A 57671-nucleotide genomic window follows, 5' to 3' on the forward strand; every position below is an offset into this window, starting at 1 on the left:
ATCATTAAGAGAATTGAAGAACAACTTGTGTGGATTTTTACTGATTGATTAATCGAAATAATTTTCATTGATTGATTGGTTTAAATTACTCGAAGTTTATTTGAGCGAAATTTAAGTCAGTAATTGATGAGCCAGAATTGGTACCTTGTCTATAAATAAGGTGCAAAATGATTTTAACTGAAGAGTTTGATCATGGCTCAGATTGAACGCTGGCGGCAGGCTTAACACATGCAAGTCGAGCGGGGGAAGGTAGCTTGCTACTGGACCTAGCGGCGGACGGGTGAGTAATGCTTAGGAATCTGCCTATTAGTGGGGGACAACATCTCGAAAGGGATGCTAATACCGCATACGTCCTACGGGAGAAAGCAGGGGATCTTCGGACCTTGCGCTAATAGATGAGCCTAAGTCGGATTAGCTAGTTGGTGGGGTAAAGGCCTACCAAGGCGACGATCTGTAGCGGGTCTGAGAGGATGATCCGCCACACTGGGACTGAGACACGGCCCAGACTCCTACGGGAGGCAGCAGTGGGGAATATTGGACAATGGGGGGAACCCTGATCCAGCCATGCCGCGTGTGTGAAGAAGGCCTTATGGTTGTAAAGCACTTTAAGCGAGGAGGAGGCTACTTTAGTTAATACCTAGAGATAGTGGACGTTACTCGCAGAATAAGCACCGGCTAACTCTGTGCCAGCAGCCGCGGTAATACAGAGGGTGCGAGCGTTAATCGGATTTACTGGGCGTAAAGCGTGCGTAGGCGGCTTATTAAGTCGGATGTGAAATCCCCGAGCTTAACTTGGGAATTGCATTCGATACTGGTGAGCTAGAGTATGGGAGAGGATGGTAGAATTCCAGGTGTAGCGGTGAAATGCGTAGAGATCTGGAGGAATACCGATGGCGAAGGCAGCCATCTGGCCTAATACTGACGCTGAGGTACGAAAGCATGGGGAGCAAACAGGATTAGATACCCTGGTAGTCCATGCCGTAAACGATGTCTACTAGCCGTTGGGGCCTTTGAGGCTTTAGTGGCGCAGCTAACGCGATAAGTAGACCGCCTGGGGAGTACGGTCGCAAGACTAAAACTCAAATGAATTGACGGGGGCCCGCACAAGCGGTGGAGCATGTGGTTTAATTCGATGCAACGCGAAGAACCTTACCTGGCCTTGACATACTAGAAACTTTCCAGAGATGGATTGGTGCCTTCGGGAATCTAGATACAGGTGCTGCATGGCTGTCGTCAGCTCGTGTCGTGAGATGTTGGGTTAAGTCCCGCAACGAGCGCAACCCTTTTCCTTACTTGCCAGCATTTCGGATGGGAACTTTAAGGATACTGCCAGTGACAAACTGGAGGAAGGCGGGGACGACGTCAAGTCATCATGGCCCTTACGGCCAGGGCTACACACGTGCTACAATGGTCGGTACAAAGGGTTGCTACACAGCGATGTGATGCTAATCTCAAAAAGCCGATCGTAGTCCGGATTGGAGTCTGCAACTCGACTCCATGAAGTCGGAATCGCTAGTAATCGCGGATCAGAATGCCGCGGTGAATACGTTCCCGGGCCTTGTACACACCGCCCGTCACACCATGGGAGTTTGTTGCACCAGAAGTAGCTAGCCTAACTGCAAAGAGGGCGGTTACCACGGTGTGGCCGATGACTGGGGTGAAGTCGTAACAAGGTAGCCGTAGGGGAACCTGCGGCTGGATCACCTCCTTAACGAAAGATTGACGATTGGTAAGAATCCACAACAAGTTGTTCTTCATAGATGTATCTGAGGGTCTGTAGCTCAGTTGGTTAGAGCACACGCTTGATAAGCGTGGGGTCACAAGTTCAAGTCTTGTCAGACCCACCATGACTTTGACTGGTTGAAGTTATAGATAAAAGATACATGATTGATGATGTAAGCTGGGGACTTAGCTTAGTTGGTAGAGCGCCTGCTTTGCACGCAGGAGGTCAGGAGTTCGACTCTCCTAGTCTCCACCAGAACTTAAGATAAGTTCGGATTACAGAAATTAGTAAATAAAGATTGAGATCTTGGTTTATTAACTTCTGTGATTTCATTATCACGGTAATTAGTGTGATCTGACGAAGACACATTAACTCATTAACAGATTGGCAAAATTGAGTCTGAAATAAATTGTTCACTCAAGAGTTTAGGTTAAGCGATTAATCTAGATGAATTGAGAACTAGCAAATTAACTGAATCAAGCGTTTTGGTATGTGAATTTAGATTGAAGCTGTACGGTGCTTAAGTGCACAGTGCTCTAAACTGAAATGTTGAAGTTACTAACTTGTAGGTAACATCGACTGTTTGGGGTTGTATAGTCAAGTAATTAAGTGCATGTGGTGGATGCCTTGGCAGTCAGAGGCGATGAAAGACGTGATAGCCTGCGAAAAGCTCCGGGGAGGCGGCAAATATCCTTTGATCCGGAGATGTCTGAATGGGGGAACCCACCTACTTTAAGGTAGGTATTGCAACATGAATACATAGTGTTGCAAGGCGAACGAGGGGAAGTGAAACATCTCAGTACCCTTAGGAAAAGAAATCAATTGAGATTCCCTCAGTAGCGGCGAGCGAACGGGGATCAGCCCATTAAGTTATGTGTGTTTTAGTGGAACGCTCTGGGAAGTGCGAACGTAGAGGGTGATATTCCCGTACACGAAAGGGCACACATAATGATGACGAGTAGGGCGAGGCACGTGAAACCTTGTCTGAATATGGGGGGACCATCCTCCAAGGCTAAATACTCCTGACTGACCGATAGTGAACCAGTACCGTGAGGGAAAGGCGAAAAGAACCCCTGTGAGGGGAGTGAAATAGATCCTGAAACCGCATGCATACAAGCAGTGGGAGCACCTTCGTGGTGTGACTGCGTACCTTTTGTATAATGGGTCAGCGACTTATATTCAGTAGCGAGGTTAACCGTATAGGGGAGCCGTAGAGAAATCGAGTCTTAATAGGGCGTTTAGTTGCTGGGTATAGACCCGAAACCAGGCGATCTATCCATGAGCAGGTTGAAGGTTGGGTAACACTAACTGGAGGACCGAACCCACTGTCGTTGAAAAGCCAGGGGATGACTTGTGGATAGGGGTGAAAGGCTAATCAAGCCTGGTGATAGCTGGTTCTCCCCGAAAGCTATTTAGGTAGCGCCTCGGACGAATACCATAGGGGGTAGAGCACTGTTTCGGCTAGGGGGTCATCCCGACTTACCAAACCGATGCAAACTCCGAATACCTATGAGTACTATCCGGGAGACAGACTGCGGGTGCTAACGTCCGTAGTCAAGAGGAAAACAATCCAGACCGCCAGCTAAGGCCCCAAAATCATAGTTAAGTGGGAAACGATGTGGGAAGGCATAGACAGCTAGGAGGTTGGCTTAGAAGCAGCCACCCTTTAAAGAAAGCGTAATAGCTCACTAGTCGAGTCGGCCTGCGCGGAAGATGTAACGGGGCTAAAACTATGTGCCGAAGCTGCGGATGTATACTTTGTATACGTGGTAGGGGAGCGTTCTGTAAGCCGATGAAGGTGTGTTGAGAAGCATGCTGGAGGTATCAGAAGTGCGAATGCTGACGTGAGTAACGACAAAACGGGTGAAAAACCCGTTCGCCGAAAGACCAAGGGTTCCAGTCCAACGTTAATCGGGGCTGGGTGAGTCGACCCCTAAGGCGAGGCCGAAAGGCGTAGTCGATGGGAAAATGGTTAATATTCCATTACTTCTGTGTAATGCGATGAGAGGACGGAGAAGGCTAAATCAGCCTGGCGTTGGTTGTCCAGGTGAAAGGATGTAGGCATGTATCTTAGGCAAATCCGGGGTACTCTATGCTGAGATCTGATAGCAAGCTGTACTTGTACAGCGAAGTGGTTGATGCCATGCTTCCAGGAAAAGTCTCTAAGCTTCAGTTACACAGGAATCGTACCCGAAACCGACACAGGTGGTCAGGTCGAGTAGACCAAGGCGCTTGAGAGAACTCTGCTGAAGGAACTAGGCAAAATGGTACCGTAACTTCGGGAGAAGGTACGCTGTTGTTGGTGATGGAACTCGCTTCCTGAGCTGACGACAGCCGCAGAAACCAGGCCGCTGCAACTGTTTATTAAAAACATAGCACTCTGCAAACACGAAAGTGGACGTATAGGGTGTGATGCCTGCCCGGTGCTGGAAGGTTAATTGATGGGGTTAGCGTAAGCGAAGCTCTTGATCGAAGCCCCAGTAAACGGCGGCCGTAACTATAACGGTCCTAAGGTAGCGAAATTCCTTGTCGGGTAAGTTCCGACCTGCACGAATGGCATAATGATGGCGGCGCTGTCTCCAGCAGAGGCTCAGTGAAATCGAAATCGCTGTGAAGATGCAGTGTACCCGCGGCTAGACGGAAAGACCCCGTGAACCTTTACTGCAGCTTGACACTGAACTTTGACCTTACTTGTGTAGGATAGGTGGGAGGCTTTGAAGCTGGAACGCTAGTTCCAGTGGAGCCGTCCTTGAAATACCACCCTGGTAATGTTGAGGTTCTAACTCTGTCCCGTGATCCGGGACGAGGACCGTGTCTGGTGGGTAGTTTGACTGGGGCGGTCTCCTCCTAAAGAGTAACGGAGGAGTACGAAGGTGCGCTCAGCGTGGTCGGAAATCACGCGTAGAGTATAAAGGCAAAAGCGCGCTTAACTGCGAGACCCACAAGTCGAGCAGGTACGAAAGTAGGTCTTAGTGATCCGGTGGTTCTGTATGGAAGGGCCATCGCTCAACGGATAAAAGGTACTCTGGGGATAACAGGCTGATACCGCCCAAGAGTTCATATCGACGGCGGTGTTTGGCACCTCGATGTCGGCTCATCTCATCCTGGGGCTGAAGCAGGTCCCAAGGGTATGGCTGTTCGCCATTTAAAGAGGTACGCGAGCTGGGTTTAGAACGTCGTGAGACAGTTCGGTCCCTATCTACCGTGGGCGCTGGAAATTTGAGAGGATCTGCTCCTAGTACGAGAGGACCAGAGTGGACGAACCTCTGGTGTACCGGTTGTGACGCCAGTCGCATCGCCGGGTAGCTATGTTCGGAAGGGATAACCGCTGAAAGCATCTAAGCGGGAAGCCTACCTCAAGATAAGATTTCCCTAGGACTTTATGTCCTCTAAAGAGCCGTTCGAGACTAGGACGTTGATAGGTTGGATGTGGAAGCATAGTGATATGTGAAGCTGACCAATACTAATTGCTCGTGAGGCTTGACTATACAACACCCAAGCAGTTGTATATGAAGCATCAATCGATTCTTAAATATGCAAGACAACTTGATTTAGTTATACCTCTAGCTAAAATGAACAGATAAAGTAAGATTCAATTCAGCCCAGTCTGTTACAGATTTGGAAAACGCTTCGGCATCAAGTAAGACCTAAGCAAGTATCCATAAACAGTTGTGCTGGCGACCATAGCAAGAGTGAACCACCTGATCCCTTCCCGAACTCAGAAGTGAAACCTCTTAGCGCTGATGGTAGTGTGGGATTACCCATGTGAGAGTAAGTCATCGCCAGCTCATTATTCTAAACACCCCAATCTCAAAAGAGGTTGGGGTGTTTTTTTATATTAAGAAATCAATTAATAAAGAATTATTAAAACTAAAATAATGGAATAAAGAATAATTTCATAATATTCCAATATTTGCTTAATCTATAAATAGTTCAAATTGAGTTTTCATCTATGCAGTTCAAAATTATCGCAGCCCAAGATCTAGATAGAAATCAACGTCATCAGATTGCTGAGTTATGTTTTTCTGCTTTTGATGAAGATCCTTGGAGTCAATATGCTTTTATGCAAAAAGCTATTCATGTCGTTGGTATATTAAACAATCAAATTGTCTCGCATGCCTTATGGACGGATAGAGTTTTTACCATAAATGGTAGTTCCGATGTGAAAACTGCTTATGTAGAGTATGTGACCACTGGTTACACGATGAGAGGTAAGGGGATTGCATCACAATTATTAAAATATTTAGTAGAGACATTAACTCATCTGGAATATGGGCTTGCCGCATTACAACCAGAAGATGAAGCATTTTATGAAAAATTAGGATGGACTGTTTGGAAAGGAAATTTATTTATCAAACAAAACACTTGTAGTTATCTAACGGATGAGTATGAAATTATGCTATATCCTTTAAATATTCAGATGAAAGACCAGCTATCAAATAGTTCAGAAGAGGACACTATTTGTGCAGATTGGCGAGAAGGTGAACTTTGGTAGTAATTATGCTTGGGCTTTAATGCTGCAGCGAAAGTTTACTTTAGATTGGATATCTATATATTTTAAGTATTTGATTTTACTATTTTTATATCTTTTTATTTTTAATGTAAATTCCATTTTTTATTTTACTTCACTTTTTCTACTTTCCTGTTTAACTGACAAGCCTATAATGATTCAGAATCATTCCAAATCTAATAAGGATATAACATGTCTACTGATCCACAATTCCCAACACCCAATAATTTAGGTATCGCAGTTTATTCAAATAATGCAGAAGCTATTGGTAATACTCCTTTAGTACGTATTAATCGTTTGATTAAAACTGATGCAATTGTATTAGCCAAAGTAGAAAGTCGTAACCCAGCTTTTTCTGTGAAATGTCGTATCGGGGCGGCACTTATTGCAGATGCGGAAAAGCGTGGTGTGCTAAAAGAAGGCATGCATATTGTTGAACCAACCAGTGGTAATACTGGTATTGCATTGGCGTTCGTAGCGGCGGCAAAAGGTTATTCCATTACTTTAACTATGCCTGCAAGCATGAGCCTTGAGCGTAGAAAAGTGTTAAAAGCACTTGGTGCTAATTTAGTCCTAACCGAACCAGCGAAGGGAATGAAAGGTGCAGTTGATGAAGCTGTGCGATTAGCAACTGAACAGCCAGAAGTTTATTTCTTGCCACAACAGTTTGAAAACCCAGCTAATCCACAAATTCATGTTGATACGACTGGGCCAGAAATCTGGCAAGCAACAGGTGGGCAAGTTGATATCTTGGTAGCTGGTGTAGGTACAGGAGGTACGATTACGGGTATTTCTCGTTATTTTGAACAAGTTCAGAATAAGCCATTGTACTCAGTAGCAGTTGAACCTGCTGAGTCTCCAATTATTACTCAAACAAAAAATGGTGAGAACATTACACCCGCACCGCATAAAATTCAGGGAATTGGAGCAAACTTTATTCCAAAGAATCTTGATTTAGATCTGGTTGATGAAGTCTTACCAGTGAGTAGTGAAGAAGCAATTCAATGGGCGAGAAATTGTGCCACCCAAGAAGGTATTTTAGTGGGTATTTCAAGTGGTGCTGCATTGGCAGCAGCGGCTAAAATTGCAGAACGTCCTGAAAATGCAGGTAAAACAATTGTTGTTATTCTTCCAGATAGTGGGGAACGCTATTTATCTTCTGTTTTATTTGAAGGTTTATTTGACGAATAAAATTAACCATATAAAAAAGCCCATGAATAAATGGGCTTTTTTATTTAATCTTAATTTATAAAGCACTTTTTAAAGTTTTCTGATGACGTTTCACAGATCGAGCATATTTTTTTGCTTTGTGGCGTGTCCAGAAACTTCGTTCATATCCTGTTGGACCAACATTATAATATGCTGTCGCTTTGAACCAGCTATCTGCTGTCTGATAGTAATGATTTAAAATATAAGCACCACATTGGATGTTGGTAGATTCATCATACAAGTTACCAGCACAAGTTTGTTGCCAATAACTGGGAATAATTTGTGTTAACCCAATAGCCCCGGTGGGAGAGCGAGCATTACTATTATAGCTAGACTCTTGCCTGATCACGGCTGCCAATAAAAGCGGTGGAACATTATATCTATCAGCGCTTTGAATAATCATTGGAGATAGGCGATTCGCTGTACTTGGCGGAACGGAATAAGCTTTTTGTAAGCCAGACGAAAGCTTACTTGAGCGCCAAGAAAATGAACCGCTATTAGGGCCTAAACTTGTACATCCCGTCATTATTGTCATCAACGCAATAATAAAAAATTTGAGACTAAGGCGCTGTAATTGTGATGGTGCAAAATGATCTTGAGCTAAAGATGAGATAAGCAAAATACAAAACCAATAATCAAATTTCAAATGAAATGATGGTATTCAGCCGTATTTATCGGATCAATATAAGTTCTGTTGCTCAGCCCAACCAGAAAGTAAGATTTTTGTATTATTGAAATGAAAAAACCCCGACATCCTGTCGAGGTTTCTTCGTATTCAGCTTTATGTAGCTAACTCCTGTCAACTACCGCTTCCTGCGTTCTTATTCTTCTTCAATGAGACTTCCTGTCTCTCTATGATTTATATGTTATGAAAAAATACTCAAGTTGAATATCCGTTAATGACCCCAAATTTTGTACGTTTTAACTTACAGACATTCTTTTTCAACTATGGAGTTAAGTCCCTTGATAAGCATTTAAGGTCAATGCAAAATTTTCACCAAATTGTTGAGCAGTTTTAATATCTCCTTCATCAAAACCATCTGCATTACTAGCATGTTCAGCCTGAGCCATTAAACCTGACCATGAACCGAGTCGGTTAACTGCTTGTGTATAGGCAACACCTTGATGCTGTTCTGGTAGAATTGGGTTCCCTACCCATAACATGCCGTGTTGCATGCAAAAAGTAAAAATTGAAATTAGTGTGGATTGTTTATCACCAGCAGGAAGAGATGAAACGGTAAACCCAGCCGCTAATTTTCCTTTAAAACTTTGTTTTTTCCATAATGGACCAGTTGCATCCATGAGCTGTTTTAACTTGGAAGATACACCACCTAAATAAGTGGGAGATCCCCAAATTAATCCATCATATTGGATAAGAATTTCTGGACGCTCGTTAAGATCCTCGGCATTGAGTAAATCAGCTTTAATATTGTGATGGCTCAAGATGCCAATTTGAATTTGCTGAGCAATAAATTGGGTGTGGCCTTGGCGACTATGGTAAATAATGGCAACAGTTTTCATGGAAATTTCCCTTTATTTAAATTTGAAATAGTTTTGCAGTGAGATATAAACCACAGCCAAAAACACTATGGTTCAGCAAACTTTTCAGACAGTTCAAAAAAGGATGAGGTGTTTTTGATGAGGCAAAACCACTACCCATAGCTGGTTGCATAATAAAAAAAGGAATAAGAACGGTGACCAAACCAAACAGTAGTGCTGAGTAAAACTGAGGGTGGTCGAGCCAAGTCGAACCTACAATTAAAAGAAAGCTCAATGCGAAGATAATCCCGACACTATAGTGAGCAATCCAGCCTAATAAATATTCCCCCTTTATTGGGGTACTTTTAGCAATAGATTGATGGACGAGTTTTCCTTGAAATATCCAGCCCACCCAACGTCCAAGAAAGGCAAAGTTTAAAGTCGGGACCTTAAATATTTTTAGTATTAACAGCCATATATCCATAACGATGGTTGCACCAATACCAAGACATAAAGCTTGAAAGAACAGAGTGGATGTATTCATTTTTACACCTTGCTTTTATACGTATGAAACGTGATAAATTTATTGTGCAAATTAAAGTTCACTTGAAGTCAAGAGGGTATTATGGATATTGGTGAAGTCGCTAAGAAGGCAAAAGTCACAACGGCTACCCTACGTTTTTATGAAGAGAAAGGACTAATTAAATCGATAGGGCGGCAAGGCTTACGTCGACAATATGGCAAACAAGTAATTGATCAACTGGCATTAATTGCTTTAGGTCGTGCTGCAGGATTTTCTTTAAATGAAATTGCCACAATGTTTGGGCAAGATGGTAAGCCTGATCTTGACCGTCAAAAACTAAAAGATAAAGCTGAACAATTAGAGCAAATGGCAAAGCGATTGCATTTTATCAGCCAGGGATTAGAACACGCTGCTGTATGTCCTGCTGAAAATCATATGGAATGTCCCACTTTCCAAAAATTTTTAAAAGCAGCAATTGCTGGAGAATATCAGCCAACAAAACTTTAATTAGCTTTACTAACAAGTTCGGTTTTCTATTGGGTGTTAAACAATAGGCTTGTCATATTTTCGCCATAAAGATTTCATATTTTTGAAGCAAAAACTTCATACAAGCTTGATTAAATTTGCTTAATTTTTTACCAACTGTATAAAATCATGAGCAAAAAAACTTTAATCGCATTATTATGCTGTGCCAGTTTAGGATTGACGGCATGTAACGATGATAACGATCAAGATCAAACTTCACCTACTGAAAACGTTACCGAACCAACTCTAATTTCTTTTGCTAAGTTACCTGTAGAAACTTATGCTGCTGGACCAGACTCAGGGGCATATGTGAAAGGTGCAAATGGAATTTATCCTCCGTTTAAAGGTCAACCTGTACAGGGATTTTCTGCTGCATTAAAAAATGAAGATGGCAGTTATATGGCAATGGCCGATAACGGTTTTGGGACTCAAGATAATTCATCAGACTTTTTACTTCGTATTTATAAAATAAAGCCTGATTTCAAAACTAAAACTAAAGGCACCGGTCAAGTTACTGTACAAAGTTTTATCCAACTGCGTGATCCGAATAAATTAATTCCATTTAATATCATCAATGATAATACACCTGAGCGTTTATTAACGGGTGCTGATTTTGACCCAGAGTCGATGCAGCGTACTAGTGATGGGACTTACTGGATTGGAGATGAATTTGGTCCATATTTACTCCATTTCTCAGCAGATGGTGTACTTTTAGACGCTCCGATTCCTTTACCAAATCCATTAAATCCAACTCAAGAATTACGTTCACCACAAAATCAATTTAATAAAGCACAAATTAATTTTGTGGAACCTCTTGTTCAACAAAGTGGCGGTTTTGAAGGAATGGCGATTTCGCCAGATGGGCAGTATCTCTATCCGCTTATAGAAAAGCCAATTAAATCAATTCGGGAAACAGAAAGACAGTTGCTGATTTCTCAATTTGACCTGAAGAAAAAAGCGTATACAGGAAAATATTATTGGTTCCAGTTAGACAGTAAAGCAACCAATATTGGTGATTTCCAACTTTTTAATAATAATGAGGGTATTATTATTGAACGTGATGCCACGCAGAATAATTTAGGCGGCTATAAAAAATTAATTCGTATTAAATTAATTGAGTCAGGCCAGCTGGTCAGCCGCGAAGACTTAGTCGATTTAATTAAAATTGCTAACCCGAATATGTTGTATGGCACAGCTAGAGCAGGGGATATTGGTACGGGACAGGTTTTTGCCTTCCCATTTGAAACCATTGAAGATGTAATTATTGAAAATGGTACAACACTGACGGTTTTCAATGATAATAACTTCCCTGGGTCGACGGGACGTAATGCAAAGTTGGCCGATGATAACGAGATTATTCAGATTCGTTTACCAAAAGCTCTCTTCTAAGTCATATAAATAAATGAGTTCGATCTGCGGCGGATTTTATTCCGCCGTATTTAATCTAAGAATAAAATATTGAGTAAACTTTAATCAAATTAATTTCTATATTGTTGTTTTCGCGTGTTTTATAAACAAGGAAAATGAATGAAATTCATGTTAAAATGATCGGCTTTCATCTTTAGATGTCTCTCCTCCATCTGCTAGCCGAGATTCGCAAGCCATGTCTACCGCTTATACTATGCAAACTGCGCCAAAAGCGTTGTTTGATTACGACAAATATTGGGCGTCGTGTTTTGAACCAGCGCCATTTTTGCCGATGTCACGAGAAGAAATGGACCAACTCGGCTGGGATGCGTGTGACTTTATTTTAGTCTGTGGCGATGCTTATATTGATCATCCATCATTTGTATCGGGTGTGATTGGACGGGTATTGGAAGCGCAAGGTTTCCGTGTCGGTATTATTGCACAGCCAGACTGGACCAATGTTGAAAGTTTCCGTGTATTGGGTAAGCCAACGATTGCTTGGGGAGTGACTGCGGGCAATATGGATTCGATGATCAACCGCTATACGGCAGATCGTAAAATCCGTTCGGATGATGCATATTCTCCAAACAATGAACCAAATAAACGCCCTGACCGTGCGGCAACGGTTTATTGCCAACGTTGTCGTGAAGCATTCCCAGATGTACCTGTACTATTAGGTGGTATTGAGGGTAGTTTACGTCGTATTGCGCACTATGATTATTGGTCAGACAAAGTCCGTCGTTCAATTTTGATGGATTCAAAAGCCGATATGCTTATGTATGGTAATGGTGAACGAGCCATTATTGACGTGATGCACCGTTTGGCTAAAGGTGAAAAAATCCACGAGATTACAGATGTTCGTGGTACAGCATTTATTATTAATAAACATAACAAAGCGGCTAAAGCAAAATTTGTTGAAATTGCCAGTAATGATGTAGATACGATTGGGCGTGTTGACCCAATTATTAACCCATATGTCATGACTGAAGATATTGATGGTTGTGAAATTGAGAAAGATAAAGGCAACACACTAGCTCAGTATCAAGGTTTTCAAAAAGAAATTGTTGCAAATCCGATTGTACGTGAAGGCGACCAACTTGATGAAAATACTCAGATTGTTCAGCTAAAGCCTGCTCAGTCAAAAGCGATTAAACACAAGTTACCTCCGCGAGAATTGGCTGTAATTCGTTTACCTTCTTTTGAAGAAGTGGCAAATGATCAAGTGCTTTATGCACATGCAAACCGTATTTTACATCTTGAAACCAACCCGGGTAATGCACGTGCTTTGGTTCAACGTCATGGTGAGCGTGATGTCTGGATCAATCCACCTCCAATTCCGCTAACCACAGAGGAAATGGATTATGTATTTGATTTGCCATATGCACGTTTGCCGCATCCTGCATATGGAGATGCGCGTTTCCCTGCATTTGATATGATCAAATTCTCGGTCAATATTATGCGTGGCTGTTTTGGTGGTTGTACATTCTGTTCGATTACAGAACATGAAGGCCGTATTATCCAAAACCGTTCGGAAGATTCGATCTTACGTGAGATCGAGAAAATTCGTGATACAGCGCCGAACTTCACCGGTATTATTTCAGACTTAGGTGGTCCAACAGCAAACATGTACCGTTTGCATTGTAAAGACCCTGAAATTGAGAAGAACTGTCGTAAACCTTCTTGTGTATATCCGGGTGTTTGTCAAAACTTGCATACCGACCATGCACCTTTAGTACAGCTTTATCGTAAAGCACGTGCGATTAAAGGGGTGAAGAAGATTCTGATTGGGTCGGGATTACGTTATGACCTTGCTGTATTGAACCCTGAATATGTCAAAGAGCTAGTACAACATCACGTTGGTGGTTATTTAAAAATTGCACCAGAGCATACTGAACAAGGCCCTTTATCTAAGATGATGAAACCGGGTATTGGTACGTATGACCGTTTCAAACAAATGTTTGATCGCTTTAGTAAAGAAGCAGGAAAAGAGCAATATTTAATTCCTTACTTTATTGCTGCACACCCAGGTACTTCTGATTATGACATGATGCATCTTGCGATCTGGCTGAAGAAGAATGGTTTCCGTGCCGATCAGGTACAGACGTTCTACCCATCACCGATGGCAACTGCAACAACCATGTATTATTCAGGGAAAAACCCACTCGCAAAAGTGGCGCGTTACACTGAAAATGTAGACATTGTAAAAGGTGAAAAACGCCGTCGTCTGCACAAAGCATTCTTACGTTACCACGATCCAAATAACTGGCCATTACTTCGTGAAGCACTTAAAGAAATGGGCCGCGCTGATTTAATTGGTAATTCAAAGCAACATTTAATTCCAACTTATCAACCGAAAGGGGCGGAAGGAGAATATAAATCTGCACGTAAGAAGAACTCGACTGTTGCGGGCGATTCAGTGAAGCGTTCAGGTCAAACAGTTCAAAATAAAAATCAGCATAAACGACCTCAAAAAGGGCAGGTACTGACTCAACATACGGGTCTACCACCTCGTGAGACAGGTGAAAAGAGACCATTTGGTGGTAAAAGTAAACCAAAATCAAAAGCTCGTGGATAACGATAAAAAAGGCTCTGTTTAAGAGCCTTTTTTATTTTTAAAGTGAGTGGATAAATCATATGGTGAGATTTCTGAGCATTTTTTATGTAAAAAGTGTAATGAAAAATGATAAATCCTAAAAATCTGACGAGCTGCACTTGATTGTTGCTGAGTCTGTGTTTATAAATAATGTGAGGGTGGCTAAATTTAAGCCAAGCTTGATAACTACAAGTGAAATTACTAAGTGAACCTTTTAAAGAACGGCTGTGTCGTTATCAATTAAAACAAAGCGTGATCTAGCAAAATCATTATAAAAAACTTAAAGGATGGACCCATGTACTATTTAATTACAATCTTATTACTATTTTTGACCGTTGTTATGGCGGCGAAAAGCCTCTCAAGAAAGCATCAACAAGACAGTGCTTTAAAGCGCCGTGCCGTGTTAAGTAGTCATGAACAAATGACATTAACTCGTTTACAGACAGTATTGCCTAAATTTACTGTGTTAGCTCATGTTTCATTTGATGCATTATTAACAACAAAATATGCTCACACTCGTCGCAAATATCAAAATATGACAGCTGACTTTGTTGTGCTTGATCAAAATTATCAGGTTGTTGTAGTGGTTATGCTTGAGGAAAGTGGTTTACGCCGAGCACATCAACAATATGAGCGCCGTTTATTACAGCTTGCGGGCTATCGTGTATTAAGTTACAGCACTGTGCCAGATTATCATGAGTTAAGAAGAGACTTATTAACCCCTGAATCAGAGATGGCAACTTTACATGCAACGCCTCAGCTAGAAAGAATTTCAAATGCTTTTGTAAAGTCTTAAAAATTAGGTCTTACAGTAATTTAATTTTAAGCCTCATTAAATAAGATTTTAAAAAATGCTGATATTATCAACTTTAAAAATATAAAAAACTGAGCACTATCATGATCAATATTGCTCAGTTTTTATTGATTAAAATTAATAAGAATTAAGGGAGTACCGCAACAACGGTCATTTCTACAAGTACATCAGGTGCATAAAGTTTAGATTCAACACAAGTACGAGCAGGTGGATGCTCTTTGCTAATCCATGCATCCCACACTGCATTCATAGCTGCATAGTCCTTATCAATATCCTTTAGAAAAATCATAACAGACAGGATATGACTTTTGTCAGTTCCGGCTTCAGCAAGTAAGCGATCAATATTGTCCAAAGTTTGTTGAGTTTGCGCCGTAATATCTACACTGGTGTCATCAGCGAGCTGCCCTGCTAAATGGACTAAATTACCCGAAATCGCCACTTCACAATATCTTGAAGTCACGTGTAAGCGTTTTACCGTCATAAAAATGCTCTAAAGTGTCTTTATTGAATAGTTTGATTTTATGAAGAGTTCGTAGGCAGGTGCAAGCAAGTGCAAAAGAATTTCAGTAGATTATTGTTGTGATTTATAAGAATGGGCAAGCTCCATGTACTTTAAGTGCCCTGTAATATTCGGATTTGGTCGTCACGCCAATCACAGGACGATATGCCGAAAGTAAAGGTTGCTTTGGCATGTTGCAAATACATGGGTAATGAATATGCGCTGATTAGATTACTTCAAACTTTAAGCAAAAGGGAACTGTTTTTGTTTAAAACTTGTTCTTTTGTATAAAAAAACAACACTTACCATAAGGACAACTGAAAGTCGTCAGCTTTAGTTTGTAATTGATAAACTCCAATACCAATGAGCCGAAATTGGAAGTTTTCGGGAATATGCATCTCATTTAAAAGTAAGAATAAAACTTGAATCAGGTCTTGTTGAGAATGAATTGGGTTTTTAAAACTTTTACTGTGTTGCAAAGTCTGGAAATTCTTAAGTTTGAGCTTAATATTTACGCCTCGGGCATTCAGTTGCTTTTTCTCTAAACTTTGCCAGACTTTTTCGGCTAGACCATGCCAGTAGGGTTGGCACTGAGCTAAAGTAAAGTCACTATCAAATGTGGTTTCTTTCGAAATTTGCTGTCGGGCACGTTCAGCTTGAACGGGCCGGTTGTCGATGCCTTGAGCGTATAAATAAAGCTGTTGGCCATATTTACCAAAGTGGTGAACTAAAACAGCTTCTTCAATTTTTTGTAAGTCGCCTAGCGTATGTAATTCAAGCTGTTGGAGCTTTTCTTGGGTAACTTTGCCTACTCCTGGAATTTTCTTTAAGGGCAAGTCCTGAATAAAACTGGCTACTTGAGAAGGTTTTATAACAAACAGGCCATTCGGTTTATTCCAGTCGGACGCAACTTTTGCCAAGAATTTATTAGGTGCTACACCAGCCGAGGCTGTCAGTCCGGTTTGCCTGAAAATATCTTCCCGAATATGCATAGCCACTTCGGTCGCACTCGCGATTTGTTTTAAATTTTCAGTGACATCAAGATAGGCTTCATCTAAAGATAAAGGCTCAATAAGAGTCGTGTATTGTTGAAAAATACTATGAATTTGAGCCGAGATGGCACGATATTTTTCAAAATTTGGCTCAATAATAACAACTTGAGGGCATAGTTTTCTTGCTTGGCTCATGGACATGGCAGAGCGTAAACCAAACTCACGAGCAGGATAAGAAGCAGCTGCAATTACGGCGCGTGGGTGATGTGATGAAATAACTACTGGGAGATGCCTTAGATCAGGACGCTCTCGCAATTCGACCGATGCATAAAAGGCATCCATATCGATATGAATGATTTTGCGCATATTATTGTGCTTTCACGATGCCTTGCTGCTGTAAAAATTGGTGCCATTCTTTGACTGAACCTTCATAAACATTTAAGTCTACTGGCTTGGTCATGCCTTCAATTTTACCTTGATTACTATGCTGCCAAAAGAGCCATTTTCGCTTGTCTTTCAGCTCAGGTTTCCCTTCGTAATCTCTGACCCAAAGAGGAGTATTAGGGAAACTACCTATTAATACAATGTGGTAAAAAGTTTTGGAAATATAAAAGATAGGCTGTTTACCATAATGATGCTTTAAGCTGTCATGCATGATGCCTATTTCTTTAAGTAATTGTTCTTTGGTATGGGAATTAATACAGTTGCTGTCATATTCCAGATCAATAACAGGAGGAAGGGCATCAACTTTGTTGGGTACAGTTGCAATAAAATTTTCAGCTTGTGTTTTACCATCACGACATAAACGATAAAAATGATAAGCGCCGACATGAAAGCCATGTTCGCGTGCTTTTAACCAGTTTTCTTGAAATTTTGGATCTTTATAATCACCGCCTTCAGTCGCTTTTAAATAGACGAACTGGAATTTTTTGGGTGATATTTTTTTCCAGTTGATATTTTTTTGATGGTGAGAGACATCAAAGCCTTGAACTGGGTAATCTTGAGCAATAGCTTTTTGCTGGTAGAACAGACCGAAGTAGGTGAGAACCCCCATAACACAAGCTAAAACAATCCCAATGAGGGCATTATAGCGTGGTGCAGAAAAGGTTTTTGCCAGCTTGGTCATGCAAAACTCAGTATTAATATGAAGTTCACATCATAGCGTGATTCGCGAGCGAGAAACCACGCTAAAAATGCAACTGCTTACACAGGCGTATTTTTGGGAATTTGCCAAAAGATCAGTGCGGTAATGATATTAATACAACCTAAACAAATGAGGGTGACATGGAAGGCAGTTGTCACATGTGCTGTACCATAATAATCGGTAAATATATTAATGAGTGTACCTGCCAGTGCAACACCAATACTCATTGAAAGCATCATAATCATTGATAAGAAACTATTACCGCTACTTGCATCTTGTTGAGGCAAATCTTTTAAGGTAAGTGTATTCATTCCCACAAATTGTAATGAGTTTAATGTACCAAATAAGAAAAAGTGTAAGGCTCTAAACCAAGTTGGGGTGTCGACAGTCATAATGGCAAAAGACGCAATACATAGACCAACTAAAGTTGTGTTAATTAACAGAAAGCGGCGATAACCCATTTTCTGAATAATCGGTCTAACAATCGGTTTGGAGAAAAGCGACCCTAACACTAGCGGAATCATCATTAATCCCGCAATGAATGGCTCAAAGCCAAAAGCGACCTGTAGCATGAGCGGTAAAACAAAAGGTAAGGCATTACCACCAAAGCGGGCAAAGAAATTACCTAAAATACCAATCGCGTAAATCTTGTTTCTAAAGAGTCGGCTACGGAACAATGCGTTTTGATGGGTATGTGAATGGTAGGCATACCAAAGGGTTGCGACTACCCCGACCACTAATAAAGAAATACTAAACCATTTGGAATATTCAGGTGAGGCAAGATGTTCAATACCCAAAGACCAGCCAATCATTGCGACGACTAAGAGCACAAACCCAATAAGGTCAAATGTTTTAACGGTAGGCTCTTTTACATTTGGCATGACCTTTAATGTCATTAATATACCTAATACTCCCATTGGAATATTAATAAGAAAGATCCAATGCCACGTTGCAACTTCAACGAGCCAACCACCGAGTGTTGGACCAGCTAAAGGGCCTAGTAAACCTGCCAGACTCATGAGGCTCATGGCTGCCAAAAATTGAGTTCGGGGAATAATTTTTAAAAGTGATAAACGACCAACAGGGAGTAATAACGCACCTCCTACCCCCTGAATGACACGGAAAAATAAAAGCTGATTTAGGCTTTGAGAAAGGCCACAACCTAAGGAAGCAAGCGTGAAAATAATGATTGCTGATAAAAACGTATTTCTAACACCAAAACGGTCGGCCAACCATCCACTTAAAGGAATACAGGCCGCTACAGATAAAACATAAGCCACCACTACACTATGCATACGTAATGGATCTTCATTTAAATGGTGTGCCATTGCAGGAATGGCAGTATTTACAATTGTTGTATCTAATGCCTGCATAAAAAAGCCAATGGAAACCAAAAGAACCAATAGGCGATATTCGGGTTGCAAGGCTTGATGGGTTGGCGTGGCATTCATAACATTTGAAAATTAACGTTTTCGCCTAGTGTAAAACAAATTGAATTTAAAAAAAGTAAGTCAATGTTGAATAAACGCTTTGTAAGTTTAACTTCTATTATTTAGAGCAGCTATATAACCGGACTTTCAAGTGAATGAGTATAAATAGATAAAATAAAAAAAGCGGAAGAATCCGCTTTTTTGTTGAGGTAGAGAGCTTAAACAACAAATCTCTTTGGCATTTTTAAGTTTTTAATGACGTTATAAATTTGGTCGATTTCTTCACATACAATTAATTTAGCTCGATGCTGAAGAGGAAGGAAGCCTTCTTGTACAGCATGGTCTAACTGAGCAATTAACGCATTATAAAAACCATTTACGTTATATAAAATCATGGGTTTTTGGTGCTGATTGAGTTGACCCCAAGTCGCAATTTCCAAAATTTCTTCGAATGTACCTAAACCGCCAGGTAGCGCGATAAAAGCACTCGCGCGCTCTGCCATCATGGCTTTACGCTCATGCATGGTTTCTACCACATGCAACTCGGTCAGTCCTGCATGCGCCACTTCATAATCAAGCATAAATTCAGGAATGACCCCTACAGCTTCTCCACCATGTGCAAGTACACTTTCTGCGACTTGTCCCATTAAACCAATACTGGCACCGCCGTAGACCAAACCAAAACCTTGTTCAGCAATTCCGCTGGCTAACTCAATTGCCTTTTCGCGATAAATCGGGTTATTTCCTGCTCGTGAGCCACAATATAATGCAATAAGAGGTTGTGTTGTTTTTACAGATGTTATTGGTGAATCATTTACTGCCATTGTTAATACGCTATTCATTGCTTTATTTTCACCTTATCACGTTCATATTTCTTGTCTACACTAAGCAAAAAATATGACAACTTTATAAGCAGTTTTATAGGAAAGATTCATGTTTTGTATGGGTTTGGTGAATACATATAATGATCAAATAAAAATGATGAATTTATGTTAAATCTTGCCTATACTGAAAATTCGTTTAACAACATATGAACAAATATGGGTAGTGGTTGTAGTCGCTCCGTTTTAATTTCTTGTCCTAAAAAAACATTATTCCCCCTTTGTCTAGGCATGCCTTTTGCGTTGCCCAATAAAGATAAAATCCACCCAGCACAGGAGCAGGATCAATGATCTTTGAATGGATGTCTGATCCGTCTGCTTGGGTAGGCCTAGCGACATTAATTGTTCTTGAAATCGTACTAGGGATCGATAACCTCGTCTTTATTGCCATTTTGGCTGAAAAGTTGCCACCAGAACAACGTACTAAGGCACGTATAGTGGGTTTAATACTCGCTTTGGGAATGCGTCTTATCCTCTTAGCTTCAATTGCTTGGGTCGTGACACTCACCCAACCACTTTTCCATATTTTTAGCCATCCATTCTCTGGCCGTGATTTGATTTTATTGTTCGGTGGTGTGTTCTTGCTCTTTAAAGGCACCATGGAATTGCATGAGCGGATGGAAGGTAAACAACTTCATAAAGAAGATAATCCTGTTCATGCTGCGTTCTGGATGGTTATTGTTCAGATTGTTGTACTTGATGCCGTATTCTCATTAGACAGCGTAATTACTGCTGTAGGTATGGTGAAAGAACTGTCAGTCATGATGGTTGCTGTTGTGATTGCTGTGGGTATTATGCTGTGGGCTTCAAGACCACTCATGGACTTTGTGAATAAACACCCAACAGTAGTTATTCTATGTCTTGGCTTCTTGATGATGATTGGTTTCTCTTTGGTGGTGGAAGGTTTTGGTTTCCATATTCCGAAGGGTTATTTATATGCTGCGATTGGTTTCTCAATTTTAGTCGAAATGATCAACCAAACCATGCGTCGCAACCAAGAGAAGCTAGTGACTACTACAGATTTACGTTATCGCACAGCTTCTGCGGTTTTACGTATGTTAGGCAGTAAAAATAGCGGTTCTACTTCAGACGCTCAAACGGCTGATAAAGAAGATGTATTGGCAACTCAAGCTTTTGCTGATGAAGTCTTTGATGAAGAAAATGGCGCTTACCATAGTGTGCTTGTACAAGGTGTACTTGGTTTATCTGAACGTCCAGTAAAGTCAGTGATGACACCAAGACCTGAGCTTGAATGGATTGATTTAGACGAAGAACCAGAAGTTTTAAAAGAACGTTTAATGTCGATGACACATTCACGTTTAATTGTTGCTCGTGGTGAACTTGATAATATTGAAGGTATTGCGCTTACACATAAAGTTTTAAATGGCTTTATTGAAACAGGCGTTATCGATTTTCAAAAGCACTTACGTGAGCCAGTTATTGTGCATGAAAATGCTCAAGTGCTTATGGTGATGGAGCAATTACGTCAGGCTCCTTTACAAATGGCGATTGTTCTAAATGAATATGGTTCAATTGAAGGTATTGCCACACCAATTGATATTTTAGAAGCAATTGCGGGTGAGTTCCCTGATGAAGACGAACTAGATGCAGCAGCAGAAAGTTTAGAAGACGGTTCGTTAATACTTGAAGGTTCAACCGATATTCGTCATGTATCGCTTTTACTTGGTCGTGACTTAGTTGATGAAAGTGAACAATATTCTACTTTATCGGGTTATTTATTATTCCATTTAGGCCGTTTACCTGAAAATGGTGAAACTGTTGAAGCGGATGGTTATCGCTTTGAAGTTGTAACCATGGAAGGCCATAAAATCGAGAAAGTTCATATTGTTTCTATCGAACAAGATGAATCGAAAGATTAAATTGCGTGTCAGATTTAGAAACATCATAAAATAGCTCAACTTTGAGCTATTTTTTATTTGAGAAGTACCAAATGACCCAACAAACTTGTCCATGCGGAAAAGGCAGCTATGCAGAATGTTGTGAACCTTTACATTTAGGCACAACAAAAGCACTCACCGCAGAGCAGCTTATGCGTTCACGTTATAGTGCATTTGCATTGCAGCAAATTGATTATATTGTGCAAACGACGGCTTTAGGTCAGCAAACTGCTCTTGATAAAGAGGCTATTGCGGAATGGAGCAAACAAAATCAATGGTTGGGTTTAGAGGTGGTTAACGCCAACGAAAAATTAGATAAAACCCATGCACAGGTAGAGTTCAAGGCCCATTATCATGATGGTAAAAGCGCTCAAATTCATCATGAAGTTTCACATTTTGTATTTCATCAGCAACAATGGTTTTTCCTTGATCCGACGGTCGATATGCAGGTCACCATGAAACAACCTTGTATATGTGGTTCAGGAAAAAAATTTAAGCAATGCTGTGCACAATTCCTATAACTTTATCTTAAAATACGCCCACCGTTTGGCCTGAGGGAAAGGGCAATGTTACTCACCGTTATTTATATTATTGCGATTACTGCCGAAGCCATGACTGGTGCATTGTCTGCTGGGCGACGGAGTATGGACTGGTTCGGTGTTGTACTAATTGCCTGTGTGACGGCCTTGGGTGGTGGCTCTGTACGTGATGTACTACTTGGACACTATCCTTTAACGTGGGTAAAACATCCTGAATATTTAGTTTTAACGTGTTGTGCTGCATTTGTTACCATCGTTATTGCTAAATGGATGCGTCATTTACATAACATTTTCTTGGTGCTCGATGCGTTAGGCTTAATCGGATTTACCATTATTGGTTGTCAGATTGCCTTACAGATGGGGCATGGTTTTGTCGTGTCGGCTGTAGCAGGCGTTTTAACGGGAGTTTCGGGTGGTATTTTACGTGACATCTTATGTAACGACGTCCCGTTTGTTTTCCGCCGTGAGCTGTATGCAAGTATTTCTTTTGTTGCAGTCATTTGCTATTGGGTCTGTCTAGACTTAGGTTTGAGTTTAGAACTTACCGTTATTTCAACCTTAGTATTCGGTTTTACGCTTCGTTTAATTGCCATTTATTTTGGTTTAGAAATGCCCAAATTTATTTATAAAGATGATGATGCAGAGTCGGCTTCTTCAACCGATGAACATTAATCATGCAGAATTTCATGTGGGCATGATATAACAATTCTATATATGGTCTTGTCCACTTATTCTTTCCAGTAGAGTTAATCCTATGGATCTGGTTTCACGTATACAAAATCTTCCAATTGGCAAATTTCACTACACGCTTTTATGGGTAGTGGGTTTAGGTTGGATGTTTGATGCGATGGATACCGGCATTATCGCTTTTATTATGACAACCCTTGTTAAAGACTGGTCATTAACACCAGTTGAAAGTGGCTGGATTGTCAGTATTGGCTTTGTAGGTATGGCTATAGGCGCAGTTTGTTCTGGTGCCTTGGCAGATCGTTTTGGCCGTAAAACTGTCTTTGCGATGACAATGGCAATTTATAGTATTGCGACTGCGTTATGTGCTTTTGCCCCTGATCTAAAGTGGCTATTAATTTTTCGGTTTATTGTTGGGTTGGGGCTAGGTGGTCAATTACCTGTAGCAGTCACGCTGGTCAGTGAATATGTGCCTGCTCATGTTCGTGGAAGATTTATCGTTCTACTTGAAAGTTTTTGGGGATTAGGCTGGCTAGTTGCTGCGCTCATTTCTTATTTTATTATTCCTAAATTTGGTTGGCATATTGCCTTTCTTATAGGCGGTCTTCCACTTATTTATATTTTAGTGATTTGGAAAAAAGTTCCTGAGTCGATACCGTATTTGATTAACCGTGGTCGTATTGAAGAAGCGCATGCACTGGTACAAAAACTAGAAGCCGAAGCATGTGTGCAAATTGTTCACCATATTGAAGTCGTGCCTGTGGCGATGCGACAAAAAGTTTCATTTAAACAGCTCTGGAGTGGTCAATTTGCTCGTAGAAGTTTAATGCTCTGGCTAATCTGGTTTGGCATTGTGTATTCCTATTACGGCATCTTTACGTGGTTGCCGAGTTTATTGGTGAAACAAGGCTATGACATTGTCAAATCATTTGAATATGTATTGCTTATGATTTTGGCGCAGTTACCGGGCTACTTGGCGGCTGCTTGGTTTGTCGAGCGTTTAGGTCGAAAAATTACACTTGCCGCATTTATCGGTTTTTGTGCTTTGTCGGCATATTTCTTTGGACAAGCCGACAGTGTAAATAGCATTATGTTCTGGGGCTGTCTCATGTCATTCTTTAATTTGGGTGCATGGGGAGTGTTATATACCTATACACCAGAACAATATCCGGCCAATATTCGGGCTTTCGGGTCAGGCTGGGCATCGGCAATGGGGCGTATCGGTGGAATTGTCGCGCCAATGGTCGTGACACATATGATGGTTGCTAAAAACGGCTTTAATCACGTTTTTATGATGTTTACTGTGGTTTTACTTGCCGTAGCTTTAGTGATTTTGATATTAGGTGAAGAGACTCAAGGTAAAAGGCTAGAGTCAATTGGGCTATAGTTTTTGCCTAACTTTATAGCAAGTAACTAAAAATATAGAGAGATAAGACACAATTTGACGCTCAGGTGACAGAGTCCCCCTTGTGTCTGTAACATAGCCCACTTAGCATAATACACACTTAAAATAACGACTGATTTGGAAGATAAGCTGACTATGACCAGCCTTGCGCATCATGCGACAGAAAACCGCTCTGTAGCCGAATTTACTGAACAGGCTTACTTGAATTATGCCATGTACGTCATTATGGACCGTGCATTGCCGCATATCAGTGATGGCTTAAAGCCCGTACAGCGCCGTATTGTCTATGCCATGAGCGAGCTAGGCTTAAAAAGCAGTGGCAAGCCAAAAAAATCAGCGCGTACAGTGGGTGATGTACTTGGTAAATACCACCCACATGGTGACTCGGCATGTTATGAAGCCATGGTACTCATGGCTCAGCCATTTAGTTATCGTTATCCGCTAATTGAAGGACAGGGGAACTGGGGTTCACCAGATGATCCTAAATCTTTTGCTGCGATGCGTTATACCGAAGCCAAACTCTCGGCTTATAGTGAATTATTGCTGAGCGAATTAGGTCAGGGTACTAGCGAATGGCAAGATAACTTTGATGGTTCTTTAAAAGAACCGATCACTTTACCTGCACGTGTACCTAATATTCTTCTTAATGGTACGACAGGTATTGCTGTCGGGATGGCAACTGATATCCCGCCACATAATTTGCGTGAAGTTGTAAAAGGCACAATTGCTTTAATCCGTAATCCGCAAACCTCGGACGAAAAATTAGCTGAATATATTCCAGCTCCGGATTTACCAACCAAAGCTGAAATTATTACCCCGCCAGAAGAATTACTCAAAATCCAGACCACTGGTCGTGGTAGTTACCGTATGCGAGCGGTATATACCATTGAGAAAAATGAAATCGTAATTACTGAGCTGCCATATCAAGTCTCTGGTTCTAAGGTAATTACTCAAATTGCTGACCAGATGCAGGCTAAAAAGCTGCCATTAGTCGTTGATGTGCGTGATGAATCGGATCATGAAAACCCGACACGACTCGTGATTGTACTGCGCTCTAACCGTATTGATGCGGAAGCAGTAATGAGTCACTTATTTGCGACCACCGATTTAGAATCAAGCTATCGTGTCAATTTAAACATGATTGGTGAAGATGGCCGTCCTCAGGTGAAATCAATTCGTCGTATTTTGCTTGAATGGATCGAGATCCGTAAAAAAACGGTAACTCGTCGTTTGCAGTACCATTTAAACCGTATTGAAAAGCGCCTGCATATTTTGGCAGGTCTTTTAATTGCTTATCTCGATATTGATACAGTCATTCGTATTATTCGTGAAGAAGACCAGCCTAAGCCAGTCTTGATGGAACACTTCAATATTGATGAGATACAGGCCGAGGCGATTTTAGAGCTTAAATTACGTCATTTGGCAAAGCTTGAGGAGATGGAAATCCGTCATGAACAAGATGAACTTTCCGCGAAAGCTGCTATTATTCGTGAACAACTCGAAAATCCTGAATCTTTAAAAAATTTGATTATTGGCGAATTAAAAGAAGACGCGAAAAAGTTCGGTGATGAGCGCCGTTCTCCAATTGTTGCACGTGCTGAAGCGGTTCAAATTAAAGAACAGGATTTAATGCCAGCCGAAACGGTAACAGTCGTGTTGTCTGAAGCAGGCTGGGTTCGTGCGGCAAAAGGTGCGGATGTGGATGCTGAAAATCTGAACTACCGTGCTGGGGACCAATATTTAAGTCATGCTGTCGGGAAAACCAATCAGCGAGTTTACTTCCTTGATGAAACAGGGCGCAGCTATGCCTTGCCAATTAGTAACTTACCTTCAGCGAGAGGCTTGGGGGATCCATTAAGTTCTAAATTATCACCAGCAAGTGGCGTATCGTTTATTCAGGTTTATTTAGATGATGATGAGTCTGAATTGATTGCTGCAAGTTCGGCAGGTTATGGTTTTAAAACGCAAACCAAGCAATTAGATACCAATGCGAAAGCCGGTAAGACATTCTTAACGGTTCCGGATAAGGCAAAGGCTTTACCACTCATTTCTGCCCAAAACATGACGCATTTGGCTGTACTGAGCTCAGCAGGGCGTTTGTTAATTTTAGATTTGGCAGAACTACCAAATTTAAATAAAGGTAAAGGTAATAAGTTGATACAACTTGAAGGCAAAGAGCAAATTTTATCCATGACAACCCTGAACTTAGATGAAATAATTCAGGTGGTTGCAGGTCAACAACATCTCAAATTAAAAGGTGATGATCTACAAAAATACATGGGTAAACGTGCTTCGAAAGGTCAGCTCTTACCACGTGGATATCAAAAAGCAAATAAACTGTTGATTCAGAGATAAAGCTAGCGTCTGGCAACATAAATACGCTATATATGGCAACATGTTCAAGCAATGAACTGAACTTGTTGGTATTGAATAATGATTAAAAGGGCAGCAATTTGGAGTACGTAATTTGTACTCCATGCAAAAAATTTGGCAGGCTTAAATTGTCAAAACTTCTGTCTCATAATCTTGTTCGAAAGTGTCATGAATGTGCCAATAAGTTTTAAATATGTTCTGGCACCAAGAAGCTAAAGAATAGCTGGGGCATTGAATAACAGTTATTACTAAGGATTACGAATCGGAGATAATGGCATTATGGAAAAGATTTGGTTTGCAGAATACCAAAAGACAGGGATTCCAGAAACAGTAGCATTGCCTGCAGAAAATACCTCACTTGTTGATATTTTTGAGCGTAATTTCCAAAAATTTGGTTCTCGTGATGCCTTTATCTTTATGGATAAAGCCATGTCATTTAACGAGTTGGAGCTTGCAAGCCGTAAGTTCGCGACCTATTTGCAAAATTTGGGGTTAGCAAAAGGTACGCGTGTGGCAGTAATGATGCCAAACGTGCTGCAGTATCCTGTAGTGGCATTGGCAGTCTTACGTGCAGGCTTGGTTTTAGTGAATGTTAACCCACTATATACTGCGCGTGAACTTGAGCATCAGTTGAATGACTCAGGTGCAGAAGTGCTCGTTATTATCGAGAACTTTGCAAGTGTTTACCAAAGCATTTTGGGTAAAACTCCAGTGAAGCATGTAGTTGTTGCTTCTGTCGGAGATATGCTAGGTACACTGAAAGGTACTTTGGTGAACTTTGTTTTACGTAAAGTCCGTAAACAAATTCCAGCTTGGAATATTCCTGGGCATGTTAAATTTAACAGTGCATTAAATAAAGAAAATCCAAGCAATTATAAACGTCCGACTTTAACTTTAAGTGATACTGCCGTGCTTCAATATACCGGTGGTACAACGGGTGTTTCAAAAGGTGCTGAGCTGACTCACCGCAATTTGGTTGCCAACCTTTTACAGTGTGATGGTATTTTCCAAAGCAAATTCGGTGCAAATGATGGTGCTAAAGGTGATCGTATTGTTTGTGCATTACCGCTTTACCATATTTTTGCGTTCATGGTTTGTGCGATGTACGGTATGTACAAAGGACAGGCAAATATCTTAATTCCGAACCCGCGTGACTTACCGGCTGTGATTAAGGAATTACGTAAATATCAACCTTCTTTCTTCCCTGCAGTAAATACATTATTTAATGCCTTGGTGAATAATGAAGAGTTCAAGCAACTTGACCATAGCAACTTAAAAATGGCGATGGGCGGTGGTATGGCAGTTCTGCCATCTACAGCAGAAGCTTGGAAGAAAATTACTGGTACAACCATTATTGAAGGTTATGGCTTATCAGAAACTTCACCAGTTGCAACTGCGAATCCACCTGCATCTACTGAATTTAGTGGCACCATTGGTATTCCATTACCGTTAACTGAGGTTGCAATTTTAGATGATGACGGAAAAGAAGTACCTTTGGGTGAACAAGGGGAAATCTCAATTCGTGGTCCTCAAGTAATGAAAGGCTATTGGAATCGTCCAGATGAGACTGCTAAAGTCATGACAGCAGATGGTTTCTTCCGTACCGGTGATATTGGTGTAATGGACAGCCGTGGATACGTCAAAATTGTAGACCGTAAAAAAGATATGATTTTGGTTTCTGGCTTTAACGTTTACCCAAGTGAAATTGAAGAAGTGATTGCTAAACATCCAAAAGTATTAGAAGTTGCTGCAATTGGTGTTCCAGATGAAAAATCAGGTGAAGTGCCAAAACTCTTTATTGTGAAGAAAGATCCAAGCTTAACCACAGAAGAGGTTTTGAACTTTGCTAAAGAAAACTTAACAGGCTATAAACGCCCTCGTTATGTTGAGTTTATGGATGAATTACCAAAATCAAATGTAGGCAAAATTTTACGTAAAGATTTACGTAAGCCTGCGTAATGATGAATAAAAAAGCGCCGTAAGGCGCTTTTTTTATTTTAATGGTTTTTCATAAACCAACGATCTACATAAGGGCGACCAATTCCGACCATACCGACAAAAACTAACATGGTACCGAGTTGTAGACGTAAGTGAGTTACATCAAGTTGACCATAACTGAGGTAATTATCTACAAGACAATATATGGTAATCACAATGAGCCAGTGCCACAAAGGAAGTCTTTTGACACCCACAGCAATAAAGGTCACTGTTAAGATCACGAAGGTACCCAGTGTAGATTGCCAATTAAAATTCGCACAAATTACACTCAATAAAAAAGCGACGATCGGTAATACAATTTTGAATATACGATCTACCTGAAGCTGGTTCTTCTTTTGCTTTTCTAAGACCTCGAACAATTCTTTTTGATCAGGTTGTTGCATACATAGCCCTATAAATCAGTGATGACATGCGGTTGCATAAAATTTCAGGTAAAAACGATGAGTTATGATAGCATGATCAACAGTATTTTCAGTGATGGATGGCACTATGCACGGCATCAGCAGCATTATCTATATTATTTTAGTGGCATGTTTGCTGCCATACGCATTTACCGTAATTGCAAAATTTACCGGTGGTTTTCAGCCCGTCGATAATCAGAACCCAAGAGACTTTCTTGCTAATACAAAGGGTATCGCTGCTCGGGCAAATGCAGTACAACAAAACAGTTTTGAAAGTTTACCTTTATTTTTAACAGCTATTTTGATGGCTGAATATATGGTGGTTCCTGAATACTTTATTTTAAGATTGGGCTGGGCCTATATTATTTTACGCGTGATTTATGGCATTTGTTACTTAAGTAATTGGGCTACTTTACGCTCTATCGTCTGGTTTTTATCATTGTTATGCCCAATATTCTTGTTGATCGTGACAATTAAGTTGACTTGAGTGTCATTCTGTCACCATTCATATCAACTTTCGCGTGTGCGCATTGTATAATCGGCATCATTTTGATGATATCCACGTTATAATCGAGTGGATTTTACATCTGACTTCATAACGAAAGAGTATTGATATGAGTTACAGCAATATCCCAGCAGGTAAAGATGCACCAAATGACATCTATGTCATCATTGAAATTCCTGCAAATGCAGCGCCAATTAAATATGAAATTGACAAAGATTCTGATGCATTGTTTGTAGACCGTTTCATGGGTACAGCAATGTTCTATCCAGCAAACTACGGTTATGTACCAAATACTTTGTCTGAAGATGGTGACCCATTAGACGTACTTGTTGTAACTCCACATCCTGTTGCTGCCGGTTCTGTAATCCGTTGCCGCCCAGTTGGTAAATTAAACATGGAAGATGACGGTGGTATCGACGCGAAATTAATCGCTGTTCCACACGAAAAATTATCTCCGCTTTACAAAGACGTTCAGGAATATACAGATCTTCCTCCATTGTTGATTAGCCAAGTTGAGCATTTCTTCAGCCACTATAAAGATTTAGAACCAGGCAAATGGGTGAAAATCAGCGGTTGGGAAGGTGCTGACGTTGCTAAAGCGGAAGTATTGAAAGCAATCGAAGCTGCTAAAAAATAAGCTCTAATTTTTAAGCCTAGAGTGTCGCAATTGATATTCTGGGCTTAATAAAAAACCTACCTGTGTGACCAGAGGTAGGTTTTTTTATGCTTGATAGATTTGTGAATTAGAATAATTTCACAGGAATATCTAAGAAAATACGCCACTCATTGGTATCACCGATGTAAGCGCCTTGGTAAGCATCACTTGCACGGTAGTAAGAGTTACGAATACGAAGGCTTGCATCTTTAGCAAAACCACTTTGAACTGTGTATTTCACTTGGTTAAAGAATTCGCGTTCTTGAGCATCATCAGTTACATTTCTAACCTTGATGTCCCAACCATATACAAATGCAGTGGTCCAGTTTAAACCAGGTAATACGCCTAACTTGCCAAAATCAACATTGTATTGAATTTGAGCAGATTTCTCGTGGTTACCGATGAAATCAGACATATAAGAGTTTGGCAAATAAATACTTTGGAAACCATCAGCATTTTGGCCATAGTCGTAACCAACATTACCAGTGTTTTGTTGATATGCTAACATCACACTATGTGGACCAGTCGCATAAGTTCCTGAAATAGCCCAAATATTATTGGTCTTTTCTTCGCCAGCTATACCATCCGCAGCATAATTTGGTGCTACAGTTCCAGTTGCTGAATAAGTGTGTGCATTTGCATCAAACTTAGTATGGTATCCACTAAAATCATAAGTTAATGAACTGTCATTTGCTAAAGGTTGTTTAAAGTTAACATTAGCATAATGGCGTTCAAGAGCATTTTTGCTGTCTAAGCCATAATAAGATGCATTTAAGTTATCATTAAACTTATATTTAGCACCCCAAACAATTGCACGGTCAAGACCTCTGCCAGAAGCATCCGCATCGGTATTGATTTGGTCAGACATTTGGTCTTTAGTAAATTTACCAGCAACAACCTCAAGGTTCTTGATTTCATGGCTAGTTAATAAAGTACCTGTGAAGTATTCAGGAACCATACGTCCTGTATTACTTGCAAGGACTGGTAAGTCGAGTACTTGAGTACCGTAACGTACTGTTGTATTCGAGAAACGTGCCTTAACGCTGCCACCACCACGAGCCCAGTGGTCGTAAGCTGAACCATCGTTGTGTTTTGGAATCATTTGGTTTCCAGCGTTTTTGTTTTCGCCAATTTTAAATGATCCGTCACCAACAACGCCTACACCGAAACCGACGATACCAGGGGTAAAGCCAGATTCGATACTTACAATTGCTGATTGAGCAACTGAGCTGGTATCTTTCGCGCCCTGTTTTTTGTCACGAGTTAGATAACCTGTACGGAAGAGAATAGAACCGTTCGCATCTTCAACAAATCCTTTTGCCTCACTTTGCTCGCTTGCCTGAGCTGAGGAAATTATTGCCGCAGAAATGAGAACTGCTAATGTAAGTTTTTGTGCTTTTAGCATATTTAAAGAACCTCATAAAAACGATAAATCCTGTGCCTTGTTATTGTTCAGGGCCTAGGATTTCCATCAATTGTATAAGTAATCTATAAAAAAGATATATTTTTGTTCATTTTATTTTATATATGCTATGCAGGATTTGATTAATGTGGTAGGGAAGTTTAACTGAATTTATTTTTAAATTTTTATAGTTAATTTATTGTTTAAAATGAAAAAAGTAATTTATTTTTTAGTTGAATTTTACCATTTTTTCTTAGGTGAAAATTTTAAAAATACTTGATTTTTGTGTTCAATTTTTACTCTTTTTTGTTTGATATGTTTACTTTTCAATCTCTTCTTAAGCAATTTTCTTGAGCAATTTTTAGTAATCTCACTCTATATTGTTATTTTATAACATTTTTATATCAAAAAATTGTTTAAAACAGAAACGAAAGCAACGCCAGAAAACCCCTAGACTCTATCGATCAAATTTAGTGCGATAATTTGCATGAAATTTGTGCAATTTATTTTTCATTTATATTTTCGTGCGGAAAAAGCCCAAAATGGTTCATAAATAAAAATAAGGGTTAAATAAAGAGGCTCTGTACTAATAAATTTATGGAGTTTTTATCTCTTTATATAGAAATGAAATAGAGACTTTACGCCCTACCATTCAATACTACCGATCTCGGCTTGTTTATTTCCGATAAGGTGTTTTCTCATGTTTTCTTTATATTTTACGCAAACAAAATGTTCATACTTTATTGTTATATATAAAAATAATTATTTAGAAGATTTTTATTTTTCGCGTTGTATAAGTTTTTTAGTCTCTAAATTAATGAAGTGTAGCGATACCAAATATGAACTTGGCACAGCAATTGCTAAAGCTTAAGTAACAAAATTTGTTTAAGTCATATAAATCGTGCGTTCATTGTGGGGGAGATCAAAATGATGAAGTTTGCACTTAAAGCAGTAACATTCGGCGTACTCACGGCAGGTTCAACCATGGTTATGGCTGAAGATGCTCCATCTTTTTACGGCATCACTGCAACTGGTAGTGTGGCCGCTACTACAGATTATCGCTTCCGTGGTATTACGCAGTCTTCAAACAACCCAGCTATTCAAGGTGGCTTCACTTTCTCTCATAAGTCAGGTGCTTATGTTGCGCTTTGGGGGTCAAGCGTAGACTTTAATACACCTGGTGTTTCAACTGAAACTGATATCTCGTTAGGTTATACCAACACCTTAAAACTGTCAGATACACTTGCACCGACTTATGATGTTGGTGTGATCCGTTATGGTTACATTGGCTCTGACTCAAAATTCACTAATCCATACAATGGTGACACTGGTTTTGACTTTACCGAGTTTTACGGAAAATTAACGTTTGCAGATTCTTTATTTAAAGGTGATGCCCTTAGTGTCGGCGTGAATTATTCTAATGATTACTGGGGCCACTCTGACGAGTTCTGGTATTTTAACGTGGGTTATTCGGCACCAATTGCTGACACCGGATTTACTGGACTTGCTTCAGTTGGTTATAACAAGCTTAAAAACAAAGATTCTTTACTTGTAGTTGCAGGTGGACCAGGTGAAGATGATAGCTATATTGATTATAAAGTCGGCGTAAACTATAACATCTTGGGTATTGTTGCTGAGCTAGATGTTGTCGGTACAGATATTAGTACTTCTGGCATGACTGATGCTCAGAAAAAACCTTATGACACAGGTTTAGTGTTTAGTTTAACTAAAACATTCTAAGTTGGGGTTTTAAAAAAGCGGGTCAATAAACCCGCTTTTTTATTAGTTTTCTATTTCAGAAAGTAGTTGTTTTAACTGGTTAAGCTCAATATCCGTGGCTTTGGTCAACGGCTTGCGTGGTGTACCCGCAGCGACACCTTTTAGTTGTAATCCTGCTTTAATCGTTTTAGGCAGACCACCATTTACAATAAAGCGTAATAGAGGAAGCTGCTGATAAAATGACTTCTGGGCTTGTTCCAATTCACCATTTTTTACATATTCAATAAGCTGTTGAGGTCGTTGACCTAACAGATTGGGTGCTGCTGTACACCAACCGCTTGCTCCTGCGCATAAAGCTTCTAAAGCTAGAGGGTTACAGCCGTTATAAAACGGAAGTTCACCTTTTGATAGCTCATAAATTTTATGCATGCGCTGAATATCGCCGCTGCTTTCTTTTACCATCATAATATTTGCAATGTTGTTAAACATGCGCACGATTAATTCAGGAGACATATCAACCCCACTGGTTGCAGGGTTGTTGTACACCATAATAGGTAAAGACGTTGCTTGAGCAATTGCTTGGTAATATTCAAAAATCTCTTGGTCTGTTAGCTTCCAATAAGATACAGGAATCACCATAAGTGCATCTGCACCATAGCTTTGCGCGATTTGAGCTTTTTTGATGGCTTGATTAGTCGTGAGTTCTGAAATTCCAATAATGACAGGCACGCGCTTATTAATGCTTTCAATTGAAGTTTTCGCGACTAAGCACCATTCATCCCATTCAAGATAAGCGCTTTCACCTGTACTGCCTAAAGGTGCAATCGCGTCGCAGCCATTTTCAATAAGCAAATCCAGCATTTGTTTTAGAACAGGAAGATTGATGTTATTGTCATCAGAAAAGGGAGTAACAGGGTAGCCAATAATGCCGTTTAATTTCATGGTCGAGGTCTCTTTTTAAATACAGTCAGAATGTTTTTTCAAAGCTTTACGTGCGTAGTAAGCAAAGTTCACTTTGTTGCGTTTATCAGTAGACACCCAATCATGGGCTTCTGCTGCCAAAGCGTGGGGGATAGGCTGGATTTGTCCAGCAGACATGGCTAAAAGTTGCAGTTGAGCTGCGCGTTCAATTAAAAGAGCCAAGTTACAGGCTTCTTCGATAGTTTTTCCTGTGACCAGTTGACCGTGGTGAGACAACAAAACAGCGCGGTTTTTACCCAGAGCAGAAGAAATCAAAATACCTTCTTCGTTGCCTACAGGAACACCCGGCCAATGGCCTACAAATGAGCAATCTTCGTAAAGTGCGCAGACGTCCATTTGGGAAATCATAAGTGGAATCTGTAGCATCGACAGGGCCGCTACATAGGTAGGATGCGTATGGATAATACAGTTCACCTCTGGGTGTTCTTTATAAATCCATGTGTGGAAACGGTTGGCTGGGTTTGCCATGCCTTCTTGATTGATGGGTTCTAAGTCCTGATTCACCTCAAGCAAGTTTGAAGCAGTAATTTCATCAAAACCTAAACCGAAACGTTGAGTAATAAAGGTTTCTTTATTTTCACTACGGCATGTAATTTGACCCGCTAAACCAGCGTCATGCCCATGATCAAATAAAATACGGCAAGTCAGTGCAAGCTTTTGATGGTCTGTTAAATCTAAGTCGCTCATCCACTTTTGCATGTCTTGCTGTGCGTGTTGCATCAAGTCGTGTTTGTTTACAGAAGCAGTCTTCATCTCTTCTCCAGTCCAGTTGACCAAATTAAGTAGGTGAAGGCAGAATAAAAAACAACTGGATGGATCAATACATCCAGTTTTTATAAGTTATATGGTCCAGATGGGGCGAATATGCTAAGACCTTGGCAAATACATTTCCGCATTGATGAAAGAGAAGAAAAAACGGTTTTTCTAAAACTGACCAACTTGATTAGTCAGGAAATTTTGAGTGGCCGTTTAGTACAGGGCACTATGCTGCTGGGGTCTCGCAGCCTGTCAAAAGAATTAGGAATTAATCGAAAAACGGTACAAGCAGCTTATGAAGAATTGGAGGCACAAGGTTGGCTTGTGACTCGGCCTCGAAAAGGCACATTTGTGGCAGATGTTTTACCGGAAAAAAAGCCTCAAATAGAGCCAAGAGCTGATCGAAAAGTTAGTGATAAACCAATAATTCAACAAGTTGCTCAGCGGCCCCATAACGATGGTGTACCAGATCCGAGGCTTATTCCATATGAATTGTTTTCGAGGGCCTATCGGCACGCACTCATTAAAATTACTCAAAACCAGTATATGGGATATGGTGACCCACGCGGTATGGCTGAACTAAGGCAGGCTTTAAAACAAATGTTGTCGATGGAACATTTCATGAATGTTGCGGAAGATGAGATTTGTATTGTACGTGGTAGCCAGATGGGAATTTTTCTTGCCTCTCGAGCATTACCCAATCGGCAGGGCGTTATTGTCGTTGAAGAGCTGTATTACCCATCTGCTGTTAAAGCGTTCCAATCAAATGGCTTTCAAGTGGTTTCTGTCAAATTAGATGAACAAGGTATTGTCATTGAAGAACTCGAACGGATTTTAAAAGAACACTCGGTTGCAGCAATTTATACAACCCCACATCATCAGTACCCTACAACCGTTACCATGACAATGAGCCGCCGTCTTCAACTCTTAGAACTTTCAAAAAAATGGGGGTTTTACATTATTGAAGATGACTATGACCACGAATTTCACTATGACAGCCGGCCTATGCCACCCTTAGCAAGTTTGCCTCATTCTGAGTTGGTTATTCATGTAGGTTCATTGTCTAAAGTTTTTGCACCTGGTATTCGGTTAGGTTACATCGTGGCAGCTCCAACTATCATTCAAACCATTACTGAAGATATTTTATTGATTGATCGGCAGGGCAATAATATTACGGAACTCGCTTTAGCAGATTTAATGCAAAGAGGGGAAATCAAGCGACATATTCGTAAAATGAAAAAGATTTATCAGTTACGTCGAGACCATGCGTTAGCTGAGTTTCAAAGAGTTTTTGCTGAAAGTATTGAGATACAACCGCCTGCGGGTGGAATGGCTTTGTGGGTAAAGTTTCAGAAATCATTTAATCAAGATCAGCTCATAAAGCTAAAAGAACTCAACATTGATACAGAGCAGAAGTTTAAACAGAAAGAATGTGCTAATCATTGTATTCGCTTTGGTTTTGCAGCTTTATCAGAGAAAGAAATCACCTCTCTAATTGAGACCTTAAATGAAGCTCTTTAATAAAAGAACAGCGGACTCATAATCCGCTGTTTAATTTTAAGAATGATTACCTCGATAAGAGAGTGCTTCTGTAAGATGAGGACTTTGAATGACCTCACTTTGAGCCAAATCGGCAATAGTACGAGCAACCCGTAAAACGCGATGATAAGCACGAGCAGATAAATTTAAACGTTGCTGAGCCATTTCAATCATTCGCTGTGACGTGTCATCCAGAATAGCGAACTGCTCTAATTGTTTTGGTGAGAGCGCCTGATTCAAACAACCCTGTCTTTGCATTTGTTGTTCATAAGCATAAATCACACGTTGTCGCACAGTTGTAGAATCTTCTGCAGGCGTTGGGTCTTGCAGTTCTTGAGCTTTTAATGGCGGTACATCAATATGTAAATCGATGCGGTCAAGTAACGGTCCCGATATGCGGTTTTGATAGCGCTTAATGCTTTCTGGAGAACACTGACAACGGCTATCTTGATTAAATGCATACCCACATGGACAAGGATTCATTGCTGCAATGAGCTGAAAGTTCGCAGGATAAGTAATTTGCCGAGCCGCACGTGAAATAATGATTTCTTTTGACTCAAGCGGTTGGCGTAAGACTTCTAGAACCTTTCTGTCAAACTCGGGAAGTTCATCTAAAAATAGAACACCTAAATGAGATAAAGTAATTTCACCCGGTTTAGGGTGTGAACCGCTGTCATTTACAGCAATAGAATAGAGTGGCATTATAGATAATCAATAGGTTGTCACTCTAATTTCACACAATTAAATTAGATTATTTACATAAATAGATAAGAGTGACTTGCAAAATTACATTAATAGGCACGAGTGCCTGAATGGTGACTTTTTTATGAAAAAATTGAGTGACGAATACTTACCTGTTAGAAAAGCTCAAACTGTTTATGGGAGTATTTCGGGAAATTATGCCTTTAGAGGTGAGAAAACCATTTGGTTTGAATCGACCCTTGAGCGTGATTTCATACTTAAGCAAGAATTTAATAACAATGTGATTGATGTTATCGGTCAACCTGTAGTTATCCCCTACATCACTGAATTGGGTAACCAATCAACCTACACTCCTGACTTTTTAGTGCAGTTTTCAAGCTCGAATTGTGATGATTTTGAGGATTTTCCTGTACCAATGCTCATCGAAATTAAGCCTAAGAAAAAGCTTGTTGAGGACTGGGATAAGTTAAAACCAAAATTCAGAGCAGCCCATCGTTTTGCTGCTGATAAAGGATGGAAGTTCAAAATTATCAGTGAAACAAGATTATATGATCAGTATTGGGAAAATATTAATTTCTTAAAAAAATTTAGACGCTCTCATGTAGGTGCCGTTGATCAACAACTATTACTCGATACCCTACAAAAGTTAGGTCAATCAACAATTAATCAATTACCTGCCCATATTTTTAAAGATAAAACCAATGTTTTAAAAGGAATTCACCAAGTTTGGGCATTAGTGGCAAAGCGCATGATTGCTTGTGACTTGTATTGCCCTTTAACGGCTGAAACAGTGATATGGGTGAACCAAAATGATGCATTTGCGAGGAATATCTAAATGATTGAATCTAATGCTGTCAATATCGATCGTAGTCGTATCATTCTAAAACCCAATGTGGTTGTCGGTTATGAGGGGCAACCCTATAAAATTGTGAATGTTTTAAATGCCAATGACATTGTTATATCAAGTCTTGATTCGGTACGTAGTCTACAGGTCAATGCTAGAAGTTTGACCATTTTTAATGGGGAAAATACGCTAACTGAGCGTTTGAATAAGGGTGATCAGGATATTAGTAATGAAGCTTGGCAGATTGCTTTACAACGTTATGAGATTATTAAGCCTTTGATTGAGTATTCAACGACTGAACTGGTCGAAAATAGGGCGAATGAATATGATGTGAATCGCTCAACATTGTGGAAATGGCTTAAAGATTATCGGGAAAATAATTCTCTAATGGCATTGATTCCCAAAAAACGAGGTTGGACAACTGAAAAATCAAGGTTGTCACCTCAAGTGAGCAATATCATTAAACAAGCTATCAATGATGAATATTTGAATGCGAAGAAACCCAGTATTTCCAAAACGATTGAAATTGTAAAAGCAGAGTGTTCTCGGCTTCAGCTTGAAGCACCGCATGAAAACTCTATTCGTAGAAGAATCGAGGCTTTAAATGCTTACCAAGTAACGAAAGCACGTCTTGGATCTAAAGCTGCAATAGATAAATTTAAGGCTGCTGCTGGTTCATTTCCAAATGCTGATTACCCTTTGGCATATGTGCAGATTGATCATACACCTCTAGATATTGAAATCGTGGATGACGAGTTTAGAGAAGCGATTGGAAAACCTCATTTAACCTTGGCAATCGATGTTTTCAGTCGGATGATCGTAGGGTATTACCTATCACTAGAAGCGCCAAGTACGACTTCAGTGGCGATGTGTATCGCATCTTGTATTTTGTCAAAAAAACGTAAGTTGATCGAACTCGATATTGATGCTGAATGGCAGGTCGAAGGGATTATGGACTCGGTGCATACAGATAATGGCCCCGATTTTAGAACCAATCACATCAGTAAAGCTTGTCTAAAGTATGGGATTCATTGGGAATACCGACCAATTGGTGGGGCAAGATTTGGCGGTCATATCGAGCGTATGCTTGGTATCGTCAATCTTGAAATGCATGTCTTGGATGGTACAACTTTTTCAAATGTACAGCAGCGTGGGACTTATGATTCCGCTAAACAAGCCTGTATGACATTAAAAGAGCTTGAATACTATATCGTGTATTGGATTACTAAAGTTTATCACCAGAAGAAACATTCCGCTTTAGGAACATCCCCAATCGTTAAATGGGAAGAAGGTGTTTGGGGGACGAAGACGACAGCAGGTACAGGTTTGAAAGAACGTGTATCAGATGAAGATACCTTGTTTATTGATTTTCTACCTGAATTTGAAGCGACTATTCAGCGTACAGGGGTGCAAAAAGATAACTTATTCTATTTTGCCGACTGTTTAAGACAATGGGTTAATTCTATTGATCCAGAGGACAATAATCGAAAGCGCAAAAGAAAATTCTTGTTTAAACGTGATCCGAGGGATATTTCACAGATTTGGTTTTATGAGCCATATTCTAATACCTATTTTAAAGTACCTACCGCAAAGCGAGAGATACCACCGATTAGCTTATTTGAATATAAGCAGGTTCAGAACTATCTCAAAAGTGAACGTCAGGATGTTCAGAATCAGGATGAGATTTACAAGGCGATTTTGCATCTACGTGATCAACTTAATCAGGCTAGAAGCTTGACTCGAAAGCAACGTCGCTCAAACCAAAGAAAAAAGGAAAATGCAAAAGCCATTACTCAGCTTTCCGAACAGAATCAGTCTAAAAAGGCTGTAGTTTCTGAAAGTCTTCAGACAAGTGATGATTTGTGGAGTACTCCTTTAACTGCATTTGACGATTTAAGGTGATGCAATGGAAAAATATGAACATCTTGCAGAGCATGTACTTGAAATCATGCAATTAAGCGATAGTGAACGGATTGAGACATTATTTACTGATAGATGGATTGGCTATAAGAAAGCCATTACCATCATGAACACATTGACCGATATTTTGAATCGCCCTAGGAAATTAAGACCTGAATGCTTGTTGATTGTTGGTGACTCCAATATGGGCAAAACAACTATCATTCATGAGTTTGCTAGACAGTATTATACAAAAACCGTAAGTGATGCTGACATGGATTTATTGTCCGTAACTAAGCCAGTTTTACCGATACTTGCTCCAGCAAAAGCCAATGTTAAAGAACTCTATATTAATATTTTAAATCACTTCTTTGTGCCATTTCGGGCAAGTGATCCTGAAGCCAAATTACGAAATCAAGCCGTACACTTGATGCGTAAGTATGAAACAAAAATGTTGATTATCGATGAAATTCATAATTGTCTGACAGGTTCAGCCAAATTGCTTCCCGAAGTCATGAATACGCTCAAGAACCTCAGCAATGAATTGAGTCTGAATATCGTAGGTGTTGGTACTCGTGAGGCAATCACCATACTGCATACTGATCCGCAATATGCCAGTCGCTTTGATGTGGTGAATTTACCTAAATGGGAACTCAATCAAGATTTTTTAAGATTATTAGTCAGCTATGTTCGACTATTGCCGTTAAAAAAACAGTCTAATCTTGCATCCAAAGAGATTGCTACGTTGATTTTTGAAGTGTCAGGTGGAAATTTAGGGGATTTAAATCGATTACTGGTGGAGTGTGCCAAAGAAGCCATTTTACAAGGTGATGAAGAAATTACCTATGACATCGTACATAAGTTTAAATGGCTTAAACCTACGGAGGGTTTAAGAAATATTAGAAATATAAATCTCAGCCTGAGTTAATTTTGCGAAATCATTATAGGGAGGTAGAGATGAGTCAACCTGAACAATGTTGGTATATCAGAACTCCCATTCAGCAAGGGGAAATATTTTCATCTTGGTTGATCCGTTCAGCCTTAGATGTAGGTTGCTCACCTATGGTTCTCATTGAGGCTTTATGGGGGAAATGGAGAGCTTTAACGATTGATTTAGACAAAGGAGTAGATGCCGAAAGATTCGATGCTCTGTTATCTCATAGTATGGAGTCAAAACAGAAGATACAGCAATCGATGTTGAGTAGCGTCGTTTCTCAGATACAGCCAAATTATGATTCAAATCAAAATATCCCTTGGGTTTTATCCTTGGGCACACGAAACCGCTCAAATACATCAGGTCGGCAAGTATGTGTTGAATGCCTGAAGAGTCATGAAAATCCGCCTTATTTGCGCTTAATGTGGCGTATTGGGTGGCATTGTAGTTGTGTTGAGCATCAGTTAAGTTTAATTGACCATTGCCCTGAATGTGGTGTGACGATCCAACCATTTAAAGCCGATATGGAACATGGTTGTTTAGCGATCTGTACGACATGTGGCTTTGATTTAAGGCGTTGTGAGGAAAGCAAAAACATCAATTTAAATGCTTTAAACTTCCAAAATAAAGCAGAGCAAGTCTTAAAACAAAAAATTGGTTTTTATAATCAATCCCCAGTGACTACTCAAGTATGGTTTGAAATTGCTCGTTCATGGCTCAGTGAGATTAGATTTTTGGTCAATACGCCCAATAAAAATGTGATTCAATTATTTGAAAGTTTTGACGTAAATTTACATCTTTCACATCCAGTTACCCCATTAGCATTTGAATATCTGAGTACTCAGGAACGAATAGATTTGCTTTCAATGTTGGATCAGATTATGGATATTCCATGTGACTTATTGGTACAACGATCAAAGGAATATGGAGTAAGTCGTGCAAATTTTTGGGACAAGCGCAAGAAGTTGCCTGTTCAGCTTCAACAGATGAAAGATTTAATGATTAAGCCTACAAGACGTTATCCTGTCTCTCGTGCAGCAATAACTGTTACTAAGCCAAAATCTAAAGCGACTGTACAACGTCAATGGTTAAATTTATTAAGAAGAAGCAATAATAGTGGAGCGATGCATATTGACTGAAAATGTTATTGAACATGACTGTCATGGATGCAACCAGTCTGTTTCTTTTATAAAAAAACGATATAAAGGCAAGAAATATTGTTCGACTTGTTATGCCCGTATCTTTAAAAAGCGATTATGCCCAAGTTGTGGTGACTTTGCCCGACTCCCTAGAGATGATGAACAAGCCATTTGCAATGAATGTATAAAGAAACAACCCTGTATTCGATGTAATCAGACAAATAAACCAATAGGTAAGCTGACCGAATATGGTGTGGTGTGTAATAGTTGTTCCGTGTATTTTAGACCCATTGAGCCTTGTGAACGATGTGGTACGCCATCACAAAAATTGACCCGAATTTCACGATTTAATGATGATCTACGGGTATGTCCAAAATGTGCGACACGAGATTATGAGACATGCCCATCATGCCAGAAACATCGCTTATTGGAGTCTGATGTATCAGGACAAAGAACGTGTAAAAAATGTAGAGATAAGCCTCAGAAATCCTGTAAAGCATGTCATTGTATGATTGCAGCAGGTTGTGCTGATTTATGCGATGATTGTTATTGGCATCAAAATTTATGGAATAAATTTGATCAAAATCAGAAAGTATTTGAGTCTAGTGACTTAAAACAGCAGTATGAAAACTATATAGGCTGGTTAGAAAAGAAAGTTGGATCACATAAAGCTGCATTATATATAAATAAACATACCCATTTCTTTATTAAAACCGAAATAGATTGGAATCAATCTGTGCCTACTCCAAAGCAGTTATTAGTAAGGTTACGAAGTAGTGGGCTTAGAAAATTTGAATTGGTGATGCAATGGCTTGAAGAGGTGCATGACATTCGAATAGATATGGATAACAAAAAAAGTTGTTCAGAACGAGATCAGATGGAAAAGCTTGTGCAACGTATTTTGCAACCATCTTTGGCTTATGATGTTGTACTGGAATACAAAAATAAATTAGAAGAAAAAATCAAACGAGGTGAGACTTCAATACGTTCAGCGAGGTTGGCTGTAAAGCCTGCTGTGGCGTTGATGCTGTCAATGGAGGGAGAAAGTGCTCAATTACCAAATTTGGAGCATGTCAAAGCGTATCTTGCTGAATATTCTGGTCAAGCTGCTGCGCTCACTGGATTCATTAACTTTTTAAATGAGAATTACGGTGCTTCCATTGATTATTTAAAATTAAAAAAATCTGATTTTTTAAAGACTAAACAAAAGAAAAAACTAGAAATGGAACTTATTGCACTTACCCAAACTGATTTAAATGACAGTGAACTTATCTTAAGTTGGGTCAGAAATGGGCTTAGGTATTTTCATCAACTTCCTTACATAGATGCTCTAAAGATTAAAACGGAAATGATTACTGAGATTGAGGATGGTTTTACTGTTGTGCTTAATGGGCAATATTATTGGTTGCCAAAAACACAATAAGTTGAAGCACTTAAAATAATGATCAGCGAGTTAGCTGATCATTATTATTGAGATTTCAGCAGATTATTTTAGTAATTGTCACACCGATCATTAATGAAATATTAAAAGACGCGCTGAAAATTCTGAGATAGTAGTATGTGAGACCTTTATAGAGTAGATTTCCATGTGTTAATTAAGTTATCACCACCACCTAAAAAGTCACCTAATGAAGCTTTAAATGCTGTGTTTACACAATAAAGTTTTAAACTCATAAAGATGAAAATCAATAACTTATAACAAAAACAATTGAATAGATTTACATTATAGTTCTAAACTCAATCAAACATAAGTTTAGAACTATATGCAATTTTTGACATAATAGATTTAAACTCAGACTAATAATTAGCCCAAATATCATTAATCATGTATTGGTTTGAAGTTTCAAATAAAACACAAACCAATAGCTTATGTTTTGAAATCTTTTTAGCGTCTGAAATCGCTTTTTGTGGTTCATCATATATCATCGCTAATTCAGGTGTCCGAGCATAAGCAACTGAAAAAGAAATATTATTGTCATTAATTGCAGCTACAAATTCATCTTTTTCAGGTAGATGGATAACATAACCTTTTACTGTACTTTCTTTTGGTAAGCCTAGTTCAGCTAGAACTTCTGCTACACTTCTTTCAGTTCCATAAAAATCATCTTTTTGTTCTTGAGCTTGCTTTACTCTTTGCTCAAGTGTACCCCTTTGTTTAGCTTGTCCCATTTATTCAACCTTTTGGTTTACAAATATATTGTTTAAGTTTAGAACATTAATGTCTAGTTTACGACCTGATTGTCAAACTACAAATGCATAACGTAGAACAATCACATTAAGGCAATCGCCTATCAATTGAGTAGGCATATCGGATATATCATCTAAATTGATAGATGTTCTTAAATGACAATCACACAAAAAAAGTTTAATAGTTTCAGAATGTTCATTATTTGCTATAACCATCTCTGTTAATTTTAAAAGAGAATCTACGCCTTTTCGATAAGCTTGTTCATGAGATACACCAAAGTATGAGGATATTTTTAACAGCACATTTTCGGAACAAGAAACATTTAGAGTTGGGCTTATTAACATCGTATTCATATTTATGATTCCTTTTATAACTTATTAAAAATAAAGGGATAGATCAAAATTCTACCCCTTCATGAAATTATCGTAGTAACAGGACTGGTTTATTAGCGCTTGTGATCACTTTTGTGGTGGTGCTGCCAATAAAAAATTGACGTATCTTTGAATGACCATAAGCCCCAACCACAATCAAATCGATTTGATGCTGTTCAGCGTAATTGATAATTGCCTTATCAACTTCACCATCCAACGTATTCGAGGTGATATTAAAACCTTGTGATTCAAGTTGCTCTTTTGCCCAAGAGAGCTGATTTTGCATTTCACTATTCGGATTTCCGACATAAACCAAATGTACTGCAAGACCTTTAAGTAATGGACTTGACGCAATGCGTTCAACACATTTTCTTGCAGTCTGACTTCCATCAAAAGCAATTAAAAAAGACTTAGGTGGACTAAATGGTGCAGACGTTATTAATACGGGTTTATGAAGGGCACGAACAACATTTTCAATATGGGTTCCAATTTTACTGGAATCATGCTCGGTTTCATTCCCATGCTTACCCATAACAAGAACTCTAATGTCGTCTTCCATTCCCATGATTGTTTCTAAAACACTGCCATGGCGTTGAAAACTTTGAGCATCAATAGAGAACTTCTCCAATAAATAGTTCTTTGCTTCCCGAAGAAGAATCTGGCCATGCTCTAGCTCGATTTTTCCCTTACGTTCTTCGAGTTCAACCAATTCTTTGAGCAAGGTTTCTCGACTTCCTAGACCAATTGCACCACTTAAATCTTGTGGTGCTTTTGCTTTTGGCTTATCAATGACATGCAATAGTTTAATAGGTGAATTAAGTTTATCGCTAAACCAAGCTGCATAATCACACACAGTATTTGTTACTAATGATCCATCAATACATGCAATAATTTTTGACATAACTAATCCCTCTTAGTGGCTATTTAAGCGATCTAAAGCATCTGGCTTATCATGGATACCAAACTTATCGACTAATGTTTTACTAGCTTCATTCATTCCAATAAGTTCGACTTCTGTTCCTTCACGTCTAAACTTAATGACCACTTTATCTACGGCAGCAACCGCAGAAACATCCCAGAAGTGTGCCTGACTGACATCAATCACCACTTTTGAAAGTGCCTCTTTGAAATCAAATGCAGAAGTAAATTTATCTGCTGAACTGAAGAACACTTGACCTGTTACCGTATAAGTACGTGTGCTTTCTGATTCATCAAATACAGATTGAATCGCCATATAGCGTTCAATTTTATTGGCAAAAAATAATGCAGAAAGAAGAACACCGACTAATACACCATAAGCCAGGTTATGTGTGGCAACAACTACGACGACTGTAACGATCATCACGATATTGCTAGAGAGAGGATATTGGCGGATATTGCGCAGAGAATCCCAGTTAAATGTTCCAATTGATACCATAATCATGACAGCAACCAGTGCAGCCATTGGAATGGCTTTAAGCCAGTCACTGATAAACACCACCATAATTAACAGAAAGACCCCTGCACTAAATGATGATAAACGGGTACGTCCACCAGATTTCACATTAATAATGGATTGACCAATCATGGCACAGCCTGCCATTCCGCCTAAGAAGCCTGAAGCGACATTGGCAACACCTTGCCCTTTACATTCTCGGTTTTTATCACTGGTGGTATCTGTTAAATCGTCGACAATTGTTGCGGTCATCATGGACTCAAGTAAACCCACGGCTGCCAAACCTAGTGAATAGGGTAAAATAATAGCTAAAGTTTCAAGATTTAAAGGAATATCAGGAAGCAAGAAAATTGGAAGCGTATCCGGCAATTGCCCCATATCACCGACAGTTCTTACATCTAAACCAATGAATAAGGCAAAGAGCGTAAGTAGGACAATACAGATGAGGGGAGAGGGTAAAAGTTTCCCTATCACTGGGATATAGGGAAATAGATAAATAACCGCTAAACCACCGATTGTCATCGCATAAACATGCCAAGTGACGTTGGTAAGTTCAGGCAATTGAGCCATAAAAATTAGAATAGCCAAGGCATTTACAAAGCCAATAACGACTGACTTTGATACAAAACGCATCAAGGCTCCTAATTTTAGATAGCCTGCTAGGATTTGAATAAATCCTGTCAAAATTGTGGCTGCTAATAAATATTGCAGACCATGCTCTTTAACCAGTGTGACCATTAATAAAGCCATAGCACCAGTTGCAGCAGAAATCATACCAGGACGACCGCCCACAAAAGCAATCACAACAGCAATACAGAATGAAGCATATAGCCCCACTTTAGGATCAACGCCTGCAATAATGGAGAAAGCAATTGCTTCAGGAATTAGAGCCAAAGCAACAACAATACCCGCAAGAACATCCCCGCGAATATTGGAGAACCATTGTTCTCGAATAGTGGATAACATGAAAATAGCCTATTTTTTTAAATTTTAGGAAAGGCTAGTGATGTGATATATACAACACACAAGCGACTACACCACATCACTAGACAGTGATGAGTTATTTACAAAAAGATGGGTAAATAAACTAGGGTGGAGTCAAAAGCATAAGTGTGTGAATACGAATAGAAATTTAAATTGAACTGTTAGTATAGGCGAACTGAACGAAAATTTCACTCTTTTTTATTTCGCAAATTTATAGAAAACATGAAATACCAAGTAATTTCATGAACATATGATTGTATAAAAAATATTCTTTAATTAGGATTTGTCCTTCTGTAAGCTTATGAATAAATTTTTAAAGCGATTTTTCCATTCATCTGGTGTTGCGTATAAATGTTTTATTGCAATCATTTTATGAATGAAACTATCACAGTAGAGTGCCCATTTTTTTATTCCCTTGGCATTTTCTAGTTCAATACAGATTTTTTTAATTTGTTCGCTTGTTAACTTATTCTGAGTAAAAATAAGAAAGGCACAAAATGCTTCATGATTTTTATTTTTATGTATATCGATGAGATAGGAAAATCCATTTTGATCTTTTAAGTCTAATTTTAAGAACAATAATTTTCGCCCTTTATCATAATCAATCCATGAGGGATGCTTGGGTTCAGGCACAAGTTTTTTGATTTGAAGCAAATTAATACTCGCTATCATTTCACCATGTTCATTAATTGCAGACAGATGTTCCAGAGGAGAACCCATTTCAGAAGCAAGTTCTTGGAGAGATTGGATAATGTATTGAATGTCAAAACGTTCATCTCTGCTAGGTGGTGTATCTGTCGTTTCAGATTTTTTGATCTTAGTATTTTGATTACCATAGGGTTCATCAGAAGATGTTTCAACCTCTTCTGATTTATCTGAATAAGGTTGATTAGATGCTCCGACTTCAATTGGATCATCGGTTGGTTCATTAAAAGAATACTTCAGAATACCTTGTGTATTTCCAGTTTCCACCTCAGAACGCTTACGATATTCACCGCTTGTTCTTGATGGTGGTTTTTGAGTATTGATGTGCTCATTCTTATTTTGACTTTTTTCACGAGGTCTAGGATTTTTCTCATCAGGCTTTGAAATTGTATTGGTCAGGTCTTTGTTGACATCAATCATGTGATCGTTAATAGGATCAAATTTTTTCACTCTAGTGATAAAAAAACGAGTCTTATTGTCATCTAGCCAAATTCCTTCTGCTTCAAGGAAAAGCTTTGTGGGATGTGGTGGAAACACAATGGGATACCTTTTGCCTGTACCCTGCTGAAGATGATTAAACTCGGTAATTTCCATACTTCGTTGAATTTTATCAACTATCGTTTGCACATATGGGTTTAAGGCAAGATTAGCAAGAAAAATAATTGCAGTCTCGCCTATATCTTCATATGGCTTTCTGATTTTAATTTTATATTCAACATTATCGTCCACAATTTCTGTTGTATAAGATTCTAAAAAACGATTAATGATGGATTGACTCGAAGTTCCTAATAAAAGTCCCCTAATATCCTTCCGATTGACGAATAAGCTATGCAATACATGAATTGATGATGTGATGACTTGAGTTCCATCATTGGAATGCATTAGGCAATGATTCACTTTGCGATATGAATCATTGGTATATTTGGTAAATGGATAGCCTTGAAGAACATAATCAACTTTATTTGGGAGGAAATAGTTTTTTAAAGGAATGTAGTAGTCAGAAGTATTGGGGATTCTGTCCGTAAGTTTTATATTCTTAGGTTTATTATTGGTGAAGTCGAAAGAAAATCGTTTTGTAATGAGTTTTCCTGAAAACCGATAGGATTGATCGGTTAAAACATTTCCATCCCAAATACTGCCATGTTGAACAGCATCAAGATCAAGTACGGGAACAAGGAATGTTGAGCACTTATCTAAAAATAACCATTGATCACTTTTTCTAATCTCAATTAATAACACTTCAACAAAAGGATTAGTTGAATCGTTATCTTCGTTTCTAACAAGTCCACCATATCTATAAACCACTCGACTAATATTATCGTTTGGGAAGCAATCAATAGTCGTTATTTTGTCATTATTAACAGGCATATATTTTTACAAAATGAAAAATTAAAGCATATAGATAATATACTTTTTATTCTTGCTCTAGTTTATTTGTGTAAACTCTGATTTATTTGTGGAACTGACAACCGCCCCCAACCAGTGCAATTGCTGATGCTGTATGGTGGGGCGCGCGAAATGGACGCTGCCCAAAGGTATGTGGTGTATTTGAAATAGAATAAATACTTGCAACTTCAAGAGTTTCTTGAGTAGAAAGTGGCGGTAAAATAGAAGGCAGGCGTGAAGCCAATAAAGTTTTACCTGTGCCTGGTGGTCCTTTAAAGAGCAGGGAGTGTCCCCCAGCGGCAGCAATTTCTAGTGCACGCCGTGGCCGTAGCTGACCTTTAACATCTGCAAGGTCAAATTTATAGGGCATTTCATTTGAATGGGCACTTGGCTGCGCATGAGCTAGCTTTTGTGTGCCTAAAAAGTGCTCGCACACCTCTTTTAAATGATTAACTGGATAACACTCAAGATTAGGTAAATGGCTAATATCTTGGCTATTATCGACGGGTAAAACGATTTTATGCTGAGCTTGCTGGCATGCCATTGCTAAAGTTAAAGCGCCTGATACGGGTCTTACATGACCGTCTAGAGCCAACTCTCCAATAAATTCAAAGTCTTCTGTGCAGTTTTCCGAAAGTTGACCAGAGGCAATTAAGATGCCTAAAGCAATTGGTAAATCTAGCCGTGAACCATCTTTGGGCAAATCTGCAGGAGCAAGGTTAATGGTCAGCCGCTTAGTTGGAAATTGAAATCCACTGTTAATAATAGCTGAGCGAACCCTATCCTTACTTTCCCTAACCGCTGCTTCCGCTAAGCCTACAATAGTTAGAGAGGGTAATCCTTGACTCACATGCACCTCAACCTCAATGAGAGGCGCATGTAATCCTAAAAGTCCCCGAGTATAAATTTTAGAAAAAGACATCTTATTGTTCCATTATGGTGCTTCATTTTTAATCGTTGTAAAGTATAAGTGCGCTACGTTGGTGCTTATTTTTTATTCTTTAAAGCTTCTTCTAATAGACTGACTTGTTTTTGTAGCGCTTCTAAACGTTGATTGGCTAAATGAAGGGCTGTTTTTTGTCTTTCGATTTCTTGTTTAGAGACAAGATCTAATTTCTCGACAGTTTCATTTAATAATGCACGTAAGTTTTTTTCTAAATCTTTTTTAGGCTCGTCAATTTGTTCCAAGATGGCCTGTAATAGAGTTTCTAGCATGAGATATCCAAACTGTTGTATTACCTTATGCTCGCCAGTTTAACACTGCTTGAATCTAGGATATAGGCTTCTTGGCTTTTAGCCATGTCATAACGATAAATTGAAATAAAAACAGGACTGAAAATTCATTTTATTTTTAGTTGCTCATCTACATCTTGATAACTAAATAGGTTATAAAGAAAGCTCATGCAAAAGATTCATATCCTCCAACCTTTGAAATATTGGCATGAAAATTGAACATAAAACCTTACTGGTGAAAAGAAGCCGAAGGAAACAAACATGAAGCTTGTAACTGCAATTGTAAAACCGTTTAAATTGGATGATGTGCGTGAAGCACTCTCTGACATTGGTGTACAAGGGATTACCGTAACTGAAGTTAAAGGTTTTGGTCGTCAAAAAGGACATACAGAACTTTACCGCGGCGCTGAGTATGTGGTTGATTTCTTACCTAAAGTAAAAATCGAAATTGCGATTAGTGATGAAATGGTCGACGCGGTAATTGAGTCAATTACACGTGTGGCAAGCACTGGAAAAATCGGCGACGGTAAGATTTTTGTGACTAATCTGGAACAAGTCATCCGTATCCGTACAGGTGAAACAGGACCAGATGCTGTCTAAATTGGCACAAAGCTTGCTGAGCAATAAATAGCTCGCAAATGAGGTTGGGGGACACGAATGAAAAAAATGCTTATGGCGCTGAGTTTAACCGGCGCACTTTTGGGTGGTACTGCCGCTTGGGCAGAAGAGACTGTAACAACACCAACATCTGAGGTTACAGCAACATCAACGTCTGAAGCTCCTGCAACAATTGCAGCGGCACCAGCAGCTGAGGAAACTCCGGCCGCACCGACACCGACTGCAAAACTCGATACTGGTGATACATCTTGGATTTTAATTTCAACAGCTTTGGTTCTGTTGATGACAATTCCAGGCTTGGCGTTATTTTACGGTGGTATGGTCCGTAAGAAAAATGTCTTAAGCACTATGATGTTTAGCCTTTCTGCTGCAATTTTAGTAAGTTTGCTCTGGGTGATTGCAGGTTATTCAATCGCGTTCTCTGGCACAGGTGCATACTTTGGTGATTTGTCTAAAGCAATGCTCAATGGCGTCGCTTTTGATGCACTAAGTGGGACAATTCCTGAAAGCCTCTTTGTTATTTTCCAAATGACTTTCGCCATCATTACTGTCGCAATTTTGAGTGGCTCGATTGCTGACCGTATGAAATATTCAGCTTTCATGGCATTCATTGCAATTTGGGTACTTGTGGTTTATGCGCCAATTACTCACTGGGTGTGGGCGGCAGATGGCTGGTTATTTAAAGCAGGTGCATTAGATTTCGCTGGCGGTACGGTTGTACACATTAACTCCGGTGTTGCAGGTCTAGTTGCTGCTTATATGCTTGGTAAACGTATTGGTCTTGGCCGTGAATCTATGGCGCCACATAACTTAACTTTAACTGTAATCGGTGCAAGTTTACTTTGGGTGGGTTGGTTCGGCTTTAACGGTGGTAGTGCTTTAGGTGCTGGTGCTCGTGCAAGTATGGCAATTTTAGTGACTCAAGTTGCTGCCGCTGCTGCTGCGTTCTCTTGGTTGGTAGTAGAACGTATGATCCGTGGTAAAGCTTCTGTATTGGGCGGTGCGTCTGGAGCTGTTGCTGGTTTAGTTGTGATTACTCCTGCAGCTGGTTTTGTTGGTGTAGGCGGAGCTTTAGTAATGGGCCTTATTGGTGGCGTAGTCTGCTTCTGGGGTATTACGGCACTTAAACGCTTACTTAAAGCAGATGATGCTTTGGATGCGTTTGGTTTGCACGCTGTAGGTGGTATTGTCGGTGCGATTTTAACTGGCGTATTTTATAGTGATGAAATCATTAAGGCAGCCAACGTAGCATTAGCACCAACATTCGCTGGTCAGTTGTGGGTACAAGTCGAAGGTGTGCTTGCGACAATGGTTTACAGTGGTATCGCAACTTTCATTATTCTTAAAGTGATTGACCTTATTATTGGACTTCGTGTTAATTCCGATGATGAACGTATGGGTCTGGACTTAAGCCAACATGGCGAACGTATTGAATAATCACTAATAATTCTTATATCAAAAACAGTCTTGTGCTGTGATCAAAGCGATGCTTTGATCTCGGACAGGACTGTTTTTTTGTCTCATAGAATGCTGGTTCTGTAAGTGTAGAAATTTTGCTACACTAGGTCAAAGTAATTGACCCTATTAAGTCCGCTATGCATTGTCCATTTTGCAACGCCGCAGATAGTAAAGTCATCGATTCGCGTCTAGCCGCAGAAGGCTGTCAGATTCGTCGACGTCGTGAGTGTGTAAGTTGCGGTGAACGTTTTACCACTTTTGAAAGCTATGAAGTGGTGATGCCCCGTGTGATCAAATCGAATGGAAAAAATGAACCGTTCGATGAGGCGAAGCTACGTCGTTCGCTTATGCATGCCTTACAAAAACGTCCAGTGACACAAGAGCAGATCGAGACGGTTCTAAGCGATATTCAGTTGCAAATTCGCCGTTTGGGTGAGCGTGATGTGAAATCCAGAACGATTGGTGAGATTGTCATGCAATCTTTATTTGCACTTGACCACGTTGCCTATGTTCGTTTTGCTTCGGTTTATCAAGACTTTCAGGATGTTGAAGCGTTTCGCCGCCAAATTGAGCAAATGCAACAACGTGAACACTAATCATTTGAGATTTTTATGTCTGAGTTAAAACAAGATCAATACTGGATGCAGCAAGCCATTGAACTTGCCAAACGAGGACTCTATTCGACAAAACCAAATCCAAATGTTGGTTGTGTCATCGTCAAAGATAATCAGGTGATTGGTGAAGGTTTTCACCCTAAAGCTGGTCAGCCCCATGCGGAAGTTTTTGCATTACGTCAGGCAGGCGAACAGGCACAAGGCGCAACTGCTTATGTGACGCTTGAGCCGTGTGCTCATTATGGGCGAACCCCTCCGTGTGCTGAGGCGCTGGTTAAGGCGCAAGTTAAAAAAGTGGTAGTGGCATGTCCTGATCCAAACCCGCTTGTTGCAGGTAAAGGTGTTCAGATATTAAAAAATGCCGGTATTGAAGTAGAAATCGGTATTTGTGAAGATTTGGCAGCTCAACTTAATCAAGGCTTTTTAAAAGCGATGTCTACAGGCATGCCATATGTACGACTAAAAGTTGCTTCTAGTCTTGATGGGCGTACTGCAATGGCATCAGGTGAGTCGAAGTGGATTACAGGTTCTGCGGCCCGTCAAGATGTACAACATTGGCGTGCGATTTCAGGCGCCGTGATTACAGGTATTGAAACTGTAATTGCCGATGACTGCCAACTTAATGTACGTTCACTTCATAATATTGATATCGAAACGGTTGCTCAGCCAAAACGTGTAATTCTAGATCGGAGAGGGCGTTTACCACTCACCGCTAAAATATTAGAAAATCCTGAAACTGTGATGGTCATGGGACCATATCGTCAGGAACTTGCTGACTTAGGCGTGATACAATTAGAAATTCAGCCTTTAAAAACACTATTACAGACCTTATCTAAGCAATACCAAATTTATGATGTGCTGATCGAGGCTGGCGCGACATTATCAAGTGCCTTTTTGCAAGAAGGCTTGATTGATGAAATGATCAGTTATGTGGCTCCAACTTTATTGGGGCAAAGTGCAAGAGCCATGTTCAATGCAGATTTTGAATATATGGCACAGCAACTTCGTTTTAAACTTCTTGATGTAACACAACTTGATCAAGATATACGCTTAAGGTTAATCCCTACGCAAGAGAAAGTATGAATTCAGAGCCTTCGGTATACCACAAACGTCGTCATGCAGCCCGCACGACAGACGAATATCTTTTCCATCAGCTTGTCCCGTATTTGGGCAACAAGCGCCGATTGCTCCACTTGATTTTAGAAGCTCTGGAAATCACAGGGACGCTGAATAGCAAGAAAAAGAACCCCCCGATTTTTGCCGACTTTTTTGCAGGCAGTGGGGTGGTTTCTCGTTTAGCACGTCAAAATGGATACCGTGTCATTGCCAATGATTGGGAACCTTATAGTCATGCTTTAAATCATGCAATTTTAGCGTGTGTCGATGCACCTGCTTTTAAAGAGTTGGGTGGCTATCAGAAAGCGATTGATTATTTAAACCGCTTACCCGAGGTTAAAGGCTGGGTAACACACAATCTTTGCCCTCGTAATGATGATGTATACGATCCTTCGCGCGACCGTTTGTTTTTTAAGCGTCGCAATGGTATGCGTATCGATGCGATTCGCCAGCAAATTGCCACATGGCAAGCGCAGGGTGCAATTAATGATGTAGAAATGAGTGCTTTGCTTGCGCCATTACTCTATTCAGCAAGTTTTGTGAGTAATACCAGTGGTGTATTTAAAAGCTTCCACCAAGGGTGGGGCGGACGTACACAAACAGCATTAGAGCGTATCGAATCACTACTTTGGTTAACTCCGAGCCGTTTCTGTGAGATTGGCGACCGTAAACGCCCTGCTGCTGAAATGTGGTGTGTAGATGCTCAGCATCTAGCAAATCAAATGAGCGGTTTTGAAGTAGATGTAGCCTATCTTGACCCACCTTATAATCAGCATGCTTACAGTAGTAACTATCACGTTTTAAATGCGTTGACGTTATGGGATCAAGTCGATTTACCACCGCCAGATACGAAAGGCTATAAGAGTGGTATTGACCGTGCATGGCGTAAAGAACGTCCAAGTCCTTATAACTCTTCTAAACATGCAAAAGATGCGTATGAAAAATTACTTTCAACCATCAATGCACGTTATATTCTGACCAGTTATTCGACCGATGGTAACATTGAGCCGAAAGATTTACTGATGGCCAATCTGGAACGTGGAAAAGTGACTTTACTTACTCAAGATGTTCCACGTTATCGCGTAAGTAAACAACGTCAGTCAGAGCGTGCACGTGTGCTTGAGTTTATTGTGATTACAGATACTCATGCCAAACCAGGGCCACCGTTACGTCAATTGTTAGGCCAGCTTTACCACTTTGCCGAGCTAGGTGGTGTAGATACATCAGGTAATAGTACACAGCTCGCACTTTGGTAAGCGCTGCAATTTAAGCAGTGTAAAAGATTTGGAGATTGAGCCATGTTTACAGGCATTATTGAAAGTTTAGGTAAAGTAGAAAGCCTGCAAAGTGTAGGTGGCGATGTGCGTTTACGTATTCAAACCGATTTGGATATGTCTGATGTACATTTGGGTGACTCAATTGCAACTAACGGGATTTGCCTCACAGTGATTGAGTGGGGTGATAACTGGTATGCGGCTGATGTATCTCGTGAAAGTTTAAACCGCACGACTTTAGGTAACTGGAAAGTGGGTCAACGTGTCAATGTTGAAAAGGCAATGTTACCGACCACTCGCTTTGGTGGGCACATTGTAAGTGGTCACGTTGATGGTGTAGGTGAAATTACCCTAGTACGTGAAGATGCTCGCTCAATTTATTTTGAAGTGACTGCGCCTGTAGAACTTGCTAAATATCTGGCAGAGAAGGGTTCAGTAACTGTAGATGGTATTAGCTTAACGATTAATCATTTACGCGGTAATATTTTAAGTTTAAACCTCATCCCACACACAGCAGAGCGTACTAATATTGGAACGTGGCAAGTGGGTAGCAAGGTCAATCTTGAAGTTGATGTTTTAGCACGTTATATCGAACGCTTATTACTAGGTGATAAAGCTGCTGAACAGAAAACCGAATCAAATATTAGTATGGCCTTCTTAGCTGAAAATGGTTTTTTAAAATAAACTTTTAAATTACCAAAATGAAAAACCGGACATACGTTCCGGTTTTTTATTTTAAAAATTAATGCTTGGTGAGAGTAACTGAGTATGTGCCGACCCAAGGTTTATTATGCTGAGTGCGAGTAATTGAAAATTCGCCTTTTTCCGATGCTCGTGTGAGTAAGATTGAAAGCGAATTAAAGTCGTTATGACTCATATAAAGTTCTTGTGCTGAGAAGGTCCATTGCTCGCCTTGATTAAGTTGCTCAATTTGCGTTGAAATCTGATGCGGAATGTCCATTTCTTACCCTCATTAATTTTCATAAATAATCATGACTTATTCTTATAATTGCTTGAACCATAAGAATATTATGCATGACCATTTTGTGACAATTAAATGTCATTTTTATGACAGGAAGAATATTAAAACTTTACTTTTCTATTTTTTCATCAGAAAAGTTAGAATTCTTTAAAATATATTCAATTTCTTCTTGAGCCGCAGCATGCAGTTTGGCACGGAAAACTGTTACCGCCTGTTCAATTAAGCTTTCAGCTTCAAGTTCTAGGCGAACGCGTACACTTTCAAGCTCAGATAAGATCTGATCGTCAGTAATGCTAAGTTTTGCACCAGAAGAATAGTCAATTGCTGGCGTTTCAGGGTTTTTCTGATAACGTGCAGTATATTCAGCAACTTCTTGTTCTAAATGACTGCGTAAAGCCTGCAAAGCTTCCGTTTGTTCACTAAATTTACGAACTTCGTCAGCCTGTAATTCAGCAGCATAAGCTGCTTCCTTTGCGCGCTTATCTGCAAGAGCTTTTTCTAACGCAAGTTGGCGACGAATTCGCGCTTGCTCGATTAACTCTGCCTTTAAGTCAGCATATGCCTTTTCAATATTTTGTTGTGATTCTAACTGAGCTTTTTCGTCATTTAAAACCCACAGTTGAATAGGGGTCTGAGGCTCTAATAAATCACAAATACGAGCTAAATCCTGTTGATAAGCATGACGGACAGCTTCAGGCGCATTTAACCATCTTTTTTTAAAATCTTGCCCGACATTTAATGCCACCACAGTTCTCCTTTGCTCAACAGTATTTACATTTTAGCGCGTTATAATTTAAAGGTTCGAGGTTCTATACCTAAACGACGATACATTTTAAATTTTTCTCGGCCAATTTGCTTGGCTGCTTCATTATTTTCAACAATTTCTATAATGTGGCTAAAATGATTCACTTGTTCAAGTGCATGATTGTTAAAATTAAATACCAGCCAACCTTGTTCAGAAGGTTGTTTAGCCGAAACACATACTGCCGCATCTACCTGATCAACGCCATGGGCAATAAAGCTGGTCGGATCAAAGCTCCACAATTTTTCATCAAGTGTTTGTTGTAACTGCACATCTGGGCAATACCACCAGATTTGTGAATGCTTTAGTAAAATTTTTCGACATAAACGGCAAGCACTATCGACTTGCCGTTCTTCACTGGTTTCAAACAGATAAAAGCTAACTTTAGCCATTCGTACTT

Annotated in this window: 49 protein-coding genes, 2 tRNA genes, 3 rRNA genes and 4 pseudogenes (1 of these 58 running past the window's edge); 34 read left to right on the forward strand and 24 right to left on the reverse strand. The window is 39.7% G+C overall.

Annotated features, from left to right (window positions below; genetic code table 11):
- Positions 1 to 174: 174 nt before the first annotated feature.
- The 7 genes from MKL62_RS14890 (at position 175) to cysK (ending at position 7424) form a co-directional block, all read left to right on the forward strand.
- A 16S ribosomal RNA gene (locus MKL62_RS14890) occupies positions 175 to 1711 on the forward strand.
- Positions 1712 to 1770: 59 nt separating this feature from the next.
- Positions 1771 to 1847 (forward strand) — tRNA-Ile (locus tag MKL62_RS14895).
- A gap of 55 nt (positions 1848 to 1902) precedes the next feature.
- A tRNA-Ala gene (locus tag MKL62_RS14900) sits at positions 1903 to 1978 on the forward strand.
- Positions 1979 to 2318: 340 nt separating this feature from the next.
- A 23S ribosomal RNA gene (locus tag MKL62_RS14905) occupies positions 2319 to 5211 on the forward strand.
- Between the two features lie 185 nt (positions 5212 to 5396).
- Positions 5397 to 5511, forward strand: a 5S ribosomal RNA gene (gene rrf / locus MKL62_RS14910).
- Together the 16S, 23S and 5S rRNA genes with 2 tRNA genes alongside form the textbook arrangement of a ribosomal RNA operon.
- Before the next feature lie 164 nt (positions 5512 to 5675).
- Positions 5676 to 6218 (forward strand): GNAT family N-acetyltransferase, encoded by a 543-nt coding sequence (locus MKL62_RS14915; protein ID WP_002059886.1) that lies wholly within the window; start codon positions 5676 to 5678, stop codon positions 6216 to 6218.
- 207 nt (positions 6219 to 6425) lie between these two features.
- The gene (gene cysK, locus MKL62_RS14920) at positions 6426 to 7424 is read left to right on the forward strand and encodes a cysteine synthase A (RefSeq protein WP_002059893.1); all 999 of its coding nucleotides are present in this window, start codon (positions 6426 to 6428) and stop codon (positions 7422 to 7424) included.
- Positions 7425 to 7479: 55 nt separating this feature from the next.
- Here cysK and MKL62_RS14925 read toward each other — a convergent pair whose 3' ends face one another.
- The 3 genes from MKL62_RS14925 to MKL62_RS14935 form a co-directional block, all read right to left on the reverse strand.
- Positions 7480 to 8088: a lytic transglycosylase domain-containing protein gene (locus tag MKL62_RS14925; RefSeq protein WP_100228821.1), complete on the reverse strand. Its 609-nt coding sequence runs from the start codon at positions 8086 to 8088 to the stop codon at positions 7480 to 7482.
- 308 nt (positions 8089 to 8396) lie between these two features.
- Positions 8397 to 8963: a flavodoxin family protein gene (locus MKL62_RS14930; RefSeq protein WP_005129896.1), complete on the reverse strand. Its 567-nt coding sequence runs from the start codon at positions 8961 to 8963 to the stop codon at positions 8397 to 8399.
- Positions 8964 to 8979: 16 nt separating this feature from the next.
- Entirely contained in the window at positions 8980 to 9465 is a 486-nt protein-coding gene (locus MKL62_RS14935; protein WP_001098173.1) for a DUF2938 domain-containing protein, read from the reverse strand.
- 81 nt (positions 9466 to 9546) lie between these two features.
- Between MKL62_RS14935 and MKL62_RS14940 the strand changes: the two genes are divergently transcribed.
- From MKL62_RS14940 to MKL62_RS14955, 4 genes are all read left to right on the forward strand, one after another.
- Positions 9547 to 9951, forward strand: coding sequence for a helix-turn-helix domain-containing protein (locus tag MKL62_RS14940; protein ID WP_000350995.1), 405 nt, complete (start codon positions 9547 to 9549; stop codon positions 9949 to 9951).
- A gap of 147 nt (positions 9952 to 10098) precedes the next feature.
- Entirely contained in the window at positions 10099 to 11358 is a 1260-nt protein-coding gene (locus tag MKL62_RS14945; protein ID WP_005129895.1) for an esterase-like activity of phytase family protein, read from the forward strand.
- 214 nt (positions 11359 to 11572) lie between these two features.
- Entirely contained in the window at positions 11573 to 13951 is a 2379-nt protein-coding gene (locus MKL62_RS14950; protein WP_000102049.1) for a YgiQ family radical SAM protein, read from the forward strand.
- Positions 13952 to 14264: 313 nt separating this feature from the next.
- A complete protein-coding gene (locus MKL62_RS14955; protein ID WP_000291528.1) occupies positions 14265 to 14765 on the forward strand; it encodes a DUF2726 domain-containing protein in 501 nt (166 codons plus the stop codon).
- Positions 14766 to 14910: 145 nt separating this feature from the next.
- Here the strand turns inward: MKL62_RS14955 and MKL62_RS14960 are convergent, their stop codons facing one another.
- Entirely contained in the window at positions 14911 to 15264 is a 354-nt protein-coding gene (locus MKL62_RS14960; protein WP_000216804.1) for a RidA family protein, read from the reverse strand.
- Positions 15265 to 15463: 199 nt separating this feature from the next.
- Here MKL62_RS14960 and MKL62_RS14965 point away from each other — a divergent pair.
- Positions 15464 to 15526, forward strand: a pseudogene (locus tag MKL62_RS14965) (hypothetical protein); the annotation flags it as partial.
- 58 nt (positions 15527 to 15584) lie between these two features.
- Here MKL62_RS14965 and dinB read toward each other — a convergent pair.
- The 4 genes from dinB to MKL62_RS14985 all read right to left on the reverse strand — a co-directional run bounded on the left by dinB (position 15585) and on the right by MKL62_RS14985 (position 19690).
- A complete protein-coding gene (dinB, locus tag MKL62_RS14970) occupies positions 15585 to 16640 on the reverse strand; it encodes a DNA polymerase IV (RefSeq protein WP_001226142.1) in 1056 nt (351 codons plus the stop codon).
- A gap of 1 nt (position 16641) precedes the next feature.
- Positions 16642 to 17400 (reverse strand): glycoside hydrolase family 25 protein, encoded by a 759-nt coding sequence (locus MKL62_RS14975; RefSeq protein WP_000163490.1) that lies wholly within the window; start codon positions 17398 to 17400, stop codon positions 16642 to 16644.
- A 77-nt stretch (positions 17401 to 17477) separates the two neighbouring features.
- Complete coding sequence (gene mdtD, locus MKL62_RS14980; protein ID WP_005129894.1) at positions 17478 to 18869, reverse strand: multidrug transporter subunit MdtD; 1392 nt, start codon at positions 18867 to 18869, stop codon at positions 17478 to 17480.
- A 197-nt stretch (positions 18870 to 19066) separates the two neighbouring features.
- A complete protein-coding gene (locus MKL62_RS14985; protein ID WP_001089658.1) occupies positions 19067 to 19690 on the reverse strand; it encodes an LOG family protein in 624 nt (207 codons plus the stop codon).
- A gap of 326 nt (positions 19691 to 20016) precedes the next feature.
- Here MKL62_RS14985 and MKL62_RS14990 point away from each other — a divergent pair, with 326 nt between their 5' ends.
- The 6 genes from MKL62_RS14990 to MKL62_RS15015 all read left to right on the forward strand — a co-directional run bounded on the left by MKL62_RS14990 (position 20017) and on the right by MKL62_RS15015 (position 28590).
- A complete protein-coding gene (locus MKL62_RS14990) occupies positions 20017 to 21609 on the forward strand; it encodes a TerC family protein (protein ID WP_000575778.1) in 1593 nt (530 codons plus the stop codon).
- A gap of 71 nt (positions 21610 to 21680) precedes the next feature.
- Positions 21681 to 22148: a YchJ family protein gene (locus MKL62_RS14995; protein ID WP_000194004.1), complete on the forward strand. Its 468-nt coding sequence runs from the start codon at positions 21681 to 21683 to the stop codon at positions 22146 to 22148.
- 45 nt (positions 22149 to 22193) lie between these two features.
- Positions 22194 to 22838 (forward strand): trimeric intracellular cation channel family protein, encoded by a 645-nt coding sequence (locus tag MKL62_RS15000; protein WP_000927792.1) that lies wholly within the window; start codon positions 22194 to 22196, stop codon positions 22836 to 22838.
- A gap of 82 nt (positions 22839 to 22920) precedes the next feature.
- Entirely contained in the window at positions 22921 to 24240 is a 1320-nt protein-coding gene (niaP, locus tag MKL62_RS15005) for a niacin transporter NiaP (protein WP_000366687.1), read from the forward strand.
- Between the two features lie 153 nt (positions 24241 to 24393).
- Complete coding sequence (gene parC, locus MKL62_RS15010; protein ID WP_000202259.1) at positions 24394 to 26613, forward strand: DNA topoisomerase IV subunit A; 2220 nt, start codon at positions 24394 to 24396, stop codon at positions 26611 to 26613.
- A gap of 297 nt (positions 26614 to 26910) precedes the next feature.
- Positions 26911 to 28590 (forward strand): long-chain-fatty-acid--CoA ligase, encoded by a 1680-nt coding sequence (locus MKL62_RS15015; protein WP_000411991.1) that lies wholly within the window; start codon positions 26911 to 26913, stop codon positions 28588 to 28590.
- Between the two features lie 38 nt (positions 28591 to 28628).
- On the opposite strand, the gene MKL62_RS15020 is transcribed toward MKL62_RS15015, so the two are convergent.
- Positions 28629 to 29012 (reverse strand): hypothetical protein, encoded by a 384-nt coding sequence (locus MKL62_RS15020; RefSeq protein WP_001187001.1) that lies wholly within the window; start codon positions 29010 to 29012, stop codon positions 28629 to 28631.
- 106 nt (positions 29013 to 29118) lie between these two features.
- Here MKL62_RS15020 and MKL62_RS15025 point away from each other — a divergent pair, with 106 nt between their 5' ends.
- Together MKL62_RS15025 and ppa are read left to right on the forward strand one after the other, a co-directional pair.
- Positions 29119 to 29517 (forward strand): MAPEG family protein, encoded by a 399-nt coding sequence (locus MKL62_RS15025; RefSeq protein ID WP_000546045.1) that lies wholly within the window; start codon positions 29119 to 29121, stop codon positions 29515 to 29517.
- A 127-nt stretch (positions 29518 to 29644) separates the two neighbouring features.
- Positions 29645 to 30172 carry an inorganic diphosphatase gene (gene ppa / locus MKL62_RS15030; RefSeq protein WP_000122443.1) on the forward strand — a complete coding sequence of 176 codons (528 nt, stop codon included), beginning with the start codon at positions 29645 to 29647 and terminating at the stop codon, positions 30170 to 30172.
- Between the two features lie 106 nt (positions 30173 to 30278).
- Here ppa and MKL62_RS15035 read toward each other — a convergent pair whose 3' ends face one another.
- Positions 30279 to 31595, reverse strand: coding sequence for an OprD family outer membrane porin (locus MKL62_RS15035; protein ID WP_000910009.1), 1317 nt, complete (start codon positions 31593 to 31595; stop codon positions 30279 to 30281).
- 697 nt (positions 31596 to 32292) lie between these two features.
- On the opposite strand from MKL62_RS15035, the gene MKL62_RS15040 reads away from it, so the two are divergent.
- Together MKL62_RS15040 and MKL62_RS15045 are read left to right on the forward strand one after the other, a co-directional pair.
- Entirely contained in the window at positions 32293 to 32463 is a 171-nt protein-coding gene (locus tag MKL62_RS15040; RefSeq protein WP_000492276.1) for a hypothetical protein, read from the forward strand.
- Between the two features lie 56 nt (positions 32464 to 32519).
- Positions 32520 to 33332 (forward strand): TorF family putative porin, encoded by an 813-nt coding sequence (locus MKL62_RS15045; RefSeq protein WP_000975212.1) that lies wholly within the window; start codon positions 32520 to 32522, stop codon positions 33330 to 33332.
- A gap of 42 nt (positions 33333 to 33374) precedes the next feature.
- On the opposite strand, the gene MKL62_RS15050 is transcribed toward MKL62_RS15045, so the two are convergent.
- Positions 33375 to 34253, reverse strand: coding sequence for a dihydrodipicolinate synthase family protein (locus tag MKL62_RS15050; protein WP_005129893.1), 879 nt, complete (start codon positions 34251 to 34253; stop codon positions 33375 to 33377).
- 15 nt (positions 34254 to 34268) lie between these two features.
- Positions 34269 to 35045 carry an aldolase gene (locus MKL62_RS15055; protein WP_005129892.1) on the reverse strand — a complete coding sequence of 259 codons (777 nt, stop codon included), beginning with the start codon at positions 35043 to 35045 and terminating at the stop codon, positions 34269 to 34271.
- Between the two features lie 111 nt (positions 35046 to 35156).
- Here MKL62_RS15055 and pdxR point away from each other — a divergent pair.
- Positions 35157 to 36591: pseudogene (gene pdxR / locus MKL62_RS15060) on the forward strand (MocR-like pyridoxine biosynthesis transcription factor PdxR).
- Between the two features lie 14 nt (positions 36592 to 36605).
- Here pdxR and MKL62_RS15065 read toward each other — a convergent pair.
- Positions 36606 to 37265: pseudogene (locus MKL62_RS15065) on the reverse strand (ATP-binding protein); the annotation flags it as partial.
- A gap of 148 nt (positions 37266 to 37413) precedes the next feature.
- On the opposite strand from MKL62_RS15065, the gene MKL62_RS15070 reads away from it, so the two are divergent.
- The 5 genes from MKL62_RS15070 to MKL62_RS15090 are packed head-to-tail and all read left to right on the forward strand — an operon-like array spanning position 37414 to position 43528.
- Positions 37414 to 38124 (forward strand): heteromeric transposase endonuclease subunit TnsA, encoded by a 711-nt coding sequence (locus tag MKL62_RS15070; RefSeq protein WP_000736399.1) that lies wholly within the window; start codon positions 37414 to 37416, stop codon positions 38122 to 38124.
- Positions 38125 to 40035 carry a TnsB C-terminal domain-containing protein gene (locus tag MKL62_RS15075; protein WP_270899791.1) on the forward strand — a complete coding sequence of 637 codons (1911 nt, stop codon included), beginning with the start codon at positions 38125 to 38127 and terminating at the stop codon, positions 40033 to 40035.
- A 4-nt stretch (positions 40036 to 40039) separates the two neighbouring features.
- The gene (locus MKL62_RS15080) at positions 40040 to 40960 is read left to right on the forward strand and encodes a TniB family NTP-binding protein (RefSeq protein ID WP_000417085.1); all 921 of its coding nucleotides are present in this window, start codon (positions 40040 to 40042) and stop codon (positions 40958 to 40960) included.
- 29 nt (positions 40961 to 40989) lie between these two features.
- The gene (locus tag MKL62_RS15085) at positions 40990 to 42105 is read left to right on the forward strand and encodes a TniQ family protein (protein WP_016803672.1); all 1116 of its coding nucleotides are present in this window, start codon (positions 40990 to 40992) and stop codon (positions 42103 to 42105) included.
- Positions 42098 to 43528 (forward strand): hypothetical protein, encoded by a 1431-nt coding sequence (locus tag MKL62_RS15090; protein ID WP_002017214.1) that lies wholly within the window; start codon positions 42098 to 42100, stop codon positions 43526 to 43528. The genes MKL62_RS15085 and MKL62_RS15090 overlap by 8 nt, the downstream gene beginning before the upstream one ends.
- A 374-nt stretch (positions 43529 to 43902) precedes the next feature.
- Here the strand turns inward: MKL62_RS15090 and MKL62_RS15095 are convergent, their stop codons facing one another.
- From MKL62_RS15095 to MKL62_RS15125, 7 genes and pseudogenes are all read right to left on the reverse strand, one after another.
- The gene (locus tag MKL62_RS15095; RefSeq protein WP_000529372.1) at positions 43903 to 44274 is read right to left on the reverse strand and encodes a hypothetical protein; all 372 of its coding nucleotides are present in this window, start codon (positions 44272 to 44274) and stop codon (positions 43903 to 43905) included.
- 72 nt (positions 44275 to 44346) lie between these two features.
- Complete coding sequence (locus MKL62_RS15100; protein WP_001095007.1) at positions 44347 to 44646, reverse strand: hypothetical protein; 300 nt, start codon at positions 44644 to 44646, stop codon at positions 44347 to 44349.
- Positions 44647 to 44713: 67 nt separating this feature from the next.
- On the reverse strand, positions 44714 to 45565 hold the full coding sequence (locus tag MKL62_RS15105) for a universal stress protein (RefSeq protein ID WP_000034564.1): 852 nt from the start codon (positions 45563 to 45565) through the stop codon (positions 44714 to 44716).
- Between the two features lie 12 nt (positions 45566 to 45577).
- Positions 45578 to 47065 carry a SulP family inorganic anion transporter gene (locus MKL62_RS15110; RefSeq protein ID WP_000953322.1) on the reverse strand — a complete coding sequence of 496 codons (1488 nt, stop codon included), beginning with the start codon at positions 47063 to 47065 and terminating at the stop codon, positions 45578 to 45580.
- A 294-nt stretch (positions 47066 to 47359) separates the two neighbouring features.
- Entirely contained in the window at positions 47360 to 49156 is a 1797-nt protein-coding gene (locus tag MKL62_RS15115) for a hypothetical protein (protein ID WP_001144964.1), read from the reverse strand.
- Between the two features lie 100 nt (positions 49157 to 49256).
- A pseudogene (locus tag MKL62_RS15120) lies at positions 49257 to 50096 on the reverse strand (YifB family Mg chelatase-like AAA ATPase); the annotation flags it as partial.
- A 65-nt stretch (positions 50097 to 50161) separates the two neighbouring features.
- Positions 50162 to 50389 carry an accessory factor UbiK family protein gene (locus MKL62_RS15125; protein ID WP_000894500.1) on the reverse strand — a complete coding sequence of 76 codons (228 nt, stop codon included), beginning with the start codon at positions 50387 to 50389 and terminating at the stop codon, positions 50162 to 50164.
- 279 nt (positions 50390 to 50668) lie between these two features.
- Here MKL62_RS15125 and glnK point away from each other — a divergent pair, with 279 nt between their 5' ends.
- The 6 genes from glnK (at position 50669) to MKL62_RS15155 (ending at position 56171) form a co-directional block, all read left to right on the forward strand.
- Entirely contained in the window at positions 50669 to 51007 is a 339-nt protein-coding gene (gene glnK, locus MKL62_RS15130; protein ID WP_000780326.1) for a P-II family nitrogen regulator, read from the forward strand.
- A gap of 57 nt (positions 51008 to 51064) precedes the next feature.
- A complete protein-coding gene (locus MKL62_RS15135) occupies positions 51065 to 52462 on the forward strand; it encodes an ammonium transporter (protein ID WP_000738520.1) in 1398 nt (465 codons plus the stop codon).
- Between the two features lie 158 nt (positions 52463 to 52620).
- Positions 52621 to 53079, forward strand: a complete 459-nt coding sequence (nrdR, locus tag MKL62_RS15140) for a transcriptional regulator NrdR (RefSeq protein WP_000543541.1) — start codon at positions 52621 to 52623, stop codon at positions 53077 to 53079.
- Between the two features lie 15 nt (positions 53080 to 53094).
- Entirely contained in the window at positions 53095 to 54180 is a 1086-nt protein-coding gene (ribD, locus tag MKL62_RS15145) for a bifunctional diaminohydroxyphosphoribosylaminopyrimidine deaminase/5-amino-6-(5-phosphoribosylamino)uracil reductase RibD (protein ID WP_005129886.1), read from the forward strand.
- On the forward strand, positions 54177 to 55469 hold the full coding sequence (locus MKL62_RS15150) for a DNA adenine methylase (protein ID WP_001083669.1): 1293 nt from the start codon (positions 54177 to 54179) through the stop codon (positions 55467 to 55469). The genes ribD and MKL62_RS15150 overlap by 4 nt, the downstream gene beginning before the upstream one ends.
- Positions 55470 to 55511: 42 nt before the next feature.
- Complete coding sequence (locus tag MKL62_RS15155; protein ID WP_000493866.1) at positions 55512 to 56171, forward strand: riboflavin synthase; 660 nt, start codon at positions 55512 to 55514, stop codon at positions 56169 to 56171.
- Between the two features lie 58 nt (positions 56172 to 56229).
- Here the strand turns inward: MKL62_RS15155 and MKL62_RS15160 are convergent, their stop codons facing one another.
- The 4 genes from MKL62_RS15160 to MKL62_RS15175 all read right to left on the reverse strand — a co-directional run.
- Complete coding sequence (locus MKL62_RS15160) at positions 56230 to 56448, reverse strand: hypothetical protein (protein ID WP_005129885.1); 219 nt, start codon at positions 56446 to 56448, stop codon at positions 56230 to 56232.
- 130 nt (positions 56449 to 56578) lie between these two features.
- A complete protein-coding gene (gene blhA, locus MKL62_RS15165; RefSeq protein WP_002041864.1) occupies positions 56579 to 57217 on the reverse strand; it encodes a cell division protein BlhA in 639 nt (212 codons plus the stop codon).
- Between the two features lie 38 nt (positions 57218 to 57255).
- Positions 57256 to 57663 carry a DNA polymerase III subunit chi gene (locus MKL62_RS15170; RefSeq protein ID WP_005129883.1) on the reverse strand — a complete coding sequence of 136 codons (408 nt, stop codon included), beginning with the start codon at positions 57661 to 57663 and terminating at the stop codon, positions 57256 to 57258.
- Positions 57656 to 57671, reverse strand: partial view of a leucyl aminopeptidase gene (locus MKL62_RS15175; RefSeq protein ID WP_000673449.1) — the end only. It continues 1433 nt past the right edge of the window; the window shows 16 of its 1449 coding nt (coding positions 1434-1449); its start codon lies beyond the right edge, outside the window — the gene reads right to left on this strand; its stop codon occupies positions 57656 to 57658. The genes MKL62_RS15170 and MKL62_RS15175 overlap by 8 nt, the downstream gene beginning before the upstream one ends.

Origin of the sequence: Acinetobacter sp. AOR01_HL (assembly GCF_027855455.1) — a bacterium.
Lineage (GTDB): Bacteria > Pseudomonadota > Gammaproteobacteria > Pseudomonadales > Moraxellaceae > Acinetobacter > Acinetobacter baumannii.

Excerpts from the sequence above, each read along its gene's own strand:
- MKL62_RS15160 (WP_005129885.1), bottom strand. The coding sequence starts at position 56,448 with ATGGACATTCCGCATCAGATTTCAACGCAAATTGAGCAACTTAATCAA.
- MKL62_RS15035 (WP_000910009.1), bottom strand. The coding sequence starts at position 31,595 with ATGCTAAAAGCACAAAAACTTACATTAGCAGTTCTCATTTCTGCGGCA.
- MKL62_RS15115 (WP_001144964.1), bottom strand. The coding sequence starts at position 49,156 with ATGCCTGTTAATAATGACAAAATAACGACTATTGATTGCTTCCCAAAC.
- nrdR (WP_000543541.1), top strand. The coding sequence starts at position 52,621 with ATGCATTGTCCATTTTGCAACGCCGCAGATAGTAAAGTCATCGATTCG.
- MKL62_RS15070 (WP_000736399.1), top strand. The coding sequence starts at position 37,414 with ATGAAAAAATTGAGTGACGAATACTTACCTGTTAGAAAAGCTCAAACT.
- MKL62_RS14960 (WP_000216804.1), bottom strand. The coding sequence starts at position 15,264 with ATGACGGTAAAACGCTTACACGTGACTTCAAGATATTGTGAAGTGGCG.
- dinB (WP_001226142.1), bottom strand. The coding sequence starts at position 16,640 with ATGCGCAAAATCATTCATATCGATATGGATGCCTTTTATGCATCGGTC.
- MKL62_RS14935 (WP_001098173.1), bottom strand. The coding sequence starts at position 9,465 with ATGAATACATCCACTCTGTTCTTTCAAGCTTTATGTCTTGGTATTGGT.
- MKL62_RS14985 (WP_001089658.1), bottom strand. The coding sequence starts at position 19,690 with ATGAATAGCGTATTAACAATGGCAGTAAATGATTCACCAATAACATCT.
- MKL62_RS15095 (WP_000529372.1), bottom strand. The coding sequence starts at position 44,274 with ATGGGACAAGCTAAACAAAGGGGTACACTTGAGCAAAGAGTAAAGCAA.
- MKL62_RS15055 (WP_005129892.1), bottom strand. The coding sequence starts at position 35,045 with ATGAAGACTGCTTCTGTAAACAAACACGACTTGATGCAACACGCACAG.
- ppa (WP_000122443.1), top strand. The coding sequence starts at position 29,645 with ATGAGTTACAGCAATATCCCAGCAGGTAAAGATGCACCAAATGACATC.
- MKL62_RS14990 (WP_000575778.1), top strand. The coding sequence starts at position 20,017 with ATGATCTTTGAATGGATGTCTGATCCGTCTGCTTGGGTAGGCCTAGCG.
- MKL62_RS15000 (WP_000927792.1), top strand. The coding sequence starts at position 22,194 with ATGTTACTCACCGTTATTTATATTATTGCGATTACTGCCGAAGCCATG.
- MKL62_RS15025 (WP_000546045.1), top strand. The coding sequence starts at position 29,119 with ATGCACGGCATCAGCAGCATTATCTATATTATTTTAGTGGCATGTTTG.
- MKL62_RS14930 (WP_005129896.1), bottom strand. The coding sequence starts at position 8,963 with ATGAAAACTGTTGCCATTATTTACCATAGTCGCCAAGGCCACACCCAA.
- MKL62_RS14940 (WP_000350995.1), top strand. The coding sequence starts at position 9,547 with ATGGATATTGGTGAAGTCGCTAAGAAGGCAAAAGTCACAACGGCTACC.
- MKL62_RS15020 (WP_001187001.1), bottom strand. The coding sequence starts at position 29,012 with ATGCAACAACCTGATCAAAAAGAATTGTTCGAGGTCTTAGAAAAGCAA.
- MKL62_RS14975 (WP_000163490.1), bottom strand. The coding sequence starts at position 17,400 with ATGACCAAGCTGGCAAAAACCTTTTCTGCACCACGCTATAATGCCCTC.
- MKL62_RS15135 (WP_000738520.1), top strand. The coding sequence starts at position 51,065 with ATGAAAAAAATGCTTATGGCGCTGAGTTTAACCGGCGCACTTTTGGGT.
- MKL62_RS15125 (WP_000894500.1), bottom strand. The coding sequence starts at position 50,389 with ATGCTAGAAACTCTATTACAGGCCATCTTGGAACAAATTGACGAGCCT.
- MKL62_RS14955 (WP_000291528.1), top strand. The coding sequence starts at position 14,265 with ATGTACTATTTAATTACAATCTTATTACTATTTTTGACCGTTGTTATG.
- MKL62_RS14915 (WP_002059886.1), top strand. The coding sequence starts at position 5,676 with ATGCAGTTCAAAATTATCGCAGCCCAAGATCTAGATAGAAATCAACGT.
- MKL62_RS15100 (WP_001095007.1), bottom strand. The coding sequence starts at position 44,646 with ATGAATACGATGTTAATAAGCCCAACTCTAAATGTTTCTTGTTCCGAA.
- MKL62_RS14995 (WP_000194004.1), top strand. The coding sequence starts at position 21,681 with ATGACCCAACAAACTTGTCCATGCGGAAAAGGCAGCTATGCAGAATGT.
- MKL62_RS15045 (WP_000975212.1), top strand. The coding sequence starts at position 32,520 with ATGATGAAGTTTGCACTTAAAGCAGTAACATTCGGCGTACTCACGGCA.
- MKL62_RS15155 (WP_000493866.1), top strand. The coding sequence starts at position 55,512 with ATGTTTACAGGCATTATTGAAAGTTTAGGTAAAGTAGAAAGCCTGCAA.
- MKL62_RS15110 (WP_000953322.1), bottom strand. The coding sequence starts at position 47,065 with ATGTTATCCACTATTCGAGAACAATGGTTCTCCAATATTCGCGGGGAT.
- MKL62_RS15015 (WP_000411991.1), top strand. The coding sequence starts at position 26,911 with ATGGAAAAGATTTGGTTTGCAGAATACCAAAAGACAGGGATTCCAGAA.
- MKL62_RS15075 (WP_270899791.1), top strand. The coding sequence starts at position 38,125 with ATGATTGAATCTAATGCTGTCAATATCGATCGTAGTCGTATCATTCTA.
- MKL62_RS15150 (WP_001083669.1), top strand. The coding sequence starts at position 54,177 with ATGAATTCAGAGCCTTCGGTATACCACAAACGTCGTCATGCAGCCCGC.
- niaP (WP_000366687.1), top strand. The coding sequence starts at position 22,921 with ATGGATCTGGTTTCACGTATACAAAATCTTCCAATTGGCAAATTTCAC.
- parC (WP_000202259.1), top strand. The coding sequence starts at position 24,394 with ATGACCAGCCTTGCGCATCATGCGACAGAAAACCGCTCTGTAGCCGAA.
- MKL62_RS15105 (WP_000034564.1), bottom strand. The coding sequence starts at position 45,565 with ATGTCAAAAATTATTGCATGTATTGATGGATCATTAGTAACAAATACT.
- glnK (WP_000780326.1), top strand. The coding sequence starts at position 50,669 with ATGAAGCTTGTAACTGCAATTGTAAAACCGTTTAAATTGGATGATGTG.
- MKL62_RS14950 (WP_000102049.1), top strand. The coding sequence starts at position 11,573 with ATGTCTACCGCTTATACTATGCAAACTGCGCCAAAAGCGTTGTTTGAT.
- MKL62_RS15050 (WP_005129893.1), bottom strand. The coding sequence starts at position 34,253 with ATGAAATTAAACGGCATTATTGGCTACCCTGTTACTCCCTTTTCTGAT.
- MKL62_RS15040 (WP_000492276.1), top strand. The coding sequence starts at position 32,293 with ATGTTTTCTTTATATTTTACGCAAACAAAATGTTCATACTTTATTGTT.
- ribD (WP_005129886.1), top strand. The coding sequence starts at position 53,095 with ATGTCTGAGTTAAAACAAGATCAATACTGGATGCAGCAAGCCATTGAA.
- mdtD (WP_005129894.1), bottom strand. The coding sequence starts at position 18,869 with ATGAATGCCACGCCAACCCATCAAGCCTTGCAACCCGAATATCGCCTA.
- MKL62_RS15170 (WP_005129883.1), bottom strand. The coding sequence starts at position 57,663 with ATGGCTAAAGTTAGCTTTTATCTGTTTGAAACCAGTGAAGAACGGCAA.
- MKL62_RS15085 (WP_016803672.1), top strand. The coding sequence starts at position 40,990 with ATGAGTCAACCTGAACAATGTTGGTATATCAGAACTCCCATTCAGCAA.
- cysK (WP_002059893.1), top strand. The coding sequence starts at position 6,426 with ATGTCTACTGATCCACAATTCCCAACACCCAATAATTTAGGTATCGCA.
- MKL62_RS15080 (WP_000417085.1), top strand. The coding sequence starts at position 40,040 with ATGGAAAAATATGAACATCTTGCAGAGCATGTACTTGAAATCATGCAA.
- MKL62_RS14945 (WP_005129895.1), top strand. The coding sequence starts at position 10,099 with ATGAGCAAAAAAACTTTAATCGCATTATTATGCTGTGCCAGTTTAGGA.